The organism is Pseudoduganella flava, from assembly GCF_007830495.1.
Lineage (GTDB): Bacteria > Pseudomonadota > Gammaproteobacteria > Burkholderiales > Burkholderiaceae_D > Rugamonas > Rugamonas flava.
The window spans coordinates 1-43,721 of sequence record NZ_VLKW01000020.1 but is presented as its reverse complement, the minus strand read 5'-3'; the positions used below and the strand labels follow the sequence as shown (position 1 = coordinate 43,721).

Annotated in this window: 34 protein-coding genes, 1 pseudogene and 1 riboswitch; of the genes and pseudogenes, 20 read left to right on the top strand and 15 right to left on the bottom strand. The window is 66.4% G+C overall.

Annotated features, from left to right (window positions below):
• A pseudogene (locus IP92_RS30345) lies at positions 1 to 254 on the top strand (IS481 family transposase); the annotation flags it as partial.
• A 128-nt stretch (positions 255 to 382) separates the two neighbouring features.
• Here IP92_RS30345 and IP92_RS29175 read toward each other — a convergent pair.
• Entirely contained in the window at positions 383 to 958 is a 576-nt protein-coding gene (locus IP92_RS29175; protein WP_145882120.1) for a TMEM165/GDT1 family protein, read from the bottom strand.
• Positions 959 to 1,078: 120 nt separating this feature from the next.
• A riboswitch (yybP-ykoY riboswitch) is annotated at positions 1,079 to 1,193 on the bottom strand.
• Positions 1,194 to 1,313: 120 nt separating this feature from the next.
• Between IP92_RS29175 and IP92_RS29170 the strand changes: the two genes are divergently transcribed.
• A complete protein-coding gene (locus IP92_RS29170) occupies positions 1,314 to 3,161 on the top strand; it encodes a M1 family metallopeptidase (RefSeq protein WP_145882110.1) in 1,848 nt (615 codons plus the stop codon).
• 10 nt (positions 3,162 to 3,171) lie between these two features.
• The gene (locus IP92_RS29165; protein ID WP_145882108.1) at positions 3,172 to 4,797 is read left to right on the top strand and encodes a serine hydrolase; all 1,626 of its coding nucleotides are present in this window, start codon (positions 3,172 to 3,174) and stop codon (positions 4,795 to 4,797) included.
• Positions 4,798 to 5,213: 416 nt separating this feature from the next.
• On the opposite strand, the gene IP92_RS29160 is transcribed toward IP92_RS29165, so the two are convergent.
• A complete protein-coding gene (locus IP92_RS29160; protein WP_145882107.1) occupies positions 5,214 to 6,020 on the bottom strand; it encodes a class I SAM-dependent methyltransferase in 807 nt (268 codons plus the stop codon).
• 274 nt (positions 6,021 to 6,294) lie between these two features.
• Here IP92_RS29160 and IP92_RS29155 point away from each other — a divergent pair, with 274 nt between their 5' ends.
• The 10 genes from IP92_RS29155 (at position 6,295) to IP92_RS29110 (ending at position 19,628) form a co-directional block, all read left to right on the top strand.
• On the top strand, positions 6,295 to 7,932 hold the full coding sequence (locus tag IP92_RS29155; RefSeq protein WP_145882105.1) for a TldD/PmbA family protein: 1,638 nt from the start codon (positions 6,295 to 6,297) through the stop codon (positions 7,930 to 7,932).
• An 11-nt stretch (positions 7,933 to 7,943) separates the two neighbouring features.
• Complete coding sequence (locus IP92_RS29150) at positions 7,944 to 9,281, top strand: TldD/PmbA family protein (protein WP_145882103.1); 1,338 nt, start codon at positions 7,944 to 7,946, stop codon at positions 9,279 to 9,281.
• 212 nt (positions 9,282 to 9,493) lie between these two features.
• Positions 9,494 to 11,131: a TldD/PmbA family protein gene (locus IP92_RS29145; RefSeq protein ID WP_145882101.1), complete on the top strand. Its 1,638-nt coding sequence runs from the start codon at positions 9,494 to 9,496 to the stop codon at positions 11,129 to 11,131.
• Positions 11,132 to 11,144: 13 nt separating this feature from the next.
• A complete protein-coding gene (locus IP92_RS29140) occupies positions 11,145 to 12,482 on the top strand; it encodes a TldD/PmbA family protein (protein ID WP_145882099.1) in 1,338 nt (445 codons plus the stop codon).
• 12 nt (positions 12,483 to 12,494) lie between these two features.
• The gene (locus IP92_RS29135; protein WP_145882097.1) at positions 12,495 to 13,115 is read left to right on the top strand and encodes a DUF4159 domain-containing protein; all 621 of its coding nucleotides are present in this window, start codon (positions 12,495 to 12,497) and stop codon (positions 13,113 to 13,115) included.
• Positions 13,116 to 14,126 (top strand): AAA family ATPase, encoded by a 1,011-nt coding sequence (locus tag IP92_RS29130; RefSeq protein ID WP_371860995.1) that lies wholly within the window; start codon positions 13,116 to 13,118, stop codon positions 14,124 to 14,126.
• 4 nt (positions 14,127 to 14,130) lie between these two features.
• Positions 14,131 to 15,018 carry a DUF58 domain-containing protein gene (locus IP92_RS29125; RefSeq protein ID WP_145882095.1) on the top strand — a complete coding sequence of 296 codons (888 nt, stop codon included), beginning with the start codon at positions 14,131 to 14,133 and terminating at the stop codon, positions 15,016 to 15,018.
• Entirely contained in the window at positions 15,015 to 16,028 is a 1,014-nt protein-coding gene (locus IP92_RS29120) for a hypothetical protein (protein ID WP_145882093.1), read from the top strand. The genes IP92_RS29125 and IP92_RS29120 overlap by 4 nt, the downstream gene beginning before the upstream one ends.
• On the top strand, positions 16,012 to 18,042 hold the full coding sequence (locus tag IP92_RS29115) for a DUF4175 family protein (protein WP_145882091.1): 2,031 nt from the start codon (positions 16,012 to 16,014) through the stop codon (positions 18,040 to 18,042). The genes IP92_RS29120 and IP92_RS29115 overlap by 17 nt, the downstream gene beginning before the upstream one ends.
• Positions 18,039 to 19,628 (top strand): hypothetical protein, encoded by a 1,590-nt coding sequence (locus IP92_RS29110; RefSeq protein WP_145882090.1) that lies wholly within the window; start codon positions 18,039 to 18,041, stop codon positions 19,626 to 19,628. The genes IP92_RS29115 and IP92_RS29110 overlap by 4 nt, the downstream gene beginning before the upstream one ends.
• Positions 19,629 to 19,641: 13 nt before the next feature.
• On the opposite strand, the gene IP92_RS29105 is transcribed toward IP92_RS29110, so the two are convergent.
• Complete coding sequence (locus IP92_RS29105) at positions 19,642 to 20,277, bottom strand: pyridoxamine 5'-phosphate oxidase family protein (RefSeq protein ID WP_145882088.1); 636 nt, start codon at positions 20,275 to 20,277, stop codon at positions 19,642 to 19,644.
• An 88-nt stretch (positions 20,278 to 20,365) separates the two neighbouring features.
• Between IP92_RS29105 and pdxR the strand changes: the two genes are divergently transcribed.
• The gene (pdxR, locus tag IP92_RS29100) at positions 20,366 to 21,847 is read left to right on the top strand and encodes a MocR-like pyridoxine biosynthesis transcription factor PdxR (RefSeq protein ID WP_145882086.1); all 1,482 of its coding nucleotides are present in this window, start codon (positions 20,366 to 20,368) and stop codon (positions 21,845 to 21,847) included.
• 135 nt (positions 21,848 to 21,982) lie between these two features.
• Here pdxR and IP92_RS29095 read toward each other — a convergent pair whose 3' ends face one another.
• The 11 genes from IP92_RS29095 to IP92_RS29045 all read right to left on the bottom strand — a co-directional run bounded on the left by IP92_RS29095 (position 21,983) and on the right by IP92_RS29045 (position 35,270).
• Positions 21,983 to 24,421 (bottom strand): TonB-dependent receptor plug domain-containing protein, encoded by a 2,439-nt coding sequence (locus IP92_RS29095; protein ID WP_145882083.1) that lies wholly within the window; start codon positions 24,419 to 24,421, stop codon positions 21,983 to 21,985.
• Between the two features lie 244 nt (positions 24,422 to 24,665).
• Positions 24,666 to 25,424 (bottom strand): spermine/spermidine synthase domain-containing protein, encoded by a 759-nt coding sequence (locus tag IP92_RS29090; RefSeq protein ID WP_145882081.1) that lies wholly within the window; start codon positions 25,422 to 25,424, stop codon positions 24,666 to 24,668.
• Positions 25,425 to 25,582: 158 nt separating this feature from the next.
• Entirely contained in the window at positions 25,583 to 26,566 is a 984-nt protein-coding gene (locus IP92_RS29085; protein WP_145882115.1) for an IS1595 family transposase, read from the bottom strand.
• A 152-nt stretch (positions 26,567 to 26,718) separates the two neighbouring features.
• The gene (locus IP92_RS29080) at positions 26,719 to 27,207 is read right to left on the bottom strand and encodes an FxDxF family PEP-CTERM protein (RefSeq protein WP_145882079.1); all 489 of its coding nucleotides are present in this window, start codon (positions 27,205 to 27,207) and stop codon (positions 26,719 to 26,721) included.
• A gap of 144 nt (positions 27,208 to 27,351) precedes the next feature.
• Entirely contained in the window at positions 27,352 to 27,858 is a 507-nt protein-coding gene (locus IP92_RS29075; protein ID WP_158206781.1) for an FxDxF family PEP-CTERM protein, read from the bottom strand.
• A gap of 133 nt (positions 27,859 to 27,991) precedes the next feature.
• Entirely contained in the window at positions 27,992 to 29,332 is a 1,341-nt protein-coding gene (locus IP92_RS29070) for a sensor histidine kinase (RefSeq protein WP_145882075.1), read from the bottom strand.
• Positions 29,332 to 30,669 carry a sigma-54-dependent transcriptional regulator gene (locus IP92_RS29065; protein WP_145882073.1) on the bottom strand — a complete coding sequence of 446 codons (1,338 nt, stop codon included), beginning with the start codon at positions 30,667 to 30,669 and terminating at the stop codon, positions 29,332 to 29,334. Before IP92_RS29065 ends, IP92_RS29070 begins: the two co-directional genes overlap by 1 nt.
• Positions 30,670 to 30,687: 18 nt before the next feature.
• Positions 30,688 to 31,932, bottom strand: a complete 1,245-nt coding sequence (locus tag IP92_RS29060; protein WP_145882070.1) for an ABC transporter permease — start codon at positions 31,930 to 31,932, stop codon at positions 30,688 to 30,690.
• 10 nt (positions 31,933 to 31,942) lie between these two features.
• Positions 31,943 to 33,265 carry an ABC transporter permease gene (locus IP92_RS29055; RefSeq protein ID WP_229419026.1) on the bottom strand — a complete coding sequence of 441 codons (1,323 nt, stop codon included), beginning with the start codon at positions 33,263 to 33,265 and terminating at the stop codon, positions 31,943 to 31,945.
• 9 nt (positions 33,266 to 33,274) lie between these two features.
• A complete protein-coding gene (locus IP92_RS29050) occupies positions 33,275 to 33,967 on the bottom strand; it encodes an ABC transporter ATP-binding protein (protein WP_145882068.1) in 693 nt (230 codons plus the stop codon).
• A 19-nt stretch (positions 33,968 to 33,986) separates the two neighbouring features.
• Positions 33,987 to 35,270: an efflux RND transporter periplasmic adaptor subunit gene (locus IP92_RS29045; RefSeq protein WP_145882066.1), complete on the bottom strand. Its 1,284-nt coding sequence runs from the start codon at positions 35,268 to 35,270 to the stop codon at positions 33,987 to 33,989.
• Between the two features lie 259 nt (positions 35,271 to 35,529).
• Here IP92_RS29045 and IP92_RS29040 point away from each other — a divergent pair, with 259 nt between their 5' ends.
• Together IP92_RS29040 and IP92_RS29035 are read left to right on the top strand one after the other, a co-directional pair.
• Complete coding sequence (locus IP92_RS29040; RefSeq protein ID WP_145882064.1) at positions 35,530 to 35,898, top strand: DUF4148 domain-containing protein; 369 nt, start codon at positions 35,530 to 35,532, stop codon at positions 35,896 to 35,898.
• Positions 35,899 to 35,960: 62 nt separating this feature from the next.
• Positions 35,961 to 37,538, top strand: coding sequence for a MutS-related protein (locus IP92_RS29035; protein ID WP_145882062.1), 1,578 nt, complete (start codon positions 35,961 to 35,963; stop codon positions 37,536 to 37,538).
• A 30-nt stretch (positions 37,539 to 37,568) separates the two neighbouring features.
• On the opposite strand, the gene IP92_RS29030 is transcribed toward IP92_RS29035, so the two are convergent.
• The gene (locus IP92_RS29030) at positions 37,569 to 39,425 is read right to left on the bottom strand and encodes a phosphoethanolamine transferase (RefSeq protein ID WP_145882060.1); all 1,857 of its coding nucleotides are present in this window, start codon (positions 39,423 to 39,425) and stop codon (positions 37,569 to 37,571) included.
• A 291-nt stretch (positions 39,426 to 39,716) separates the two neighbouring features.
• On the opposite strand from IP92_RS29030, the gene rpsL reads away from it, so the two are divergent.
• From rpsL to IP92_RS29010, 4 genes are all read left to right on the top strand, one after another.
• Entirely contained in the window at positions 39,717 to 40,100 is a 384-nt protein-coding gene (rpsL, locus tag IP92_RS29025; RefSeq protein WP_145882058.1) for a 30S ribosomal protein S12, read from the top strand.
• A 143-nt stretch (positions 40,101 to 40,243) separates the two neighbouring features.
• Entirely contained in the window at positions 40,244 to 40,714 is a 471-nt protein-coding gene (gene rpsG, locus IP92_RS29020; protein ID WP_145882056.1) for a 30S ribosomal protein S7, read from the top strand.
• 99 nt (positions 40,715 to 40,813) lie between these two features.
• Positions 40,814 to 42,919: an elongation factor G gene (gene fusA / locus IP92_RS29015; protein ID WP_145882054.1), complete on the top strand. Its 2,106-nt coding sequence runs from the start codon at positions 40,814 to 40,816 to the stop codon at positions 42,917 to 42,919.
• A 74-nt stretch (positions 42,920 to 42,993) separates the two neighbouring features.
• On the top strand, positions 42,994 to 43,721 hold a 728-nt coding region (locus IP92_RS29010; RefSeq protein WP_145882052.1), incomplete at its 3' end, for an elongation factor Tu.

Sequence of the window (43,721 nt, the reverse complement as noted above, 5' to 3'; positions counted from 1 at the left end):
CACCAATCAGCCGATACCGGTGCAGTGGGCGATCTTTTCCATCGGTATTGCCCCCTATCGAGTACCTTCCAGATGACCAAGTGCGGAAGGTGAGCAAGCTGGGCTACATCTCGTACCGCAATCAATCCTTTTTCGTCGGGGAAGGCTTGTATGCCGAACTGGTGGCAATCCGCCCAACCGGTACCGACGGCGTCCTAGAGGTCTATTTCTGCAAGCACAAAGTCCGGCAGATAGACCTCCAGAATCCATCGTAAGATACGGCTTCAATGTGTAACCCATGTCTCCCGACATGTGTTACCTATGTCCCCCGACCATACACCCGGCGGGTCTGACCCTGGGCCTTGCTTCTCGGGTTCAAACTCGGCCGGCGACGCGCAGCGTTTTACAAGCCCAGCCCCTTGCCGAGCCCCGTCAGCGTCGCCACCCCCAGCGCCACAAAGATCACCGCCGCAATCCCATGCACGACCTTCAGGTTCACGGCAGTGGCCGCACGCTTGCCGAGGTAAACCGCCGGCACGTTCGCCAGCATCATGCCCAGCGTGGTGCCGGTGACGACGGCAGCCAGGTCGTCGAAGCGGGCTGCCAGCGCGACGGTGGCGATCTGCGTCTTGTCGCCCATTTCGGCCAGGAAGAACGCGATCAGGGTCGCCGTGAAGACGCCGTAGCGGCCGGCGGGCGCGTCGTCCTCGTCGATCTCGTCCGGCACCATGATCCACGCGGCCATCGCGATGAAGCCGATACCCAGGATCCAGCGCAGCGCGGCAGGGCCCAGCAGTTCGGTGAGCCAGGTGCCGACGGCGGCGGCGCAGAAGTGGTTGACGACGGTGGCGACAAAGATGCCCGCGACGATCGGCAGCGGACGGCGGAACTGGGTGGCGAGGACGAAGGCGAGCAGCTGGGTCTTGTCGCCGATTTCAGCAAGGGCGACGATGCCCGTCGAGACGAGGAAGGCTTCCATATGGGTGGCTGGGGGGCCGGACGTTAACCAAGGATCCATGGGCAACCCCGGCCCCGTGTCATCAGTATCGGCCGCCCGTGGATCATTGGTCTCGCCAGGCCGGGCGCCACGTCCGGTCGCAGACCGGGACGGCGCGGCCACCTGCGCCACGGTCATGCGGACCGATTATGTTGACGCAGGTTCTACCCGTGCCGATGGCGGCAGGGGCAGGAGGCTACTCCCCAAAGAACGGGCGCCATGATAGCAGAGTTGCGCGCCGGCGGGCGCCGATTTTGTCGCCGCGCTTGTGCTATCCTCCACCGCGCCCGCCCCGGCGATCCCGGCGCCGGCCCTTCGTCACTTACAAAGGAAGCACATGCGAACACCTTCGATGCGCCTGGCGATATCCGCCGCGCTGGCCCTGCTGGCAACGGCGGCCCACGCCCAGGACCCGCTGAGCTATGCCCGCTACAACGAGGTCCGCACGACCGACCTGCACCTGGACCTGAAGGCGGACTTCGCCCGCAAGACATTGGCCGGCTATGCCGAGCTGACGCTGAACTGGCTGGACAAGAATGCCCGCACCCTGGTACTCGATACCCGGCAACTCGCGATCGCGCGCGTGCAGGTGCAGAACGATAACGGCACGTGGGCACCCGCCTCGTACATGCTGGACAAGGCCGACCCGAAGAAGGGCCAGGCCCTGCGCATCTCGCTGCGCCGCCAGCCGAACAAGGTGCGGATCTACTACCACACGGCGCCTACCGCCAGCGCGCTGCAATGGCTGACGCCCGTGCAGACGCTGTCCGGCAAGCGGCCGTTCATGTTCAGCCAGTCCGAGACGATCGACGCCCGCTCGTGGGCCCCGGTGCAGGACACGCCGGCCGTGCGCTTCACGTACAGCGCGCGCATCGATGCGCCGGCCGGCATGCGTGTCGTGATGAGCGCCGAGAACGACCAGCAGGGTACCGGCAAGGGCGGCTGGTCGTTCCGCATGCCGCAGCCGATTCCGTCTTACCTGCTCGCCATCGCGATCGGCGAGCTGGATGTGAAGAACGTCGGTCCCCGTTCCGCCGTCTACGCGGAACCGGGCCGCATCGACGCCGCCGCGTTCGAGCTGGCCGATACCGAGAAGATGATCGCCGCCGCGGAAGGGCTGTACGGCCCGTACCGGTGGGGGCGCTACGACATGATCGTGCTGCCGCCGTCGTTCCCGATCGGCGGCATGGAAAACCCGCGCATGACGTTCCTGACGCCGACGATGATCGCCGGCGACCGCAGCCTGAACGACCTGATCGCCCATGAACTGGCGCACTCGTGGTCCGGCAACCTCGTCACCAACGCATCGTGGAAGCACTGGTGGCTGAACGAAGGCTTCACCACTTACGTCACCACCCGCATCATCGAGGTGCTGTACGGCGCCGAAGTCGCGGAAATGAACCTGCAGGTCGAGCAGGAAGAGGCGCTGGCGTCGCTGAAGGACATCCCCGTCGCGAAGCAGGCCTTGCTGACGCGCGACCCGGACGTCAACCCGGACACCTACACGGACGAAGGCCTCGCTTACCCGAAAGGCGCGTGGTTCCTGCGCACGCTGGAGCAGCGTGCGGGCCGCGAGGTGTTCGACCCGTTCCTGCGCGGCTGGTTCGACCAGCATGCGTTCCAATCGGCGACGACGGAGCAGTTCCTGGCCTACCTGCGCGCGAACCTGCTGGACAAGCACCCCGACGTGATGCCCCAGGCGGAGCTCGACGAATGGCTGTACGGCCCGGGCATCCCGGCGTCGGCACAGCGCGTCGTGTCGCAGCGCTTCGTTGCCGTCGACGCCCAGCGCGACGCATGGCTGCGCGGCGAACAGGTAACGGCCGACCTGACAGCGCGCGGCTGGACCGCCGCCGAGTGGATGCACTTCCTGAACGACATCGACCGCAAGGCCAACGCGGCGCAGCTGCGCGAGCTGGACCAGACCTTCGGCCTGAAGACCAGCAAGAACAACGAGATCGCGTTCCGCTTCTACCTGGCCGCCGTGCACGCGGGCTACGACGTGCGCGAGCCGCTGAACGCCTTCCTGATGAGCGTGGGCCGGCAGAAGTTCGTCGTGCCGCTGTACACCGCGCTGCTCGCGAAGCCGGACGATGCGAAGTGGGCGAAGGACGTGTATGCGAAGGCCCGGCCGCGCTATCACCCGGAAACCCAGAAGTCCGTCGACAAGCTGCTGAAGAAATAACGGAGTCACGATGCTGCTGAAACACCCCATCGCGGCGCTGGTGCTGTGCGCCTGCGCTTCCCTGGCCGCGCCCGTGCAGGCGTTCGACGATGTCGCCGCCAGCACGGCGGCGGCCGCGCCGGCGCAGGCGTTCGATCTGGAGCGCGACGTCAACCGCGTGCTGAAGACGTTCGATGTGCCCGGCATCGCGATCGCCATCGTCAAGGACGGCAAGGTACTGGCCGCGCAAGGCTTCGGCGTGCGCAAGCTGGGCGACCCGGCACCCGTCACGGGCAAGACGCTGTTCGAGATCGCGTCGAACTCGAAGGCGTTCACCGCCGTCGCGCTGGCCCAGCTGGTGGACGAGGGCAAGCTGAAATGGGACGACCCCGTCATCATGCACCTGCCGGACTTCCGCATGTACGACGCCTATGTGACGCAGGAGATGACGATCCGCGACCTGCTGACGCACCGCAGCGGCCTGGGGCTCGGCGCCGGCGACCTGCTGTGGTGGCCGACGACGACGTTCTCCACGGACGAGATCATCCACAACCTGCGCTACGTGAAGCCGGCCACGAGCTTCCGCGCCAGCTACGCCTACGACAACCTGCTGTACATCGTGGCCGGCCGCATCATCGCGCAGAAGACGGGCAAGAGCTGGGGCGATGCGGTGCGCGAGCGCATCCTCGCGCCGCTGGGCATGACGGGGACGACGACCAGCGTGGCGGCGATGCTGCGCGCACCCGATTACTCGGCGCCGCACAGCCGCATCAACGGCCGGCAGTCCGTCGTCAAGCCGATGCCGGTCGAGAACGCGATCGGCGCCGTCGGCATCGACACGAACGCAGAGGACATCGCCAAGTGGATGAATGCGTTGCTGGCCGGCGGCGAGCTGGCGAACGGGCAGCGGCTGTTCTCGGCCGCGCAGGGCAAGGAGATCTGGACGCCCGTCACGCCGATGAAGATCGCCGAGCCGAAGCCGGCCTTGGCCGCGACGAAGGCGAACTTCAACGCGTATGGGCTGGGCTTCAACATCCGCGACTACCGCGGCAAGAAGCTGGTGCTGCACGGTGGCGCGCTGCAGGGCTTTTACTCGCGCGTGCTGATGGTGCCGGAAGAGAAGCTGGGCGTCGCGATCTTCACCAACGCGGAAAACAGCGGCTCGATGACGGCGCTGCAATGGCGCATCCTCGACCATTACCTGGGCGCGGCGCCCACCGACTGGATCGGCATCATCGCCGCCCAGGAGCAGGAAGAACACCGCAAGGAACTGGAAAAGGTCGGCAAGGCCGTGGCAAGCCGCGCGGCGGCGTCGAAGCCTTCGCTGCCGCGCGCGGCGTACGACGGCGAATACACCGACCCGTGGTACGGCAAGGTCGTCATCCGTCACGACGGGGCCCGGCAGATCGTGTCGTTCACGCGCACGCCGGACCTGACGGGGGAGCTGGAGCACTTCCAGCACGATACGTTCATCGTGCGCTGGAAGGAGCGTAACTTCAACGCGGACGCCTACCTGACGTTCGCGTTGAATCCGGACGGTTCGATCGAGCGGGCCAAGATGGCCGCCGTGTCGGCGGAAACGGACTTCAGCTACGACTTCCACGACCTCGTGCTGACGCCGGTAAAGGCGGGGCAGAGCGCACAGACGGCGCCATAACCGGCAGGCGGGAACAGCTCGAGAACCGGGCTTCCCGCCCGGCCGCCACGATCGCCGGATGAGTGCAAAAAACACAACACCCCGATTGTCGGCCCGGCCAGCCGGGCGTAAGCTTGCAGGTCCGTCGCCGACCTGAGGGGACTATCGTTGGTTTTTCGGTTGTAACAGTGAGTTTCAGTGAGACTGTTTCATGTGCAAATGCAGCATAATCACGAGGTTGTCATAAAGTGAAGGTTGCTTCCGCATGAATGAGCTGATGTTATCGGTGGTCGCCGTGTGCGGCTCCATGGTCGTGGGCTTCATCGCCTTTTGCAGCTTGATGAGCCGCTTCCAGCGCAAATAAGACCAGCGGCCGCGCGCCCTCCGCGCGGCCGCTGCGTATCAACTCCCGGATCAACTCCCGGATCGACTCCCCGTCACGGCTTCACGAACTTCAGCGTCATCCGGTCGCTCTCGCCGATCGCACGGTATTTGTCCGCATCCACGTCCTTGTTCGCCAACGTCGGCGGCAATGCCCATACGCCGCCCTTGTGGTCCGCCGTGTCCTTCGGATTCGCGTTGACCTCGGACTTCGCCGCCAGCTTGAAGCCGGCCGCTTCCGCAATCTTGGTCACGTAGGCTTCATGCACGTAGCCGGTCGACGCCGTCGCGTCCTGCTTTTTCGACGCCGGCAGGCGATGGTCGACGACACCGAACACGCCGCCCGGCTTCAACGCGTCATAGGCGCTCTTGAACACAGCCTTCAGGCGGGCATCGCCATCCTCCGTCCAGTTGTGCACGTTGCGGAACGTGAGCACCATGTCGGCGCCGCCCTTCGGCGCATAGTTGAACACGCCGTTGGACGGTTCGAAGGCGCCCAGCTGCACCTTGCCGTAGACCGCCGGGTTCGCATCGAGGCGCTGCTTGAACCGCTCGCCGGACCTGGCCACGATCGGCGTCTTCGATTCCGGCGTCGCGCCGGCGGCGATCAGCTTGCCGCGCTCGCGCAGGTAGGGCGCGAGGATCTCCGTGTACCAGCCGCCGCCGGGCGACAGTTCGACGACCGTCATGTCCGGCCTGATGCCGAAGAACGTCAGCGTTTCGTACGGGTGGCGGTAGACGTCCCGCTTCACGTTCTCCGGGCTGCGGTGGCTGCCGGCGATGGCGGCCTTCAGCGCGTCGTCGGCCAGCGCGGGCGCGCTGACGGTTGCGGCCAGCATGGCGGCGGCGAGAATACGTTTCATGCGATCTCCTCATAACGATATGCGCGGCGGTCGCCGCGTGCGTGGATGATGTGCAATAAAGACAAGCGGGTCAAGTGTCCGGGCGGACGACCGCCGGACAGGTGCGGACACCTCCGGCACCCCGCGCACCGACCTGCGCCGGCCTGTTGTCGTGATTTCCTCGTGGCACAAATATTGCGTTCTCGTGGCCTCGTTTTGCTGGTAAGGTTGCAATGCCGTATAGACAACGCCGGCAATCAGAACACGCAGTCCCTCTATCACTTTCGGAGACTCCATGGAACGACGTGCATTTCTCAATCTTGCTCCGCTGGCTGTCGGCACGATGCTGCTGACGCCGTTCGGCCGCGTGATCGCGGCCGAAGACCTGCTCAAGCCGGTCGATACGAAGTTCAGAAAAACCCTGGCCGACACGGCGCTCGGCGCGGCCACGCAGGCCGGCGCCAGCTACTGCGACGTGCGCATCGGCCGCTACCTGAACCAGTTCATCATCACGCGCGATCGCAATATCGAGAACGTCACGAACACGGAGTCGGCCGGCGTGGGCGTGCGCGTCATCGCCAACGGCGCATACGGCTTCGCCGCGACGAACGACATGAGCCCGGACGGCGTCGCGGCCGCCGCGCGCCAGGCCGTCGCGATCGCGAAGGCGAATGCGAAGCTGCAGTCCGAACCGGTGCGCCTTGCACCAACCCCGGGCGTCGGCGAGGTGAGCTGGGCCACGCCGTACAAGAAGGATTGGCGCGCGGTGCCGATCAAGGAAAAGGCCGACCTGCTCCTGGCCGGTAACAAGGCGGCGCTGGATGCCGGCGCGTCGTTCATGCAATCGATGCTGTTCCAGGTGAACCAGCAAAAATACTTCGCGTCCACCGATGGCTCGTACATCGACCAGGACATCCACCGTCTGTGGCTGCCGTTCAGCGCCACCGCCGTGGACAAGGCCAGCGGCAAGTTCCGCTCCCGTTCCGGCCTGTCGACGCCGGTGGGCATGGGTTACGAATACTTCGACGCGCGCAAGGAAGACAAGTTCCAGGCCGCCGGCGGCGTCGCCACGTTGTACCGCAATTCCTACGACCTGATCGAGGACGCGCGCGCGGCCGGCAAACAGGCCAAGCAGAAGCTGACGGCGAAGTCCGTCCAGCCGGGCAAATACGACCTGGTGCTGTCGCCTGAACACCTGTGGCTGACGATCCACGAATCCGTCGGCCACCCGACGGAACTCGATCGCGTGCTGGGCTACGAGGCGAACTACGCGGGCACCAGCTTCGCCACGCTCGACAAGTGGCAGTCGAAGACCTTCAAGTACGGTTCGCCCCTGGTGAACATCTTCGCCGACAAGACGACGCCCGGCTCGCTGGGGGCGGTCGGCTATGACGACGAAGGCGTCAAGTGCAAGCGCTGGGACATCATCAAGGACGGCGTCCTGGTCAACTACCAGGCCACGCGCGACCAGGCCCACATCATCGGCGAGAAGGAATCGCACGGCTGCTCCTATGCGGACAGCTGGAGCAGCGTGCAGTTCCAGCGCATGCCGAACGTGTCGCTCGCGGCGGGCAAGAAGAAGCTGACGCCGGACGAAATGATCAAGGACGTCAAGAAGGGCATCTACATCGTTGGCGACGGCTCGTTCTCGATCGACCAGCAGCGCTACAACTTCCAGTTCGGCGGCCAGCTGTTCTACGAGATCAAGGACGGCAAGATCACCCAGCCCCTTGAGGACGTGGCCTACCAGGCCAACACGCAGGAATTCTGGAACGCGTGCACGGCGATGTGCGATGAGCGCGACTGGCGCATGGGCGGCTCGTTCTTCGACGGCAAAGGCCAGCCCAGCCAGGTCAGCATCGTGTCGCACGGCTCCGCCACGAGCCGCTTCAACGGCATCAACGTGATCAACACCGCCCGCAAGATCGGCTGAGAGGAACGCCCATGAAGATGTTGAACCAGGAAGAAACCAAGCGCATCACCGACAAGGTACTGTCGCTGACCAAGGCCGACGAATGCGTCGTGACGATGCTCGGCAACCGCACCGGCAATATCCGCTATGCCCGCAACGCCGTGTCGACGGCCGGCCTCGTGGAAGACACGCAGCTGGCCGTGTCGGTCGCCTACGGCAAGAAGCAGGGCACGGCGAGCATCAACGAATTCGACGACAAGTCGCTGGAAAAAGTGGTGCGCCGCGCGGAAGACCTGGCGCGCCTGGCGCCGGAAAACCCCGAGTTCATGCCCACGCCGGACAAGGCCGAATTCCGCGCCACGCAAACGTTCAGCGCGAAGACGGACGCCATCGACCCCGAGTACCGCGCCCAGGTGGCCGCGTACAGCATCGAGGCCTGCAAGAAGAACAAGCTGGTGGCAGCGGGCTTCTTCACCGACCAGAGCGCGTTCGAGACGATCGCCAACTCGAAGGGCGTGTTCGGTCACCAGCAGCGCACCGGCGTCGACTTCACGTGCACCGTGCGCACGGAAGACGGCCGCGGTTCGGGCTGGGTGCGCCGCGATGCGAACGACGTGGCCAGGTTCGACCCGCGCGAAGCGGCCGACGTCGCGATCGAAAAGGCGCTGCGCTCCGTCGATGCGAAGGCACTGGAGCCGGGCCGCTACACCGTCATCCTCGAGCCGGCCGCGTCGGCCGACCTGATGGCATTCATGTTCGGCAGTTTCGACGCACGCAGTGCCGACGAAGGCCGCAGCTTCCTGTCGAAGAAGGGCGGCGGCAATCGCCTGGGCGACAAGCTGTTCGACGAACAGGTGAACATCTGGGCGGACCCGTGGGACAAGGACGTACCCGTCATGCCTTGGGATGCCGAATCGCTGCTGCCGCGCGAACGGATGGACCTGATCAAGGACGGCAAGGTCGCCAACCTGGGCTATTCGCGCTACTGGGCGCAGAAGATGGGCAAGCGCGCCATCGCCACGCCGGGCAACATCATCATGGCCGGCGGCAGCAAGTCGACCCAGGAGCTGATCGCCAGCACGAAGAAGGGCATCCTCGTCACGCGCACGTGGTACATCCGCATGGTGGACCCGCAATCGGTGTTGCTGACGGGCCTGACGCGCGACGGCACGTTCTACATCGAGAACGGCAAGATCAAGCACCCGATCAAGAACTTCCGCTTCAACGAAAGCCCGGTGACGATGCTGAACAATATCGACGAACTGGGCAAGCCGGAAGTGCTGGCCGGCGACGAAAGCCCGTTCCAGCTGCTGGTGCCGGCGATGCGCGTGCGGGACTTCAACTTCACCAGTTTGTCGGACGCGGTTTAACGTACCTTGTGAGTTGATGCAGTAAGCAGAACCAAAGGCAGAAACTGGGGTCAGGAAGGAGTGCTGGCCAGCAGGCCAGCACCGCTTTGCCGGCGGAGAGCATGCTCTCCGAAACCCCGGCAAAGCCCCGCCGGGTCTGACCCTGGCCTCTCGCATTTTGGGTTGAAGCATGCGTTTCATAGCGCACGCCGAGAAATTCTTTAGGAGTAGCAGTGGAAAGACGTACCTTCTTAAAAATCGGCGCCGCTGCCGGCGGCACGATGATCGTTCCCGTGTTCGGCAATGCGATCGCCGCCGAGCAGTTGAGCAACCCGATGGCCGTGCAGTTCAAGAAGTCGCTCGCCGACGCGGCGATGAATGCCGCCACCAAGGCCGGCGCCACGTATTGCGACGTGCGCGTCGGCCGCTACCTGAACCAGTTCATCACGACGCGCGACCTGAACGTGGAGAGCATCGTCAACACGGAATCGTCCGGCGTCGGCGTGCGCGTGATCGCCGGCGGTGCTTATGGCTTCGTCGCCACCAATGTGATGACGGTGGACGCGGTGGCCGATGCGGCGCGCCAAGCGGTCGCGATCGCGAAGGCGAACGCGCGGCTGCAGAGCGAGCCGGTACAGCTGGCGCCCGTGAAGGGCGTCGGCGAAGTGGCGTGGGCCACGCCATTCAAGAAGGACTGGCGCCTCGTGCCCGTGAAGGACAAGGCCGAGATGCTGATCGCCGCGAACAAGGCGGGCATCGCGTCCGGCGCGTCGTTCATGCAGTCGATGCTGTTCCAGGTGAACCAGCAAAAATACTTCGCGTCGACGGATGGCTCGTACATCGACCAGGACATCCATCGCCTGTGGTCGCCGTTCACGGCTACCGCGGTGGACAAGGCCACCGGCAAGTTCCGCACGCGCGACGGCCTGTCCTCGCCCGTGTCGATGGGCTATGAATTCTTCGACGTGCGGCCCGAGCACAAGGTGCGCGCGGCGGGCGGCGTCACCACGCTGTATCACGGCGCTTACGACCTGATCGAGGATGCCCGCGCGGCCGGCCGCCAGGCCAAGGAAAAGCTGACGGCGAAATCCGTCGATCCGGGCAAGTACGATCTCGTGCTGTCGCCCGAACACCTGTTCCTGACGATCCACGAATCCGTGGGCCACGCGACGGAGCTGGACCGCGTGCTGGGCTACGAGGCCAACTACGCGGGCACGAGTTTCGCCACGCTCGACAAATGGCAGTCAAAGAACTTCAAGTACGGCTCGCCGATCGTCAACTTCGTGGCGGACCGCACCACGCCCGGTTCGCTGGGCGCCGTCGGCTACGACGACGAAGGCGTGCCGGCCAAGCGCTGGGACATCATCAAGGACGGCATCCTGGTGAACTACCAGGCCACGCGCGACCAGGCCCACATCATCGGCGAGAAGGAGTCGCACGGCTGCTCGTTCGCCGACAGCTGGAGCAGCGTGCAGTTCCAGCGCATGCCGAACGTGTCGCTCGCCGCCGGCAAGAAGAAGCTGACGCCGGACGAGATGGTGAAGGACGTCAAGAAGGGCATCTACATCCTGGGCCGCGGCTCGTATTCGATCGACCAGCAGCGCTACAACTTCCAGTTTGGCGGCCAGCTGTTCTACGAAATCAAGGATGGCAAGATCACCCAGCCGCTGGGCGACGTCGCATACCAGGCCAACACGCAGGAATTCTGGAATGCGTGCACGGCGCTGTGCGACGAGCGCGATTGGCGCATGGGCGGCTCCTTCTTCGACGGCAAGGGCCAGCCGAGCCAGATCAGCGCCGTGTCGCATGGATCCGCCACGACGCGCTTCAACGGCATCAACGTCATCAATACGGCGCGCAAGATCGCCTGACCGGGAACGATCAATGAAATTACTGGACAAGGAACAAGCCAAGCGCATCGCGGACAAGGTGATGGCGCTTTCGAAAGCCGATGAATGCCGCGTGTCGATCTCCGGTGCGCGCAAGGGCAATGTGCGTTACGCGCGCAACAGCGTGTCGACGGCGGGCCTGATCGAAGACACGCAACTGACGGTGGCCGTCGCCTTCGGCAAGAAGCAGGGCACCGCGAGCGTCAACGAGTTCGACGACAAGTCGCTGGAAAAAGCCGTGCGCCGCGCCGAGGAAGTGGCGCGGCTGGCGCCGGAGAATCCCGAGTTCATGCCGGCGATCGGCCAGCAGGCATACAAACCATCGCAGACGTTCAACCAGAACGCCGATGCGTTCGATCCGGCCTACCGCGCCGAAGTGGCGTTCCAGAGCATCGACGCGGCGCGCAAGAAGGGCCTCGTCGCAGCGGGCTTCTTTTCCGATCACGTGGGCTTCGAATGCATTGCCAATTCGAACGGCGTGTTCGGCTACCAGGAGCTGGCGAGCCTGAACTTCACCGTCACGACGCGCACGGAAGACGGCCGCGGCTCCGGCTGGGTCACCCGCTCCGCGTACGACCCGAAGCAGTTCGACGCGCGTGCCGCGTCCGAGGTCGCCATCGAGAAGGCGCTGCGCTCCGTCGAAGCCAAGGCGATCGAACCGGGCCGCTACACGGTCGTGCTGGAGCCGGCCGCATCGTCGGACATGCTGAACTTCATGTTCAACGCGTTCGATGCACGCCAGGCGGACGAAGGCCGCAGCTTCCTCGCGAAGAAAGGCGGCGGCAACCGGCTGGGCGACAAGCTGTTCGACGAGAAGGTCAATGTGTGGGCCGACCCGTGGGACGCCAACGCGCCCGTACTGCCGTGGGAACAGCAATCGATGATGGCGCGCCAGCGCAAGGACCTGATCAGGAACGGCACGGTGGCCGGCCTGGACGTGGACCGTTACTGGGCGCAGAAGACGGGCCAGACGGCGACGGCCGACCCGGGCAACATCATCATGGCCGGCGGCACGAAGTCGACGGAAGAGCTGATCGCCGACACGAAGAAAGGCATTCTCGTCACGCGCACGTGGTACATCCGCATGGTCGATCCGCAATCGGTGCTGCTGACGGGCCTGACGCGCGACGGCACGTTCTACATCGAGAACGGCAAGATCAAGTACCCGATCAAGAACTTCCGCTTCAACGAGAGTCCCGTCGTCATGCTGAACAATATCGACGAGCTGGGCAAACCAATGCTGATCGGCGATGCGAACGCCCGCTTCAAGATGATGATCCCGGCGATGCGCGTACGCGACTTCAACTTCACGTCGCTGTCGGACGCCGTGTAAGGGGAAACAACGGTGCCGGCCTACGATTTCTACTTCACGCGCCTGACCTACGAGTCGGGCGACTGGGACGTGGACATCCGCATGCCGAGCAACGTGCTCAATTCGCTCGTCGAGTACACCACGCTGAAGGTGGATACCGTCGAGCGCATCGTCGCGCTGGCCGACCCGAAGATGCTGGAAGCACCGTTCTGCTACCTGGCCGGCCACAAGCTGGTGCAGTTCACGGCAGCGGAACGCAAGCACTTCGAGCGCTACGTGAAGGGCGGCGGCTTCGTGTTCGTCGACGACTGCAATCACGACATCGACGGGCTGTTCGCCAAGTCGTTCGAGGCGGAGATGGCGAAGATCTTCGGTGCCAAAGCACTGAAGAAGATCCCGAACAATCACCCGTTGTACACGTGCTTCTTCAAGTTCGACGGCCCGCCCAACACGGGGATGGAGTTGAACGGCTGGGGCGACGACCTGGTGCACGAATACCTGAAGGCGATCGAGGTCAACGGCCGCATCGCGGTCCTGTACAGCAACAAGGATTATGGCTGCGAGTGGGATTACGACTTCCGCAACAAGCGCTGGCTGGCGGTCGACAACACGCGCTTCGCGGTCAACATCATTCAATACGCGTTGGGAGCATAAGTGGGAGGAATTGCGGTGGCGGAGAGCGGCTGGACGGAAGACGAAATCGGCGCGTTGAGCGCGAAGGTAACGGCGCTGCGCGCGAGCATGGGCAGCGTCATCGTCGGGCAGGAGCATGTGATCGAATCGCTCGTCATCTGCCTACTGGCCGGCGGCCATGCGCTCGTCGAAGGCGTGCCGGGGCTGGGCAAGACGCTGCTGGTCAAATCGCTGGCGCAGGCGACGGACATGCGCTTCAACCGCGTGCAGTTCACGCCGGACCTGATGCCCTCCGATATCGTCGGCACCGAGATCCTGGAAGAAGATACCGCCACGAAGAAGCGGGAATTCCGCTTCCAGCAAGGGCCCGTGTTCACGCAGGTGCTGCTGGCCGACGAGATCAACCGCGCGCCGCCGAAGACGCAATCGGCACTGCTCGAGGCGATGCAGGAACGCTCCGTCACGTTCGCCGGTCAGACGCACCAGCTGCCGCGGCCGTTCTTCGTGCTGGCCACGCAAAACCCGATCGAGCAGGCCGGCACGTATCCGCTGCCGGAAGCGCAACTGGACCGCTTCCTGCTGCGCATCGACGTCGGCTACCCGACGGAGGACGAGGAAATCCGCATGGTCTCGGCCACCACGCACGGCGCGCTGAAGGATGCGCCGGCCGCAATGGATGTCGCCACCTTGCTGAAGCTGCAGGCGCTGGTGCGCGAGATAGAGATCGGCGAGCACCTGCTGCGCTACGCGACACGCCTGGTGCGCGCGACGCGCCCGGCCGAAAGCACGGTGGACGCGGTCAAGAAACACGTGGGCTGGGGTGCAGGCCCTCGTGCGGGCCAGGCGCTGGTGCTGGCCTCAAAAGCGCGCGCGCTGATGCATGGCCGCCTGGCCGTCACGCGCGAGGATATCGGGGCGATGCTGCTCCCCGTGCTGGCGCACCGCGTGCTGCGCAACTTCGAAGCGGAAGCGGACGGCATCGCGATGGCCGACATCCTGGACAAGCTGCTCGAACAGATCCATCCCGCCTGACGTAATGCTGCAAGCTCCGGCACTGGTGGCCCATGCCGCCAATCTCGACCTCGTGATCCGCCACGTGCTGGCGGGCCTCGGCCATGGCATCCATGCTGGCCGCGAGCGGGGCGCGGGTGTCGAGTTCTCCGAGTACCGCGCCTACGCGCCCGGCGACGAGTGGCGCCGCGTCGACTGGAAGCTGCTGGCTCGGGCCGACCGGTACTACGTGCGCGAGGCGGAGCGCGACAGCCACGTGGCCGTCTGGCTGTGGCTCGACGCCAGCGCGTCGATGGCGGAACCCAGCCGCACCGTGGCGGGACTCGACAAGCTCGCGTATGCGCGCACCGCGCTGGCGTGCATCGCCGCGATCGCGCAGCGGCAGGGCGATGCATTCGGGCTCGTCATCTGCGTCAACGGCCGGACCGAGGCGATCCAGCCTGCGCGCGGGCCGCGCCAGCTGCAGCGGATCCTGGCCGCGCTGGCGCGCACCGAAGCGGGCGGCGCACTGCCGGACGACGATGCGCTGCGTACGTGCTTGCGCTTTGCCCGCTCACCCGCCGTCGTGTTTGCCGCCGGCGACTGCCTCGACTGGCCGTCGCCATGGTCGCAGGCGCTGGGCCGGCTGCGCGGGCTGCGGCACGACGTGCGGCTGCTGGCGCTCTCCACGCAGGCCGAAGTCGACGGCAGTTTCACGTCCGGGCTGGCGTACCGCGACCGCGAGGGTGACGGCGGCCTGCACCGGCTGCTGGCGACGGACCGTGAAGCATATCGGGCCGCGCGCGGCGCTCACTTCGACGCGGTGGCCGCCGGCTGCCGCCAGCGCGACATCCCGCTGACGCAAGCCCGCATCGAACAACCGCTGGAAGCCGTGCTGCGCGCGTGGCTCCGGCTGCCGGGAGCACGCCGATGACGAGCCTGCAACCGTTGTGGTGGCTCGCGCTGCCCGTGCTGCTGCTGCCGATCCTGTGGCACCGGCAGAAGCGCCAGCGCAGCGCCAGCGAACTGCTGGCCACGGCGCGCTTCCTGCCGTCGACGGCGCCGCAGCTGCGCCGCGTGTGGCGGTGGACCGATCTGCTGTTGTTGGCGTTGCGCCTGCTGCTGCTCGTCGCATTGATCGCCCGGCTCGCGGTGACGATCGTGCCGTGGCGCGGCGATACGGTGCTGGCCGACCCGGCCCTCGACCCGGCATGGGTGGCGCAGCAGGTGCGCTCGGCCGGCATGGAATCGGCGGCGCGCATCGACCTGCCGGCCGATCCGCTGGCGTGGATCCCGCGGCACGAGCACGAGTTCCGGCGCGGCACGCGTCTGCTGGTGTTGGGCCGCGCTGGCACGCTGACGATGCCGGCCGTGCCGCCGGCCTTCCTGCATGCCGTCGACCTGCGCAGCGGGCCGCCTGCCCTGGTGCCGGAGCGGCCGGCATTGCATCGCGTGGTCGTCGCATCGGTCCCCGAACGCGCCGCGCAATGGCGCGCGCTGTTCGCCGCATTCGGCAGCACCGGTGCGCGCTGGAGCGTGGTCGAGGTGCCCGACGACGCCACCGAACTGGTGGTGTGGGATCGAGACGGCACGCCGCCGGCCGAATGGAAAGCGCCGCACTGGTGGCAGGCGGCGCGGGCGCCCGGTGCACGGCAGGTGACCGCGGCGGGACTGGCGCTCAGCTATGCCGACACGCCGCGCGGCCGGTTCTGGAGCGGCTTGCCATGGCCGCCCGCCAGCGAAGCGCAGGCGCATGCCGTGTACGAAGCGTGGAGGCAGGTGGCCGTGCCGCCGCAGCCGTACCCGCTCGCCGCGCTGACCGTGGCGGCAACGCGCGCCACGCCGTTGCCGCTGCCGGGCAAGGAGCCCGCGCACTGGCTCGGCTGGGCGCTGCTGATCCTGTTTGCTCTCGAACGACTGGTGAGCCATGCACGTCGAACCTGATGTGACGGCCGCCATTCGAGGGCAGCTCGACCGCGCGCTGGCGCGCCGGCGTGCGCCGTGGCGCCTGCTGCCGCTGGTGCCGCTGCTGGCCGTCCTGCCGGTCGCCCCGGCTGGCGCGATGGTGCTGTATTCGCTGCTGATCGGCTGGGCGCTGTGGGACATGTACACATGGCGCCGCCGTGCCGCCGCCTGCTGGCCGCAGTGGCTCGACGAAGCGGTGCCCGCGCTGGAAGACAGCAGCGCGTTGCTGGCCCGCGCACCCGGCTCGCCGCTGGCCCGGCTGCAGCGCGCACGCCTGGAAGGCCGGATCGCCGACGTGGGCCGCGCGCAGTACGACGCGATCGCCCGCCGTCACTGCCGCCCCGCGCCGCTGCCGTTCGTGCTGTCCGCGCTGGCCGCCGCCGCGTTGTGGATCGCCCAGCCGGCCGGCAAGCAAGCGCCATCCGCACCCATGAAGGCCGTGCCGGCCACGCGTGCCACAGCGACAGCGATCACAATGAAGATCGCACCGCCGGCCTACACGGGCGTGCGGCCGTACGAAACGGCGCCGCGCGATGTGCAGGTGCTCCAGTACAGCACCGTCACGTGGTGTGGCAGCGCCGTCGAGCTGGGCGACGGCAGCACGCCGCAGGCCAGCGGCGGCTGCGCCGTGTGGCGCGCGGTGGAGTCGGCCACGTGGCGGCCGGCGGACCAGCCGCGCCAGCGCTACACGGTGCGCGTCACGCCCGATCAGCCGCCGGTGGTGACGGTAGCCGCCCCCGTCGAGGCCACACAGGTGCTGGGCCCGAACGCGACCGTGCAGATCGCGGTCGGCGCGAAGGACGATTACGGCATCGCGCGCGCCACGCTGCACATGACGTTGGCACGGGGCAGCGGCGAGAACATCAAGTTCTCCGACCGCGAAGTGCCGCTGCCGCAATCGGCCGACCCGCGCCGGCGCGACTGGAGCAAACGCTGGTCGCTGGCGGAGCTGGGCATGGAACCGGGCGACGAGCTGTATTTCTTCGTGCGCGCCACCGACAACTCGCCCGAGCATCCGCACGTGGCGCAGTCGCCGACGTACACGCTGCGCCTGCCCGGACCGGAAGCGGAGACGCTCGATTCGTCCGCGCTGCCCAGCATGGTGAAACCTGAGAGCCTGCGCAGCCAGCGCCAGATCATCATCGATACCGAGCAGCTGGTGGCGGACCTGCGCGCCAATCCAAAGCTGCCGGCGGCTGCGGTGCGGGAACGCAGCGAAGGCATCGCGGCCGACCAGGCGCAACTGCGGCGCCGCTATGGCGCGTTCCTCGGCGAGGAGTCCACGCTGTTCGGCGACGACGAGCATGGTCATGACGAGCACGGGCAGGAACACGGCGGGGAGCACGGCGGGGAACACGGTGAAGAACATGGCGCCATGTCGGCCGGCACCAATATGGCGAAGATGTTCGGCCACGCCCACGACGTGGAAGACAACGCGACGATCTTCGACCCGCAGACAAAGGCCGTGCTGAAGCGGGCGATCGCGGCGATGTGGGATGCCGAGAAGGCGTTGCGCGCGATCGCGCCCGCCACGGCACTGCCGCCGGAATACAAGGCGCTGGCGGCGATCAAGGAATTGCAGCAGGCCGAGCGCGTGTACCTGCACCGCGCCGCGTTCGAGCCGCCGGCAATCAAGGAGGAGAAGCGGATGACGGGCGACATGGCGGGTGCCGCCGGAACGAAGCGGCCACAGGACAAGGCGATCGACACCGTGCCGGCTGACGTGAAGGCGCTGGTGCAGGCGTTATCAAGCGGCGCACCGCTGCCGGGCGGCTGGAATAGGACGGCGTTGCAGGCCGCCGGTGCGATCGCCGGCGAGGAGGGCCGCCTGGCCGCGCAGCGCGCCGTGCAGGACGTGGCGGACGGCTGCGTGCCATGCCGTCCTGCGCTGGCGGCATGGCTGCGCAGTACGCTGAGCGGCGCGCCCGTCGTCTTGCAGGCGCGCCCGGAAGCGGACACGCCGTTCGCCCGCGCGTGGCGGGAGGCCCGATGAGCGCGGCCGTCTACGCCGCAGCGGGCATCGGCGGCATCAGCGCGCTGCTGTACCTGCGCCGCAAGCGCTGGCTCGATGCGCTGCTGGCCGTCACCGCAGGCGCGGCCCTTGCCGCGATGCTGGGCCTGCCGCCGGAGTCTGCATCGGTGGACACTGTGAAGCTCGATACGGCGGCGCGCGGCGACGCACTGCAGGCAGCGCTGCTCGCCGTGCCGCAAGCCCGCGCCATCGCCGCCACCGGCGACGGGCTGCACGAGGCGCAGTGGCAGGATCTGCCGGCCCGTCCGCTGGCGTGGCAGGCACCGGCTACCGATGCGCTGATGCTGGAGTTCGAACGCACGGTACCGCTGGGCCGCACGTTCGCGCTGACGATCGCACGCAGTGCGCCGCAGCCGGGCTGGCGCCTGCAGCTGCTGGCCGAAAACGGCCAGTTGCTGGACGAGGCAACGGCACAGGGTGCGGCGGCGCGGCTGACGGTGCAATGGCTGCCGCCGGTCGCCGAGCAGCTCGTGCTGCGCGCGCGCGTGCTCGATGCCCAGGGCAAGGTGCTGCAGCAAGGGCCCGTGCCGGTGCGCGTCGTGGAAGCCGAGCCGCTGCGGGTGGCCGGCCGCTTCGGCGCGCCATCGTTCGACACCCGCACGTTGAACGGCCTGCTGGCCGGCAGTCATGCGCTGCTCGACTGGCAAACGGTGCTCGGCAAGGATGTGATGCGCACGGAGACGCCCGCTGCGCCGCTGGGCAATCCCAACCTGGTCGTCATCGATGCGGCCTGGTTCGAACGGCAGGCCGGTGCGCGTGCGGCACTGCTGGCCCAGGTGGCGCGCGGCGTGCCGCTGCTGATCCTGGGCGGCAGCGCGCGCGAGCCAGGCGCATGGCAGGCACTGCGGCCAGCGCTGGCGGCGCAATCGGCGACGACGGAGAAGGATGACGAACGGCGCTTCGACATCGCCGGTGGCAGGCTCGCACTGGCACCTGCGTCGTTCACTCCCACGGCCTGGGCGGTCGCCGCGCGCGACGATGCGGGCAAGCCGTGGCTGTGGCAACGGGACTGGGAAGGAGGGCGCATCCTGTGGCTGGGCGTCGCCGAATGGCACCGCCACGCGATCGCCGCTCCCATCGCGCTGGGACACTGGTGGCAGCGGGTGCTGGATCATGCGGCAGCCGGCACGCCACGCAACATCGTGTGGCGGCAGCCGGACCCGATGCCGCTGCCGGGCTTGCGCACGGAGCTGTGCGCTGCCGGGGTACCGGCAGGTGCCGCCGTCCAAGCCGGTGAACAAAGCTTGCGCTGGCAGCCGCGCGGCGATGGCGCGTGCGTCGCGCTGTGGCCGCGCCAGCCGGGCTGGCTGACAGTACGCAGCGGCGATGCCGTCACGCAGGCTTACGTGTACGGCGCAAATGACTGGCCGGCATGGCAGGCCGGCCTGCGCCGTGCGGCGACGGCGCGCTATCTTGCCCGATCCCCGGCGCGCAGCTTGCCGGGCCCTGGCGTCCCCGGCGCGCCGGCAATGACTTTGCCGGCGTGGCCGTTCGCGCTGCTGGCGATGGCCGCGCTGCTCGCGCTGTGGTGGCGCGAGCGGCGTTGAAGCGGCCGCCGGATCAGGCGCCCCAGCGGCGCACGTGCTCCGGTGCTTCCACCGTGCACTCCGCTGCCGGGACCGGCGTGCCACGGGCCTCGCTCAGCGGCAGCACGCCGGCCCACACGGCCAGGCCCATGTCTTCCGCGTCGTCGTTCGGCGGCCCGTTGCGGGTCTTGCAGGCCGCTTCCGTCAGCGCGATCCGCAGCACGGTGGTGGCCGCGTACTCCTTGTCGTTGCCCGCCCTGACCTGGGCTTGGCGTCCCGGTGCCAGGTGGTCCATGAACGCTTCCAGCGTCACGCGCTTGTCCTCCACCAGTGCGAAGCGTCCGTAGATCACGGCGCTGCGGTAGTTCATCGTGTGGTTGAACGCGGAGCGCGCCAGCACGATGCCGTCAACGTGCGTGATCGTCACGCAGCAGTCCTGCTCCATCAGGCTTTTCAGCATGCGGCTGCCGTTCGAACCGTGGATGTACAGGTGCTCGCCGATGCGCCAGCAGGCCGTCGGGATGCAGTGCGTGCCGTGCGCGTCGGTGAACGCGATGTGGCATACCCAGGCCGCGTCGACGATCGCATGCAGCAGCGCCGGATCGTAGCTGGCGTAGTTGGCGGCACGTTTTACTTGCGTGCGGGCGGATGGCGGGACAGAGGTGTTCATGATCTCCTTTGGTTGGTTGAGAGCGCACTATAATGGCCCTGCTGGCTCCTGGGACAGGTCCAGGAGCGCCCGTTTGAATGGAACCACGATGGATTACGCCCTGCTGCTGTCGACCTTCGCGCGCGACCACGGCCATGCAAGCTGGCCGCGCCAGCGCCTGCTGCACGAATGCCTGCGGCATGCGATCCGCACGGGCACGCTGGCGCCGGGCACGCAGCTCGTCGCGACGCGCGCGCTGGCGGCCGAGTTGGGCGTGGCCCGCAACACGGTGCTGTACGCGTACGAGCAGCTGGCCAGCGAAGGGTTCGTGGTGCCAGACCGGCGCGGTACCCGCGTCGCCGCGCTGTTATCCGATGCTGCGCGAGTGCGCCGCCGCGACAACGTGCCGGTGCCGCAGGCCGGCCTGGCGCGGCGGGCGCAGAACCTGCGGCATGTCTCGAACGGTGCGCGCGATGGCGAGGCCTTCGTACCCGGCGTGCCGGACCTGCACGCGTTCCCGCTGGCGCTGTGGCGCCGGCTGCTGGACCGTGCCTGGCGCGATCTCGAACCGGCCCAGTTGAACTATGGCGATCCCGCCGGCGAGTGGGCGCTGCGCGTGGCCATTGCCGACTACCTGCGCGCGTCGCGCGGCGTCGTCTGCGAAGCGGACCAGGTGTTCATCACGGACGGCAGCCAGGCCACGCTGGACCTGTGCGCGCGCGGCTGTGCCGACGAAGGCGACACCGTATGGATCGAGCAGCCCGGCTATGGCGGCGCGCTGGCCGCGTTCCGTGCCGCGGGCCTGGATGTGGTCGAGATTCCGGTGGACGAGGACGGCATGAATCCGGCCGTGCAGGACTGGAAGCAGCGCCGCCCCAGGCTGATCTACACGACGCCGTCGCACCAGTATCCGGTGGGGTCCGTGCTGTCGCTGACGCGGCGCATGGCGCTGATCGACGGCGCGCGCCGCACGGGGGCGCTGATCGTCGAGGACGATTACGACAGCGAGTTCCGGCACGACGGCGCACCGCTGGCGGCGATGCAGGGCCTGGCGCCGGATGCGCCGGTGCTGTACTGCGGCACGTTCAGCAAGACGATGTTCCCCGGCCTGCGGATCGGCTACCTGGTCGTGCCGCCCGCGCTGGCGCCGCAGATGGCGCAGCTGCGTGCGCAGTCGGCGTCGACGGGGCGCGCGGCCGAGCAACTGGCGCTGGCCGAATTTCTCACCAGCGGCCAGTTCGCGCTGCACCTGCGCCGCATGCGCCGCCTGTACCGTGAACGCCGCGATGCGTTGGTGGCCGCGCTGGAGCGACACCTGGGGCCGATCGCGCAAGTGCACGGAGCGTCAGCCGGCATGCACTTGTCGCTGCGGCTGCCGGACGATTTGCCGGACGAGGAGATCCGCGCCCGCGCACGGGAGGAGGGGATCGTGGTGAACGCGCTGTCCACCCACGCGGTCGAGCGCGGCACGGGGTGGAATGGCTTGATGCTGGGGTATGCGCAGGTGCCGGCGGAGCAGATGGACCCGCTGATCCGCCGGCTGGCGGCCGTGATCCACCTGGCCGCCTGGTCGAACAAGCGGCGGGCGTAGCTCCGGCAAGGGACGTGCGGGGCTCGGCACCCGGCGAGGAAGTGGTGTCAGACACCAGAAAGACCGGTGTCAGACACCGAGGGAAAAGTGCGGAGCCCGACACCAGGCGGGAAAACCGGTGTCGGGCACCGACGGTTAGAAGGCGTAATCCCCCCGCACATACATGCTCCGCCCATTGATGCCGAACGGGCAGGTTTCCCAGCAGTGCGTGAAGCCCAGTTGCGGGAACGGTGCGGCACGGGTCTTGTCCCACTCGGTCGGGTAGGTATCGAACACGTTGTTCACGCCGAGCTGCAGGCTGAGTTTCTTCGTGAAGTTGTAGCGCAGCGTCAGGTCCGCCAGCCACTTGCCTTCCCACGTCTGCACGAAGCCCGGCGTGAAGCCCTGGCCCTGCACCTTGCCGTAGTAGTTCGCGCGCACGTTGCCGTTCCACTGGCCCATCGTGTAGTCGGCCGACACCACGTGGTGCTGGCGCGGCTGGCCGTGCTCGATCAACGTCACCTGGCTGTCGTCGAACAGCTGTTCGCCCGTCAGGATCGTCGACGTCGAGTGGCGGCCCGTGACTTCCGTCTTGTTGAAGCCCAGCTGGCCGGACAGCACCAAGGTCGATCCCGGCCAGCGCGTGGTGTGCTCGGCCACGATGTCGAGGCCCTTCGTCTTCGTGTCGACAGCGTTCGTGAAGAACTGCGCCTGGCCCACCTTCAACGGCGTCAGCACGTTGGCGATGGGGCCGCCGTTCGCTTCCGGCGCGATCGTGCTGGAGAACACGATGCGGTCCTTGATCTTGATCTGGTAGACGTCCGCCGTGATGGAGAAGTTCGACGCGGGGCGCAGCACCAGGCCCACGCTGGCGTTACGCGATGTTTCCTCCTTCAGCGGCGCGATGCCGAGCGCGCGCGTGACGGCGCTGTCCTGGCGCGCCGTCAGCGTTTCCGTCAGCACGCCGGCCGCGTTCAGGTTCGTCGACACGGAGCTGTAGAACGCCTGCTGCACGCCCGGTGCGCGGAAGCCGGACGAGTAGCTGCCGCGCACGCCCACCTGCTTGCTCGGATCCCAGCGTGCCGTGACCTTGCCCGTGGTCGTGTTGCCGAAGTCCGAGTATTTTTCGTAGCGCACGGCGCCCGCCAGCAGCAGCGTGTCGATCGGGCGGTATTCCACGTCGCCATACAGCGCGATGTTGTGGCGGCCCTCGTCCACTTCGGTCGACGGCGTATAGCCGGGGAAGCCCTGCGTGCCCGAGGCGGCGATCGTGCCGGCCGGCGTCAGGATGCGGATGTTCGGGTTGTTGGTGCGGCCGTACTGGTACGACACGGGGTCGCCGGCAACGATCTGGTAGGCGTCGCGGCGCCATTCGAAACCGGTGGCGAAGAACACGCTGTTCGAGCCGAACTTCAACGGACCCTTCAGGTCGGCGTTGAACGTCGTCTGGTTGAATTTCAGCTTGCCGGTATCGGCCTCGAGCGGCGACTCGGCATAGATGCCACCGGTCGGCTTCTGCTCGTACCAGTAGCTGACGTTGATCGTGTTCTTCTCGTGGAAATCGAGCTCGCTGCGGCCGTGGTTGATGGAGACGTCGGCCTTCCATTCGTTCGGCAGGTCGAGGCGGTAGCCGACGGCCAGCGACGCGTCCTTGACGGTGGTGCGGATGTTCGGCAGGTAGCCGTTCGGGTACACGGCGGGGACGGTGCGGTCGTCGCCGGCGGAGCGGAAGAAGCCGGACGAATCGCCCTTGCGCTTGCTGGCGCCACCGAATGCGTACAACTCGCCGCCACGGCCCATCGGCAGCGCGGCATTGGCCCACAGGTAGGCATCCTTGGCGTCGCTGTCGCCGATGCGCTGCGTGACGCGGGGCGGGTCGGTGCGGGCGGTATCGAGGCCGGCGCGGTTGGTTTCCTTGCGGCGGCGGCCTTCGACGGCCACGTTGATGTAGCCGCCGTCGTTGCCGATCGCCCAGCCGCGGTTCGCACTGCCGGAGACGAGGTCGCCGTCGCCTTCGGAGGTGGTGCCCAGCTGGCCGGAAAGCTGCGTTTCGCCCACGTTCGATTTCAGCACGATGTTGATCACGCCGGCGATCGCGTCCGAGCCGTATTGGGCGGCGGCGCCGTCGCGCAGCACCTCGACGTGGTGGATCATCGACAGCGGGATCGCGTTGATGTCCGTGCCGGCCGAGCCGCGGCCGACGGTCTGCTGCACGTTGACGAGCGCCTGCTGGTGGCGGCGCTTGCCGTTCACGAGCACCAGCAGCTGGTCCGGGCCGAGCGAGCGCAGGGTGGCGGGGCGGATGATGTCCGTGCCGTCGCTGATGAACGTCGACGAGAAGTTGAACGACGGGTCCAGCGTCTGCAGCAGCTTGCCAAGCTCCATCGGGCCGGCGCTCTGCATGTCCTTCACGTTGATCAGGCCGACCGGCGCGGCGGTATCGAGCGCGGTCTTCGCGGCGGAACGCGAACCCAGCACGACGACGGTCTGCTGCTCGGTTGGAGCGGCTGCCTCGGACGTCTGGGCGGTGGCTTGTGCCGCCAGCAGCAGTGCGGCGCTGGCGAACAGGGTACGGCGGAAAGTGGTCTGCTTCATGTGTCTTTATTCGTCTCTTGGTTGGATGGGGTGAAGCAAGGCGGGTGGTGTCCCGCATTGATACTACCGCCGCGAATAAAGTGTTTGCAGAGCACTGTTGCAGGATATGGACGTGCTTGAAATATTGCTCGCCTTATATCGAAATCTCCCTTACGCTAATGCGCCGACAGGCTCGGCCGCAGGGGTTTCGCGCAGGCATTGCGACATTTTTGCCACAGTTCCAAACCGCAAGCCGCCAAGCCGGCTATTGGTGGTCGCGCATCCATTCCTTCAGCCCGTCCACCCACTTCTTCGCGGGCAGGTTGTAGGCCTTGCGGATGGCGGCCGCGCGCTCGTACAGCACGGAGAAATCGATCACCGGGGCGCGCTTGAACGCGATCACGACGATGTTCGCATCGTGGACCTCCGGCAGCCACACGACGGCGTCGAATGCCAGTTCCATGTGGCGCAGGTTGCGGTCGTAGTTGTCGTATTCGCCGAAGACGTTGGCCGTCATGATGCCGTCGTCCGTCAGGCAGTCGCAGCACGCCTGGTAGAACTCCGGCGTGTCGAGCACGGGGCCGCGCGCCTCCTCGTCGTACAGGTCGACCTGCAGCACGTCGAGCGTGCCGTGGTTGGCGGGATCGTGGACGAAGTCATTGGCATCCATCTGCCGCACGTCGAGCCGCGCATCGTTCGGCGGCAGGCCGAACATCGCCTCGCAGATCGCGATCACGTTGGGGTTCAGTTCCGCGGCCGCGATGCGGGCTTGCGGGAAGCGCTGGTAGCAGAACTTCGTCAGCGCGGCGCTGCCGAGGCCCAGCTGGGCGATGCGGCGCGGCTGCTCGAGAAAGAGCAGCCACATCATCATCATCTGCACGTATTCCAGTTCGATCGCGTCGGGCCGGGACAGGCGCATCGCGCCCTGCACCCAGGAGGTTCCCAGGTGGAGTGAGCGTACGCCCTCGAATTCGGTAATGGTGGCGGGGGGATGGCCGGGGTGGTCGAAGCGTTGGTTTTGCATCGCGCGAGTTTACCAGCAGGGGCGCAACGGGTGCTGCGAAACAAAGCGGGATGAAAAGGCGCTGTCACCCGAACGTGTTGGTGCCGGTTGATGCACCGGCCTTGTGCGCAGGGCCCGGTGCGGAGGGGCCTCGCCAGCTCGCCCTGTTCGCCCGCCGTTCAATAACTTGCTGGCTTGCCGGTGCGCAGGCCCAGCGCCGACTTGAGCAGCCCTGCCGGCGTCGTAATCCGGCCGCCGTCCAGCGCATGGCGCCAGCCCAGGTAGTTCGGCAGGTAGCGACTGGCCACGCCGAGGAAAGTGCGCAGCCAGGTCTTGAAGCGGCTGTGGTAGTTGTTCACGTTCTGGAGGTGGTACGGGCCGCGAGAGCGGATGCCGGCCGCGAGGTTCAGCGGCACGTGGGCAAACGGATACGCGGCGATGAAGGTGCGATAGGCCTTCGCGCCATCGGTTACCAGCACGACGTCCTGATCCAGCGCCGCCGGCAGAGCCCACGACAGCTGCTTGCTGGTGACACGGCCGCGTCCCGTCCACCAGTCGCGCGTCTGCCCGCCGCGATCGCGCAAGACGAGGATGCAGTCGTGCTCCTTGCTGATGCCGCGGCTGTGCGCCACGCCGCCACGTCTTCTGGCCGGCCGGTTCAGGCAGCGCGAGCCCTTCTGCGATTCGAGCAGGTACGTTTCATCGGCCTCCACGATGCCATTCAAAGGGATCGGCCGGTCGTGCACCACGCGGTTCAGGAAGCGGTGGCGCCAACGGAAACTCGTGTTGCGGTGGATGCCGACCACTGTTGCTGACGCCCGTACCGTGCGCGTATCGAGCATGCATTGCAAGTAGGGCAGCCAGCGGTCGCGCCGGCGCAGGTGGAGCAGTGGGGTGTTGGTCAGTGCCGAGAACGTGTGCGTGCAGCCGAGGCAGCGATAGCGTTGCAGGCCGGAGGTATAGCCGTGCCGGTGAAAGCGTCTGTGGCCGCAGTGCGGGCACTTTTTGCGCAGCCGCCCGAACGCCTCGATGATGTCCAGGCACTGCCAGCGTGCCGCATACGCCGCCACCTCGTCCTGCGTGCGGCCGACCTGCTGGCGCGTGAGCTTTTCCAGTTGCCGCCGCAGCCGCCCAAGGAACCGCTCAAACTTGCCGGGGTCCATCGGCTTGTCCATCGCCGCCTCCGTATCGCCGCCATCGATACTGCTGAGACAACGCGACAGGAGAAAAGTTCAGTTCGATCCAACACGGCCGGGGCACAGCGCCGACGAAAAAAAAGGCGCCGAAGCGCCTTTTCCGATGAAGCCGGGAGGAATTACTGCTGCTTGCGACGACGGGCCAGGAAGGCCAGCACGCCCATGCCGCCGATCATCATGCCGTAGGTGGCAGGTTCCGGTACCGGGGTGGCCACGGAGACTTCGCCGCCGTAGGAAGCCACGGAGCCGGTCACGATGCCGTTGACGACCAGCGTCATCGAGCCGGACACTTCCTGACCGAAGATCGCAGCGATCGACAGCGGGCCCAGGTCAACAGCGGAGACTGCCACGCCGTTCAGCGTGACGCTCGTGAACGAGACGTCGCTGACGGTCGAGCCGTTGTTGATCAGGCTGCCCCACACGGTGCCGACCGTGTCGAAGTTCGTGAACGTGAACGTGTCGCTGAAGTTGCCTTCAGTGTGCGTTGCACCCAGAGCTGCGGACCACAGGGTCGGGCCGCCTTTCAGGTCAATGTTGAAGTCATCGGCGAAAGCGGAGCCGAAGGCGGGCAGCAGTGCTGCTGCCAGAACGAGAGATTTCAGTTTCATGCTTATTACCTCGTCGAAGGTTTAAGTTGTCGAGCCGCTAACTTAAGCCAGCTTTAAGGCGTTGTCAATTGTTTATTGGGACGGTTACAAAATAAGACAAAAAAAAGACGCCGAAGCGTCTTTTGCCCAGGAAACATGCGGTGTTCAGGAGTACTTGCGCCGTGCAAGCCAAGCGAGAATGCCCATCCCACCGAGTAGCATTCCGTAGGTGGATGGCTCCGGAATCGGACTGACGTTGATCGTGCCGGAGTAGCTTGCCGATGCCGCGCCCATCAGGCCTTCGGCGGTACCGTACACGGTCAGCACGAGCGGCCCGGGGATCGGCTCGTTCAGCATCCAGCCGTATTCGAACGTGCCGGTCGGCGACAGGGTCATCGCGTGGCCGTTGATTTCAGCGGAGTAGAAGTCGATGTTCGAACCGGGCTGGAAGCCGATGGTGACCAGGCTCGAGTCGACGAACCACGAACCGTTGGATGGCGTGAAATTGAAGACGTCGACGAAATCCACGGCTTCCGTATGAGTGACGCCGAAGTGCGCCGACAGCGTGCCGTTGGCGTCGCCGCCCAGGTTCACGTTGGTGGTGGAATTGTCAGCGTACGCGGCCCCGGACACGGCCAACGCGGCAGCCAATGCAATGGAAGAAAGCTTCATGTTTGTAGTCCCCGAAAAAAGCGGCGGCCCACCGCGGACCGCCTGAGTACACATTAGAGCCATCAGGTGGGTACGCCAGAGCTTTATGGTTGACTTATGCGTAAGCTCAATTCGTCAAGATTTTCGACGCATGTCATACGGCATCAGCGGGCCGGTCCGGCAGCAGCAGCGTCACCGACAAGCCACCGCCGTCGCGATTCGCCAGCGTGATCCGGCCGCCATGGGCTTCGGCGATTTCACGCGCGAGCGCCAGGCCCAGGCCCGTGCCGCTGCGCTTGGTGGAGTAGAACGGCACCAGCGCGTTCGTCAACACGGTGTCGCTCATGCCGGGGCCGCGGTCCTGTACCTCGATCCGCACGACGTCCTGCTGCCGGCGGATCTCCAGCGTCACGGCCGTGTCCGCGGAGCCGGATTCGTGGGCGTTCTTCAGCAGGTTCAACAACGCCTGTTCCAGCTGCGCCGCGTCGAACGCGGCCGGCTCGGGCGGCAGCTCGCCCAGCACCTGGAACGGCACCTGTTCGGCAAGCCCGGCGACGAACGGCGCCCAGTGCTGCGTCGCCAGCCGCGGCGCGGGCAGCTTGGCAAAGCGGGCATAGCCGAGGATGAAGCCTTCCAAGTGGCGCGTGCGTTCCTCGATCGTCGCGAGGATTTGCGGCAGCCGCTCGGTCTGGCCGCGGCGCACCAGCTCGGCACCGGAATGCGCCAGCGACGTCAACGGTGCCAGCGAATTGTTCAACTCGTGGCTGATCACGCGGATCACCTTCTTCCACGTCTGCACTTCCTGGCGCCGCAGCTCCAGGGTCAGCTGGCGCAGCAGCAGCAGTTCGTGGCGCCGGCCGTTCAGGTTGAAGCGCCGCCGCGCCAGGTGGAACACTTCCTCGTTCTCGCCTTCGCCCGTCGTGAACAGCCCGTCGCCGCCGCGAGCCACGGCATCGCGCAACGCCGCAGCGGAGCGCTCGAGCAATTCGTCGAGGCGGTGGCCTTCCAGCTTGCGGCCTTCGCAGAGCAGGTGGCGCGCAGCCAGGTTCGCGTAGACGATCGCACCGGCGTCCGCCACCAGCAGCATCGCCACCGGCGTGTTCTGCACCATCGTGTCGAGCAGCAGTTCGCGCTGGACGAGATTGAGCCGCTGCTCGCGCAGCACTTCGCCGAGCGCGTTGTGGGCGGCCACCAGGTCGCGCAGTTCGTCGTTTTGCGGCCAGTGCAGGCTGAACGAGAAGTCGCCGTCGCGGTAGCTCGTGACAGTACCGGCCAGCGCGCGGTACAGCGACAGCATCGGCGCCAGTTGCGAGCGGATCGTGATGATCGACAGCGGCACAACGCACAGCAGGCACACGCCCAGCACGAACAGGGGCCGGTCCGGGAAGTAGTGCTCGAGCGCCAGCGCGACGAGGATGCCGACGGTCAGCAGCGTGCCCACCAGGGCCGACCACCTGGTCAGCAAGGACAATCGCAACGCGCGCGGGCGGGCCATCAGGGCCGGGCGATGCCGAGGCGCTCCATGCGCCGGTACAGCGCCTGGCGTGACAGCCCCAGGTCCGCGGCGGCTTGCGCCACCACGCCGTTCGCCCGCGTCAGCGCCAGACTGATCGCGTCGCGGTCCGGTTCCGCATCCGGCAGCGCGGGCGCGGCCGCGGCGGGCAGCCCGAGGTCGGCCACGCCGACGTCCGCCCCGGCCGACAGCAGCCGGGCGCGTGCCATCACGTTCTTCAGCTCGCGCACATTGCCGGGCCACGGGTGCGCCAGCAGCGCCGCTTCCGCATCGGGCCGCAGCACCTTGCCGGCACCGAGGAAGTAGCGCGCCAGCGGCAGGATGTCGCCGGGGCGGCTGGCCAGCGCCGGCAGCTTCAGTTCGATCACGTTGAGGCGGTAGTACAGGTCTTCGCGGAAGGTGCCGGCGCGGATCATCGCCGGCAGGTCGGCATTCGTCGCGCTGACGATGCGTACCTGCACCTGCCGTTCGCGGTTCGAGCCGAGGCGCTCGAAGCGCCCCGTCTCCAGCACCCGCAACAGCTTCATCTGCCCGGCCAGCGGCAGGTTGCCGATTTCGTCGAGAAACAGCGTGCCGCCATCGGCCGCTTCGAACTTGCCTTCGCGGGCCTTCGACGCGCCGGTGTAGGCGCCGGCGTCGGCGCCGAACAGTTCCGCCTCGATCAGTTCGGCCGGCAGGGCGCCGCAATTGAGCACGACGAACGGGCCGTCGCGCACGGCGGAATTGGCCTGGATGATTTCCGCGATGCGCTCCTTGCCGGTGCCGTTCGGCCCACTGATCAGCACCGGCACGTCGGCGCGCGCGACCTGGCAGGCCAGGTGGATCACGCGCTCGGTGGCCGGGTCCTGCCACACCATGCCGCGCAGGTCGTGCTGTTCCAGCTCGCGCCGCTGGCGCAGCTCGCCCTGCAGGCGCTGGCCCAGCACCCGGTTGGCCTGGCCCAGTTCCAGCAGGTTCTTCACGGTGGCGATCAGGCGCTGGTCGTTCCACGGCTTGGCCAGGTAGTCGGCCGCGCCGGCCTTGATCAGGTCCACGGCCGCATCGAGATGCGTCCACGCCGTCAGCAGGATCACCGGCAGGTCCGGGTGGCGCCGGCGGATCGCCTGGAATAGCGCCACGCCTTCCTCGCCGGACGTGGTGTCGGCCGTGAAGTTCATGTCCTGAATGACGAGGTCGACGACGCTCGCGTGCCGCTCCAGCAGCGCCAGGCCCTCGTCCGGTGCGGCGGCCTTCAGGGCGGCGATGTCGTGCAGCGAGAACAGCACTTCGAGCGCCATCGTGATGGCGGCATTGTCGTCGATGATCAGTACGGTAGGCATGCCGTCAGAATACCATCCCTACACGACCCCGCGGGTGGCGGTGGCCGGCGAAATGCTGGCCGCGCGCCATGCCGGTCCGTACACGGCGGCGATACCCAATGCCAGGAAGATCGCGGCGCCGGCCAGCAGGTAGCCGGCCGGCAGCCGGCCCAGTTCCAGGCTGGTGACGAGCAGGTGGTTCAGCGCCAGCGCGCCCAGCAGGCCGGCGGCCACGCCGGCACTAGTGATCATCACGTTCTCGACGATGAAGTAGCGCAGGATGTCGATCCTGCGGGCCCCCAGCGCACGCCGCACGCCGATCTGCTTGCGCCGCTGCGTGACCCACAGGCTGGCCATGCCGACGATGCCGCTGGCCGTCACCAGCATCAGCAGCACGGACACGGAGATCAGCATCCACGCCAGGCCACGGTCGGCGCGGTAGCGGTCCTTGCGGTCACCTTCCAGCGTCTTGGTGCGCACGATCAACTGGTTGTTGGCATCCTTGCGCAGCACTTCCTCGGCTTCCTTCATCAGCCGGTCGCGTTGCCCCGGCTCGGCGCGCACCGTGTACATCGCGCGGGGCGGCGCCTGGATGCGTCGCATCGGCTGGATGATCGACATCTCGCCCCGCTCACCCACCTCGGCGCCGGTCGACTGCAGCCGTTCGACGACGCCCACCACGCGCGTGCCGGCGGCATCCTTGCCCCTGCCGAAGTAGATGGTCTTGCCGATCACCGAGGCAGCATCCGGCCACACCTTCTTCGCCAGCGCCTGCGTGACGATGACGACATCGGCCTCCTTCACCTGCTTGGATACGTCCACGTTTTCGCTCTCGGTGGGCAGGAAATCGCGGCCCTCGACGAGCTTCAGTCCCCACGTCTTCACCAGCGAATCGGGCGACACGTAGAAGGCCGCCCCGGTGGTCGGGCGGGTCTGACCGCGCTCGGCCGACATGCTCGTGTTATTGCCCGAGCGGGACAGCGGTACCTGGTTCGTCTGCGCCACCGACAGCACGCCGGGAATCGCCCGCAGCAAGTCGCGATAGCGGTCCTGCGTGGCAACCATCTCGTTGAACGTGCTTCCGGTCTTCAGTTCGTTGATCCGAACGTGGAAGATGTCTTCCTCGCGCAGCACGCCGGACACGCGGCCGGCCACCGCCTGCCGCTCGCTGACGATGTGCAGCGCGTTGGCGAGGATGGCCAGGCTGAGCGCGACCTGCACGGCTACGAGGATGGGGCCGGTCTTGCTGCGCATCAGGGCGGACAGGATGGGACGAAATTCCATGGGATTCCCCTTATTGCGATTTCAGTTGCAGCGCGGGCGTCACCTGGCACGCGCGCCACGTCGGCAGCAGGCCGGCCAGCAGCGCCGCGGCCACGGCCATCACGAACGTCACGATCAGCATCAGCCAGTCCATGCGTGCGACGATCGCCAATGCCTTCGACTGCAGCGAGATCAGCGCCAGCGCGGCCAGCGCGAGCACGAGGCCGAGCACACCGCCGGCCAGGCCGATGACGCCCGTCTCGATCAGGAACTGGTGGAAGATCTCGCGGCGCGACGCGCCCAGTGCGCGGCGCACGCCCACTTCCGGCGCCCGCACGGAGAACTTCGCCAGCAGCAGGCCGATCGTGTTGACGAGGCACAGCAACAGGAAGCCGAAGGCAAGCGACGCGGACAGCTTGCTGTCGTTGCCCACCACTTTCTGGTACTCGAGCCATTCGACCAGGTCGTACAGCTTGTTCGGCGAGTTGCGCTTGAACCGGCCCAGCTTGCGTTGCTCGGCCGCGTAACCGTCGACCCAGTCCTGCAGCGCGGCGCGGTCGGCCGCGGAATGCAGTTCGAACCAGAACTGGATCCACGTGCATTCGGAATCGAGGAAGGACTGGTAGCCGGCGTCGAAATCGGTGGTGCAGGTTGTGCTGCCGTTGTTGCTCCACTCGTGACGCGTGGCCGAGGCCAGCGGCACGAACAACTCGTCCTCGCTGTCGAACGCACCCATGCCGATGATGCGGTGGAAGCGCGGCACCGGATCCCACTTGTCGATGACGCCCGTGATCAGGTAGTCGAAGCCGCTGTAGCGCAGGCGCCGGCCCACCGGATTGACGTTGCCGTACAGTTTTTCGGACAGCGCGCGTGTCAGCACGATCACGTCGGCCCCGGCCTTGTCGTCCGCCTCCGTCCAGGCCTGCCCGTACAGGAACGGAATCTCGAACATCGCGAAGAAGTCGCGCGTGGGAGCGGCGCCCCCGACGACGAACGGCGCGATGTCCTTGCGTTCCGGCTGGATCGAGCCGCCCACGCCCATGATGGCCGTGCGGCGAACGCCCTGGCCACTGGCAAGCAGGTTCATCGCGTCGCGGTGGGTCAGCTGGGCATCGTCCGGCTGCTCGCCCGGCGAATAGCTTTCCAGACTGCCGTTGTCGAACACCGGCACGATCAGCCGGTCGCTCTTGTGCGGCATCGGATTGCCGGACATGACGTGCAGGATCGTCAGCGTGGCGATGCTGGCGGCCACGCCGATGGCCAACGTCAGCACCATCAGGCTGGTGAGCGCGGGATTGCGGCGCAGGTTGCGCACGCCCAGCTTGAAGTAATAGCCGAACATACCGTTGGACATGAGAGTTCCTTATGCCGCCAGCGTGGGCGACTTCTTCACCAGGTCCGACACCTGGCCGTCGATGATGTGCACGTTGCGCTGCGAGCGCGCGGCCAGTTCCGGATCGTGCGTGACCATCAGGATCGTCGTGCCCTGCGCATTGATCTCCTCGAGCAGCTCCATCACGCCGCGCGCCATCTGCGTATCGAGGTTGCCGGTCGGTTCGTCGGCGAGCAGCAGCTTCGGCGAACCGGCCAGCGCGCGGGCGATCGCCACGCGCTGCTGCTGGCCGCCGGACAGTTCGGCAGGGTAGTGCTTCATCCGCGACGCCAGGCCCACCTTGGCCAGCGCGTCCTCGATGCGTTCGCGGCGTTCGGCCGCGTTGAAGCCGCGGTAGCGCAGCGGCACGTCGACGTTATCGAACAACGACAGGTCGGGGATCAGGTTGAAGCCCTGGAAGATGAAGCCCAGCTTCTCGTTGCGCAGCCGCGAGCGGGCATTGTCGTCCATGCCCTTCACGTTGATGCCGTCCAGGATGTACTCGCCGGACGTGAAGTCCTCCAGCAGTCCGGCGATGTTCAGGAAGCTCGTCTTGCCCGAGCCGGAAGGCCCCGTGACGGTGACGAATTCGCCCTGCTTCACGTGGATCTCGAAGCCGCGCAGCGCGTGTGTCTCGATCATGTGGGTGCGATAGACTTTGCTCAGGTTTTGCATGCGCAGCATGGTGGCCTCTTTGAAAAGATCAGCGGTTGATGGAGACGCGCTTGGCGTTCTCGAACGTTTCGGTACCGGCGACAACGACCTTGTCGCCTTGTTTCAGGCCGGAGATGATCTCGACGGCATTGATGCTGGTGGCGCCCATCCGGATCGGCGTACGCACCGCGACGCCGTCCTGCACCAGGTAGGCATAGCGGCCGCCTTCCGATTCGACGAACGGGCCGCGCGGCAGCAGCAGCACATTCGGCTTCTCGTCGATCAGCAGGCGCGCCTGCACGCGCTGGCTCTGGCGCAGGCCGTCCGGCTGTTTGCCTTCGAAGCGCACGCGCGCCAGCACCTGGTTCTTCACGACCTCGGGCGACAGCGCGGACAGTTTGCCGCTGCTGGTCGCGCCGTTGACCGTGATCTCCGCGCGCATGCCGATGCCCAGGTCGTTCACGTACGTCTCCGGCACTTCCAGTTCCACTTCCAGCGCGGACAGGTCCACCAGCGTCATCAACGGCGTGTTGGCCTGCACGACGCTGCGGTTGGCCACGTTCAGCGTGCCGATGAAGCCATCGACCGGCGCGCGCACCGTCAATTCGTCGACGCGGCGCTGGGCATTGGCCAGCACGAGCTTCTGCCGCTCCAGCTGCGCGGTCTTGGTGCGCAGCGCCAGGTCGACGTCGTCCTTCTCCAGCGCGGAAGCCTGGTTCGCATGGCGGGCGCGGACCTCGGCGGCGCGCAGCGCATCCTTCGCCTTCTGGTAGTCGATCTTCGCGACGACGCCTTCGTTGGCCACACCGTCGTAGCGCTCCAGCGTGCGCTGGGCGGACAGCCGGTCGATCTCCGCCGTGTCCGCGTCGCGCTGCGCCAGCAGCTTCTGCTTGCGCGCGAGGATCTGCTGACGCGCCACTTCGGCCACCAGTTCCTGGTAGCTCGATTGCTCCTTTTTCAGTTCGTCCGTCAGGTCCGGCGATTCCAGCACGGCCAGCACGTCGCCCCGTTTCACGGTGTCGCCGGCGCGTACCTTCAAGGTCACGGTGGACGAGGGCGCCGTCGAATACAGCGTAGGACTGACGGCGGCGACGATGCGGCCGTTGACGGCGGCATCGCGGATCAGCGTGCCGCGCGTGACTTCGGCGATACGCAGCCGCGCCGCGCTGACGGAATGCTCGCTGGCGCTCCAGGTGCCGACCGCCCAGTACGCGGCCATGGCCACGGCGGCAACGGCGGCGAGTGCACCACCGGCCTGCAGCGCGCGGCGCTTGCGCAGGTGGCTGGCGGGTGGGGCAAGGACGGTGTCCTGGTGGGAGGTGTCGCGAATCATGGTGGCTGCGTGTTGGTGTTGTTGCCGCATTGCTATGCAGGATCCGTGCCACTGCCTAAGTACTTGATTTCATTCATGGGCGGCCGCGCGTGTCCGCTGTCCGCCGCTGTCCGCGATCGTCCGGGGCGGGAGATTTGTACGCTCATGTATCCGGCGCCCACGCCGACACGCTGGCATACGCCCGGCCCGGTGCGTGGACACACCGGGTACACATCGGAACGGTCTAATGGACCCATCGCAACCAACCATGGAGTCCAAGATGAAAACCACGATGAAAGCACTGTTCCTGACCATTGCCCTTGCCGCCGCCGGCGCAGCGTCCGCCGAAGGCCTGACCCGCGAGCAGGTGCGCGCCGAGGTGCTGGCCGCCCGCGCCGCCGGGACGCTGTCGTCCGGCGGCGAAGGTTATCAGGCTGACGTCTATGCCCCGTCCGTGCGCAGCCGCGCCGACGTGCTGGCCGAACTGGCCGCCGCGCGTACGGCCGGCACGCTGGCCGAAGGCGAAGCGTATCCGGGCCCGTTCCCGGCGCCGCAGCCGGTGCCCCGCGCCACCGTCCGCGCCGAGCTGGCCGCCGCGCGCGCGGCCGGCACGCTGGTCGCCGGCGACCACTATCCCGCCGCCTACTGATCGCGCTTGCCAACCGCGATGCTCATCGGTACATTGCCCGCTCTGACACGGCAAGGGCGGCGATGGGCATACTGGATTGGCTGACGGGCGCGGACGGCGAGATCGCCGATCATCCCTTCCCGCGTACGGACGTGGCACGGCTGCACGACCTCCTGGCGCACGACCAGCCTGGCCGCGTCGACGACCAGAGCGCGCGTGACCTGATGCTCGACGCGTATGCGGACCGGCTGGCGCCGGGCACCAGCATCTTCGGCCGCCAGATGCTGTACCACCGGCTGCGCGGCGGGGCGCAGGCCGACGTCGCCCGGGTGCGTGCCCTGGTGGACGATCCGGCGTTGCGCACCCGGCTGCAGCACATCTGCCGGCCGCTGCGCCACGCCGACGCCGACATCAGCGAGCACGTGTTCGGCGCACCGCTGCCGCCCGCGCCGGCGTGGCCGCGCTGGCTTTGGCTGCTGCCGCTGCTCCTTGTGGCCAGCATGGCGCTGGCGTTCTGGTGGCCGGCCGCCTGGATCGCCGCGGTGGTGCTGGCGTTCGGGCTGATCGCCGTGCAGACCGTGTGGATGACGCGCGCCACCGAATGGGACCGCGCCTTGCTGCCGCTGCGCGTGCTGCTCGACGCGCACCGTGCGCTGGGCGAGGAGCATGCGCGCACGCACTCGCCGTGGCTGGCCTGCTTCGCACCGGGTGCGCAGGCCGCGGACCGGTTGCGGCCGGCCTTCGCGCTGCCGCTGGCGGACACGGTGTCCGGTTCGCGCGAGTACCGCGAATGGTTCATGCAGGCGAACGTGCGGCGCTATTTCGCCACCCGTACGGCATTGACGACCAATCTGGAAGCGGTGCGTGCCAGCCTGCTGCTGGTCGCGGCGCTGGAAGCCGATTGCACGCTGGCGGCGCATCTGGCCGCGGCGCGCTTCTGCTGGGCGCAGCCGGCCGGCGCGGGCGAACTGACGCTGACAGATGTCGTCCATCCGCTGCTGGAGGATGCCGTGCCGCTGTCGCTCGCGCTGGACGGCACGGGCGCCTTCATCTCCGGGCGCAACGGCACGGGCAAGAGCACGCTGTTGCGCACCTTGGGCCTCAATCTGATCACGGCACGCGCGTTCGGCTTCTGCTACGCGAGCGCGGCCTGCGTGCCCCGCTTGCCGGTGCATACCAGCATGCACAGCGAGGATGCGCTGGAGGGCGGCGAAAGCCTCTACATGGCGGAACTGCGCCGTGCCCGCGAGCTGATGACGTTGGCGGAGCAGGGCCCGGCCGTGTTCATCGTCGACGAGATCTTCCGCGGTACCAACCACCTGGAATCCGTCTCGGCGGCCACCGCGGTGTTGAACGCGCTGGCGCGGCGGCATCTGGTGATCGTGTCGTCGCACAACCTGACGCTGGCCCCGTTACTGCGCGAACGGCTCGCGCCGCTGTGCGTCGAAGAGGACGCGCAGGGCCGGCTCGGCGTGCGCCCCGGCGTGCTGGAGAAAACCAACGGGATCGGGCTGATGGCGGCCTACGATTTCGGCGCCGACATCGAACGCGACGCGCTGCGCGTGCACGCCTGGCTGACGCGGCATGCGCGCGGCGAGGACGCCGGCCCGGCGCCGGCGTTGCACGACACGGCCGAGCTCGTGTCCCGATCTGGGGTCTGACCCCAGGGGACACGAACTGAGCCGTTTCCGTTACCGCTTCTTCGGCTTCTTCGCGATGACCTCGCGGCAGTCGCCCTTCAGCGTGGCGTTGTCGTAGTCGGTCCAGCCGTAGCTGTCGACCCAGCGCGTGTGGCGCTTGAATGTGGGCGACAGCACGCTCCATTCGAGGCGCTCGCCGGGGTAGCGGATGTCGGCCATGTCGAGCAGCGTGTGGAACATGTTTTCCGTCGCCAGCTTCGCCTTGCGGTGGCGCGCCAGCTGCTTCACCTTGTCCGGGTAGCGGTCGCGGTACTGGTCGGAGTACCACATGAATGCCGGCACGCGGAATTCGTACTGCGTGTTGTGGCCGTGGAAGGCGAGGCGGCAGGTGCCGTCGTACAGCGTCTGGCCGTGGTCCGCCACGTACAGCAGCGCGGTCGGCGTCAGCGTGCCTTTCAGCCGCTCGATCGTCTGGGCCAGGAACCAGTCCGTGTACAGGATCGCGTTGTCGTAGCTGTTGTTCAGCTGTTCCTTGATCGCGATGTCCGTGTAGACAGGGTTGTCGACGCCGAACAGCGAGGGCTGCCAGCGGTCGAAGCGCTGCGGGTAGCGCTGGCTGTAGTTCCAGTGGCTGCCCAGCGTGTGCAGCACGATCAGCTTTTTCGGGCTGCGCTCGGCCATCGCCTGGCGCAGCGGCTCGAACAGCACTTCGTCGTGGTTCGACTTGTTCGAGAAGCCGCCCAGGTTCATGAACTGCACCACGTCGGCCTCGCGGGCGAACACGGAGACGGGCGTGTCGAACTTGCCGAACGAGATCTGGTTCGACAGCCACCACGTCTTGAAGCCCGCTTCCTTGTAGGCGGTGATGAACGACTTCTCGTTGAAGCCGTCCTTCAGGCTTTGCCGCGCCGGCTTGCGCGAGATGATGACGGGCACCGACAGCCGCGTGGCCGAGACGGACGTGATCACGTCCGGCAGCGCCACGATGTTCGCTTCCTGGGCCAGCAGCGGATTGGTGTCGCGCTGGTAGCCGAACAGGCGCCAGCGGTCCTGGCGCGACGATTCGCCGATGACGAGCACGATGGTTTCCGGCACCTCGTCCGGTGCGCGCTGGTCGGCGTCGAACTTGAAGTTGCGGCTCGTTTCGTTCAGCTGTGCCAGGTAGCGCCGCTCGCGATAGAAGTCGTAGCCCCGCGCGGCCAGGCCGAACGGCCAGGAATCGATGAACGCGTCGAAGTGCACCGGCGGCGTGGCCCAGGCGGGCAGCGGCGGCAGCTTCCATCCGGTCACGTGCACGCCGTCGCCGTCGGCCGCGTTGGCGCTGGCGCTGGCGGACGCCGAGGCGGGCGGGCGGCCGCCGCCGAATTCCCACGCATACGTGGCCACCAGCGCGAACGCGCCCAGCATGCCGAGGGCCACCCAGCGCGACGGGCCGTTCCAGTCCAGGTCGCGGGTCTGCCGGGCGGCGCGGAACGTGGCCACCCACCACGCGGCGACGAGCACCATCACGGCCAGCATCGTCCACACCTTGTGGCCGAGGAATTCCAGCGCTTCCCGTGGGCTCGTTTCCGCCAGGATGCCCAGGTGGTGCGTCGAGATGCCCTGGCCGTAGAACACCAGCAGGTAGATTTCGGTGGGCAGGGCCATGAAGGCGGGGATCAGCAGCCAGTGGAACCAGGCGGGGCGCTTGAACAGCGCCCACACGGCCGTCCAGGCGGCGATCTCGATGCCGAGGATCTGCCAGCCGTCGTTGACCGGATTGCCCAGCAGGATGCGGATCCACGGCACCGCCGACAGGGCGAGATAGCTCAGCAGGACGAAGAGGTTCCCCAGCACGGCCCGGAGGGGGGCGTTGGCGAGGCGCGACAGTGCGGGCGGCAGCGATGGACGAGGCGGAAGGAGTGGCATAGGGGCTGGCAAGTCGCGACGGGCGCTATTATGGGGGCTTTTGCGGCACGCCGCGCAGGCTGTTGCCTTGCCTAATTGATTTGCAAAGCTGTTGACGGTGTCAACGGGGCCGTTTATACTCGCGAGTTCTCAATTTAGTCTGCACATCGTATACGCGTTTTTCCAGGCCGCCTCCACCGAGGGTGGCCGTTTGCGCCTGTATGTGCAGGCCCCGAGACTGGTTTTAGCCCCCATGCATATGCGAAAAGCAGCATGGGTTGTCAATGCAGTAATTTTGTTGGATTAGGAACGATGCCAACCATCAATCAACTGATTCGCAGCCCACGTACCGCAGCGGTCGTGAAGAGCAAATCGCCGGCACTTGAAAACTGCCCGCAAAAGCGTGGCGTGTGCACCCGCGTGTACACCACCACTCCGAAGAAGCCGAACTCGGCACTGCGTAAAGTCGCCAAAGTGCGTCTGACCAACGGTTTCGAAGTCATTTCGTACATCGGCGGTGAAGGCCACAACCTGCAGGAACACTCGGTCGTGCTGATTCGCGGCGGCCGTGTGAAAGACTTGCCGGGTGTGCGTTACCACATGGTCCGCGGCTCGCTGGATACCCAGGGCGTCAAGGATCGTAAGCAGGCTCGCTCGAAGTACGGTGCCAAGCGCGCCAAAGCAGCCAAGAAGTAATTTGCTTGCACACTGAGCGCACCGCTCGGTTGCAATACTTAATGAGTTGAGGCGGCCGCGAGGCCGAGTAAGTGGAAGGTCATGAGGGCCCTCCGCGAGTGCCGATCAAGAGGCACTCAACTGAAGACAGGAAGGAATTTAAAATGCCACGTCGTCGTGAAGTACCCAAGCGCGAGATTCTGCCGGATCCAAAATACGGAAACACGGAAGTCGCCAAGTTCGTCAACGTTCTGATGCTGTCCGGCAAGAAGTCGGTTGCTGAAAACATCATCTACGGTGCGTTCGACCATATCCAGCAAAAATCCGGCAAGGATCCGCTGGAAGTGTTCGCAGCAGCGATCAACAACGCCAAGCCCATGGTGGAAGTGAAGTCCCGTCGCGTCGGTGGCGCGAACTACCAGGTGCCGGTTGAAGTGCGCCCAGTGCGCCGCCTGGCCCTGTCCATGCGTTGGCTGCGTGAAGCTGCGAACAAGCGCAGCGAAAAATCCATGCCGCAACGCCTGGGTGGCGAGCTGATGGAAGCTGCGGAAGGCCGCGGCGGCGCGATGAAGCGCCGTGACGAAGTGCACCGCATGGCAGAAGCGAACAAGGCGTTCTCGCACTTCCGCTTCTAAACAGTCCGGCCGGCATGTCCGGCCATTTGTTCAAGCCGGGCGCATTTTGCTTTTGAAATGTCGCTCGGTTTTGTCCATTCAAAGATTTAGGATCTCATTATGGCCCGCAAGACCCCCATTGAGCGCTACCGCAACATCGGTATCTCCGCTCACATCGACGCAGGTAAGACGACGACGACTGAGCGCGTGCTGTTCTACACCGGCGTGAACCACAAGATTGGTGAAGTCCACGACGGCGCAGCCACCATGGACTGGATGGAGCAGGAACAAGAGCGCGGCATCACGATTACGTCCGCCGCGACGACCTGCTTCTGGAAAGGCATGGCCAACAACTTCCAGCCGCACCACATCAACATCATCGATACCCCGGGCCACGTCGACTTCACGATCGAAGTGGAACGTTCGATGCGCGTGCTGGACGGCGCTTGCATGGTCTACTGCGCCGTGGGTGGCGTGCAGCCGCAGTCGGAAACCGTGTGGCGTCAGGCTAACAAGTACAAAGTGCCGCGTCTGGCGTTCGTCAACAAGATGGACCGTACCGGTGCCAACTTCTTCAAGGTCTACGAGCAGATGCGCGCTCGCCTGAAGGCGAACCCGGTCCTGATCCAGATCCCGATCGGCGCCGAAGATTCGTTCGCCGGCGTGGTCGACCTGGTCAAGATGAAGGCGATCATCTGGGACGACGCATCCCAGGGCATGAAGTTCGACTACAAGGACATCCCGGCTGAACTGCAGGCGCAAGCCCAGGAATGGCGCGAGAAGATGGTCGAAGCCGCCGCCGAGTCCAGCGAAGAGCTGATGAACAAGTACCTGGAAGAGGGCGACCTGTCCGAAGAAGAGATCAAGAAGGCGCTGCGCGCCCGTACGATCGCTTCGGAAATCGTGCCGATGCTGTGCGGTACCGCGTTCAAGAACAAAGGCGTGCAAGCAATGCTGGACGCCGTCATCGAATACCTGCCGTCGCCAGTGGACATTCCGCCGGTCGCAGGTACCGACGACGACGAGCAGCCGGTCACCCGCAAGGCTTCGGACGAAGAGAAGTTCGCCGCCCTGGCATTCAAGATCATGACCGACCCGTTCGTCGGCCAGCTGGCCTTCTTCCGCGTGTACTCCGGTACCGTGAACTCGGGCGACACCGTGCTGAACTCGGTCAAGAACCGTAAAGAGCGCCTGGGCCGTATTCTGCAGATGCACGCCAACCAGCGTGAAGAGATCAAGGAAGTGCGCGCTGGCGACATCGCCGCTGCCGTGGGCCTGAAAGACGTGACGACCGGCGAAACGCTGTGCGACCCGACCTCGATGATCGTGCTGGAACGCATGGTCTTCCCTGAGCCGGTGATCCAGCAGGCAGTCGAGCCGAAGACCAAGTCCGACCAGGAAAAAATGGGTCTGGCACTGAACCGCCTGGCCCAGGAAGATCCGTCGTTCCGCGTCAAGACCGACGAAGAATCCGGTCAGACCATCATCGGCGGTATGGGCGAGCTGCACCTGGAAATTATCGTCGACCGCATGAAGCGCGAATTCGGCGTGGAAGCGACCGTCGGCAAGCCGCAGGTTGCATACCGCGAAACGATCCGCAAGACGGTGACCGACGTGGAAGGCAAGTTCGTCAAGCAGTCCGGTGGTCGCGGCCAGTACGGCCACGCCGTGCTGACGATCGAACCGCAGGAGCCGGGCAAAGGCTTTGAGTTCGTCGACGCGATCAAGGGTGGTGTGATTCCGCGTGAATACATCCCGGCGGTGGAAAAAGGCGTGCGTGAAACGCTGACCACCGGCGTGCTGGCTGGTTACCCGGTTGTCGACGTCAAAGTGACGGTGACCTTCGGTTCGTACCACGACGTCGACTCGAACGAAAATGCATTCCGCATGGCCGGCTCGATGGCGTTCAAGGACGGCTGCCGTAAAGCGAATCCGGTTATCCTCGAGCCGATGATGGCCGTGGAAGTGGAAACGCCGGAAGACTACGCCGGTAACGTGATGGGCGACCTGTCGTCCCGTCGCGGCATGGTGCAGGGCATGGACGAAATCCCGGGCGGCGGCGGCAAGATCATCAAGGCCGAAGTTCCGCTGTCGGAAATGTTCGGTTACTCGACCTCGCTGCGTTCCGCAACGCAAGGCCGTGCAACGTACACGATGGAATTCAAGCACTACGCCGAAGCGCCGAAGCACGTCATCGACGCGATCGTCACTGCTAAAGCTAAGTAATCCACGAGCGTTTACCGGCCGGGGCACAACCCCGGCCGGACAACCTTAAATCATAGTTCTAAGGAAGATTCAAAATGGCAAAAGAGAAGTTCGAGCGGACTAAACCGCACGTGAACGTTGGCACCATCGGTCACGTTGACCACGGCAAGACCACCCTGACCGCTGCTATCGCAACCGTCCTGTCGAAGAAATTCGGCGGCGAAGCGAAGGCCTACGACCAGATCGACGCTGCTCCGGAAGAAAAAGCACGCGGCATCACGATCAACACCGCACACGTCGAGTACGAAACGGCTTCCCGCCACTACGCACACGTTGACTGCCCGGGCCACGCCGACTACATCAAGAACATGATCACCGGCGCAGCGCAGATGGACGGCGCGATCCTGGTGTGCTCCGCAGCTGACGGCCCGATGCCGCAGACCCGCGAACACATCCTGCTGGCACGTCAGGTTGGCGTTCCTTACATCATCGTGTTCCTGAACAAGTGCGACCTGGTCGACGACGCAGAACTGCTGGAACTGGTCGAAATGGAAGTGCGCGAGCTGCTGTCGAAGTACGAGTTCCCTGGCGACGACCTGCCGATCATCAAAGGTTCGGCACGTATGGCCCTGGAAGGCCAGCCGGGCGAGATGGGCGAAGACTGCATCATGCGTCTGGCCGATGCACTGGACACCTACATCCCGACGCCTGAGCGCGCCGTGGACGGCACGTTCCTGATGCCGGTGGAAGACGTGTTCTCGATCTCCGGCCGCGGTACCGTGGTGACCGGTCGTGTCGAGCGCGGCGTGATCAAGGTCGGCGA

Coding starts and splice junctions, on each gene's coding strand:
- IP92_RS29175 (WP_145882120.1), bottom strand. CDS start 958: ATGGAAGCCTTCCTCGTCTCGACGGGCATCGTCGCCCTTGCTGAAATC.
- IP92_RS29170 (WP_145882110.1), top strand. CDS start 1,314: ATGCGAACACCTTCGATGCGCCTGGCGATATCCGCCGCGCTGGCCCTG.
- IP92_RS29165 (WP_145882108.1), top strand. CDS start 3,172: ATGCTGCTGAAACACCCCATCGCGGCGCTGGTGCTGTGCGCCTGCGCT.
- IP92_RS29160 (WP_145882107.1), bottom strand. CDS start 6,020: ATGAAACGTATTCTCGCCGCCGCCATGCTGGCCGCAACCGTCAGCGCG.
- IP92_RS29155 (WP_145882105.1), top strand. CDS start 6,295: ATGGAACGACGTGCATTTCTCAATCTTGCTCCGCTGGCTGTCGGCACG.
- IP92_RS29150 (WP_145882103.1), top strand. CDS start 7,944: ATGAAGATGTTGAACCAGGAAGAAACCAAGCGCATCACCGACAAGGTA.
- IP92_RS29140 (WP_145882099.1), top strand. CDS start 11,145: ATGAAATTACTGGACAAGGAACAAGCCAAGCGCATCGCGGACAAGGTG.
- IP92_RS29125 (WP_145882095.1), top strand. CDS start 14,131: ATGCTGCAAGCTCCGGCACTGGTGGCCCATGCCGCCAATCTCGACCTC.
- IP92_RS29120 (WP_145882093.1), top strand. CDS start 15,015: ATGACGAGCCTGCAACCGTTGTGGTGGCTCGCGCTGCCCGTGCTGCTG.
- IP92_RS29115 (WP_145882091.1), top strand. CDS start 16,012: ATGCACGTCGAACCTGATGTGACGGCCGCCATTCGAGGGCAGCTCGAC.
- IP92_RS29110 (WP_145882090.1), top strand. CDS start 18,039: ATGAGCGCGGCCGTCTACGCCGCAGCGGGCATCGGCGGCATCAGCGCG.
- IP92_RS29105 (WP_145882088.1), bottom strand. CDS start 20,277: ATGAACACCTCTGTCCCGCCATCCGCCCGCACGCAAGTAAAACGTGCC.
- pdxR (WP_145882086.1), top strand. CDS start 20,366: ATGGATTACGCCCTGCTGCTGTCGACCTTCGCGCGCGACCACGGCCAT.
- IP92_RS29095 (WP_145882083.1), bottom strand. CDS start 24,421: ATGAAGCAGACCACTTTCCGCCGTACCCTGTTCGCCAGCGCCGCACTG.
- IP92_RS29090 (WP_145882081.1), bottom strand. CDS start 25,424: ATGCAAAACCAACGCTTCGACCACCCCGGCCATCCCCCCGCCACCATT.
- IP92_RS29085 (WP_145882115.1), bottom strand. CDS start 26,566: ATGGACCCCGGCAAGTTTGAGCGGTTCCTTGGGCGGCTGCGGCGGCAA.
- IP92_RS29080 (WP_145882079.1), bottom strand. CDS start 27,207: ATGAAACTGAAATCTCTCGTTCTGGCAGCAGCACTGCTGCCCGCCTTC.
- IP92_RS29075 (WP_158206781.1), bottom strand. CDS start 27,858: ATGAAGCTTTCTTCCATTGCATTGGCTGCCGCGTTGGCCGTGTCCGGG.
- IP92_RS29070 (WP_145882075.1), bottom strand. CDS start 29,332: ATGGCCCGCCCGCGCGCGTTGCGATTGTCCTTGCTGACCAGGTGGTCG.
- IP92_RS29065 (WP_145882073.1), bottom strand. CDS start 30,669: ATGCCTACCGTACTGATCATCGACGACAATGCCGCCATCACGATGGCG.
- IP92_RS29060 (WP_145882070.1), bottom strand. CDS start 31,932: ATGGAATTTCGTCCCATCCTGTCCGCCCTGATGCGCAGCAAGACCGGC.
- IP92_RS29055 (WP_229419026.1), bottom strand. CDS start 33,265: ATGTCCAACGGTATGTTCGGCTATTACTTCAAGCTGGGCGTGCGCAAC.
- IP92_RS29050 (WP_145882068.1), bottom strand. CDS start 33,967: ATGCTGCGCATGCAAAACCTGAGCAAAGTCTATCGCACCCACATGATC.
- IP92_RS29045 (WP_145882066.1), bottom strand. CDS start 35,270: ATGATTCGCGACACCTCCCACCAGGACACCGTCCTTGCCCCACCCGCC.
- IP92_RS29040 (WP_145882064.1), top strand. CDS start 35,530: ATGAAAACCACGATGAAAGCACTGTTCCTGACCATTGCCCTTGCCGCC.
- IP92_RS29035 (WP_145882062.1), top strand. CDS start 35,961: ATGGGCATACTGGATTGGCTGACGGGCGCGGACGGCGAGATCGCCGAT.
- IP92_RS29030 (WP_145882060.1), bottom strand. CDS start 39,425: ATGCCACTCCTTCCGCCTCGTCCATCGCTGCCGCCCGCACTGTCGCGC.
- rpsL (WP_145882058.1), top strand. CDS start 39,717: ATGCCAACCATCAATCAACTGATTCGCAGCCCACGTACCGCAGCGGTC.
- rpsG (WP_145882056.1), top strand. CDS start 40,244: ATGCCACGTCGTCGTGAAGTACCCAAGCGCGAGATTCTGCCGGATCCA.
- fusA (WP_145882054.1), top strand. CDS start 40,814: ATGGCCCGCAAGACCCCCATTGAGCGCTACCGCAACATCGGTATCTCC.